Source organism: Amycolatopsis taiwanensis DSM 45107, from assembly GCF_000519205.1.
Lineage (GTDB): Bacteria > Actinomycetota > Actinomycetes > Mycobacteriales > Pseudonocardiaceae > Amycolatopsis_E > Amycolatopsis_E taiwanensis.
Genome location: NZ_JAFB01000004.1, coordinates 56,487 through 112,054, shown reverse-complemented (window position 1 = coordinate 112,054; position 55,568 = coordinate 56,487). Strand labels below are relative to the sequence as shown.

Below are 55,568 nucleotides of genomic sequence, written 5' to 3'. Positions count from 1 at the left end.
TCGTCGGTATCCGCGACAAGTCGACCAAGACCACGGTCACCGGCGTCGAGATGTTCCGCAAGCTGCTCGACTCCGGTCAGGCCGGTGACAACGTCGGTCTGCTCCTCCGTGGTATCAAGCGTGAGGACGTGGAGCGCGGCCAGGTCGTCGTGAAGCCCGGCACCACCACCCCGCACACCGAGTTCGAGGGCTCGGTGTACATCCTGTCGAAGGACGAGGGTGGCCGGCACACGCCGTTCTTCAACAACTACCGTCCGCAGTTCTACTTCCGCACCACCGACGTGACCGGTGTGGTGACCCTCCCCGAGGGCACCGAGATGGTCATGCCCGGTGACAACACGAACATCAAGGTCCAGCTGATTCAGCCGGTCGCGATGGACGAGGGTCTGCGGTTCGCCATCCGTGAGGGTGGCCGCACCGTGGGTGCCGGTCAGGTAACCAAGATCGTCAAGTGATTTCCGCCCGACCCTGGGGTAGTTCAACCCCGGGGTCGGGTCGTGAAATCACGTGTGCAACACTATTTGGGTTGCTCGTCGAGGGGCGGCCGATTCTCGTCGCAGATTCGGCCGCCCTGGCACGAGTGGTCAGCGGCGAAGCCTTCAGGCTCGCCCTGGCGGAGTCAAGACCAATCGGCACGTCGACGATCCCTTGCGGGATCAGTCTGCGCAGCGGGCGCGACACGCCCGACCGCGTGGACCGGAAGCGATAGCGTTGACGTGCGGAAACAAGCGGCACGAGACGGAGTCTCGGTCGACCAGGGCGTCATCGGCGCCTCGGCCGAAGGCGAGCCGACAGGCCATGCCCGAGGAGCCGATGTCTCGGGGTCGACCGAGAGAAAGACGAAGGACAGGCTGCCACCATGGCGGGACAGAAGATCCGCATCAGGCTCAAGGCCTACGACCACGAGGCGATCGACGCCAGCGCGCGCAAGATCGTCGAGACGGTGACGCGCACCGGCGCCTCGGTCGTCGGACCTGTGCCGCTGCCCACCGAGAAGAACGTTTACTGCGTCATCCGCTCGCCGCACAAGTACAAGGACTCGCGCGAGCACTTCGAGATGCGCACGCACAAGCGTCTGATCGACATCCTCGACCCGACGCCGAAGACGGTCGACGCGCTGATGCGCATCGATCTTCCGGCGAGCGTCGACGTCAACATCCAGTAAGCGGCGGGCGAGCGGCGGAGATAAGAGACTCATGTCTGACAGGCAAGTTAAGGGCATCCTGGGCACCAAGCTCGGCATGACCCAGGTCTTCGGCGAGGACAACCGGATCATCCCGGTGACCGTCGTGCAGGCCGGGCCGAACGTGGTGACCCAGGTGCGCACCAAGGAGAACGACGGCTACGAGGCCGTACAGCTGGCGTTCGGCGCTGTCGACCCCCGCCGGGTCAACAAGCCCGAGACCGGCCACTTCACCAAGGCGGGCGTGACGCCGCGGCGCTACCTCGCCGAGCTGCGCACCATCGACGCGGCCAGCTACGAGGTCGGCCAGGAGATCACCGCTGACGTGTTCGCGGCCGGCGCGAAGGTCGACGTCACCGGAACCAGCAAGGGTAAGGGCTACGCGGGTGTCATGAAGCGCCACGGCTTCAAGGGCCAGGGCGCCAGCCACGGTAACCAGGCCAAGCACCGCGCGCCCGGCTCGATCGGCGGCTGCGCCACGCCGGGCCGGGTGTTCAAGGGCCTGCGGATGGCCGGCCGGATGGGCCACGCGAAGGTCACCACGCAGGGCCTGACCGTGCACGACGTGCGCGCCGAAGACGGCCTGCTGCTGATCAAGGGCGCGGTTCCCGGACCCAAGGGCACCCTGGTGTTCGTCCGGACCGCCGCGAAGGGTGGTGCGACCGAATGACCGAGGCGACCACGTTGTCCGTCGAGTTGAAGACTCCGGCCGGACAGACGGAGGGAAGCGTCGAGCTGCCCGCGGAGATCTTCGACGCGCAGGCGAACATCCCACTGATGCACCAGGTCGTCGTCGCCCAGCTGGCCGCGGCGCGCCAGGGCACGCACGACACGAAGACCCGCGGTGAGGTCTCCGGTGGCGGCAGGAAGCCGTACCGGCAGAAGGGCACCGGCCGGGCCCGCCAGGGTTCGACCCGGGCGCCGCAGTTCGCCGGCGGTGGCACCGTGCACGGGCCCACGCCACGCGACTACGCCCAGCGCACCCCGAAGAAGATGAAGGCCGCCGCGCTGCGCGGTGCCCTCTCGGACCGGGTTCGCAACGGGCAGCTGCACGTGGTGACCGAGCTGGTGACCGGTGAGAAGCCGTCCACCAAGGAAGCCAAGAAGGTCCTCGCGGCGATCACCGGCGCCAAGCGCGTGCTGGTGGTGCTCGGCCGCGACGAGGAGCTGAGCTGGCTGTCCGTGCGGAACCTGTCCAACGTGCACCTGATCCACCCGGACCAGCTCAACACCTACGACGTGCTGGTCAACGACGACGTGGTGTTCACCAAGGCCGCTTACGACGCGTTCGTGGCCGGGCCGGCCAAGGGCAAGGCCGTCAAGGCTTCCGCCACGTCCAGCGAGGTCGAAGGGAGTGACCAGTGAGCAGCGTGGCGATTCCCGACCCGCGTGACATCCTGCTCGCGCCGGTGATCTCCGAGAAGTCCTACGGGCTGCTCGAAGAGCACACCTACACGTTCATCGTTCGTCCGGACGCCAACAAGACCCAGATCAAGATCGCGGTCGAGCAGATCTTCGGTGTCAAGGTGACCAGCGTGAACACGCTGAACCGCCCGGGCAAGCGCAAGCGGACCCGTTACGGCTACGGCCAGCGCAAGGCCACCAAGCGCGCCATCGTGACGCTGTCCGCGGAGAGCAAGCCGATCGAGATCTTCGGCGGACCCGCCGCGTAAGGGACGGAAGCTGTCATGGGTATTCGTAAGTACAAGCCGACGACGCCGGGTCGCCGCGGCGCGAGCGTGTCCGACTTCGCCGAGATCACCCGATCGGAGCCGGAAAAGTCGCTGCTGCGCCCGCTGCACGGCCGCGGCGGTCGCAACTCCTCGGGCAAGATCACCACGCGGCACAAGGGCGGCGGGCACAAGCGGGCCTACCGGCTGATCGACTTCCGCCGCAACGACAAGGACGGCATTCCGGCCAAGGTCGCGCACATCGAGTACGACCCGAACCGGTCCGCCCGGATCGCGCTGCTGCACTACGCCGACGGCGAGAAGCGCTACATCATCGCGCCCGAGAAGCTCAAGCAGGGCGACAGGGTGGAGGCCGGTCCCCGCGCGGACATCAAGCCGGGCAACAACCTGCCGCTGCGCAACATCCCGGTCGGCACCGTGGTGCACGCGATCGAACTCCGTCCCGGTGGCGGCGCGAAGATCGCCCGCTCCGCGGGTGCCCGCGTCCAGCTGGTGGCCAAGGACGGTCCGTACGCCCAGCTGCGGATGCCGTCGGGCGAAATCCGCAACGTGGACGTGCGTAACCGCGCCACGGTCGGCGAGGTCGGCAACTCCGAGCACGCCAACATCAACTGGGGCAAGGCCGGCCGTAACCGCTGGCGGGGCAAGCGCCCCACGGTCCGTGGTGTGGTGATGAACCCGGTCGACCACCCGCATGGTGGTGGTGAGGGCAAGACGTCCGGTGGCCGGCACCCGGTGAACCCGAACGGCAAGCCGGAGGGCCGCACCCGCCGTCGCAAGCCGAGTGACAAGCTGATCGTCCGCCGCCGGCGTACCGGCAAGAAGCGCTGAGCAGGGAGGTAGAAGCACATGCCGCGCAGCCTGAAGAAGGGCCCGTTCGTGGACGACCACCTGCTCAAGAAGGTGGACGCGCTCAACGAGTCGGGCAAGAAGACGGTGATCAAGACCTGGTCCCGCCGTTCCACGATCATCCCCGACATGCTCGGGCACACGATCGCGGTGCACGACGGCCGCAAGCACGTCCCGGTGTTCGTCACCGAGGCGATGGTGGGTCACAAGCTGGGCGAGTTCGCCCCGACCCGGACGTTCAAGGGCCACATCAAGGACGACCGCAAGTCGCGCCGACGCTGAGAAGAGGAACTAGCGAATGAGTGCCCCACACAACGCTACGGCCGAGGAATTGCCCACGGCCCACGCGCGGGCTCGCTTCGTCCGGGACTCGCCCACGAAGGTGCGCCGGGTGATCGAGCTGATCAAGGGCAAGAACGCCCAGGAGGCCCTGGCGATCCTGCGGTTCGCGCCGTATGCCGCGAGCCAGCCGGTGGCGAAGGTGCTCGCCAGCGCCATGGCCAACGCCGAGAACAACCTCGACCTGGACCCGGACACGCTGTGGGTGCGCAACGCCTACGCGGACGAGGGCCCGACGTTGAAGCGCATCCGCCCGCGCGCCCAGGGGCGCGCCTACCGGATCCGCAAGCGGACCAGCCACATCACGGTGGAGGTCGAATCGCGCCCTGAGGCGAAGAAGAGCGGTAGGAAGAAGGGTGGCCGGTAGTGGGCCAGAAAATCAACCCGCACGGCTTCCGGTTGGGTATCACCACGGACTGGAAGTCCCGCTGGTACGCCGACAAGCAGTACGCGGAGTACGTGGCCGAGGACGTCAAGATCCGTAAGCTGCTCTCCACCGGCATGGAGCGGGCCGGCATCTCCAAGGTCGAGATCGAGCGCACCCGCGACCGCGTGCGCGTCGACATCCACACCGCGCGGCCGGGCATCGTGATCGGCCGCCGCGGCGCGGAGGCCGACCGGATCCGTGGCTCGCTGGAGAAGCTGACCGGCAAGCAGGTGCAGCTGAACATCCTCGAGGTGAAGAACCCCGAGGCCGACGCCCAGCTCGTCGCGCAGGGTGTCGCCGAGCAGCTGTCCAACCGGGTGGCGTTCCGGCGCGCGATGCGCAAGGCGATCCAGACCTCGATGCGTTCGCCGCAGGTCAAGGGCATCCGCGTGCAGTGCGGTGGCCGCCTCGGCGGCGCGGAGATGTCTCGTTCGGAGCACTACCGCGACGGCCGGGTCCCGCTGCACACGCTGCGCGCCGACATCGACTACGGCTTCTTCGAGGCCCGCACCACCTTCGGCCGCATCGGCGTGAAGGTTTGGATCTACAAGGGTGACGTCGTCGGTGGCCTGAAGGCCAAGGAAGCGCGCGACGCCGCGGCTGCCGCGGAGCGCGCGCCGCGCCGGGAGCGTCCGTCCCGTCCGCGCCGCTCGGGCGCGTCGGGCACCACCCCGACCTCGACCGAGGCCGGCCGGGCTGCCGCCGCCAAGACTGACAGCGACGTCGCGACCAGCGAGGCCCCGGCTACGGGCGCGCCGGACGCGGCCGAGAAGACGGAGGGCTGAGGCGTGCTCGTCCCACGCAAGGTCAAGCACCGCAAGCAGCACCACCCGAAGCGCACCGGCGCCGCCAAGGGCGGCACCAAGGTGACCTTCGGCGAGTACGGCATCCAGGCGCTTGAACCCGCTTACGTGACCAACCGGCAGATCGAGTCCGCTCGTATCGCCATGACCCGGCACATCAAGCGTGGCGGCAAGATCTGGATCAACATTTTCCCGGACCGGCCGCTGACCAAGAAGCCGGCGGAAACCCGGATGGGGTCCGGTAAGGGCTCGCCGGAATGGTGGGTGGCCAACGTCAAGCCGGGGCGCGTGATGTTCGAGATGAGCTTCCCGAACGAGACCACCGCCCGTGAGGCGCTGCGCCGTGCGATCCACAAGCTGCCGATGAAATGCCGAATTGTGACCCGTGAAGGCGGTGAGTTCTGATGGCGAAGGCTGGCACCGCTCCATCGGAGCTTCGTGAGCTCACCCACGAGGAGCTCGTGCTGCGGCTGAAGGAGGCGAAGGAGGAGCTGTTCAACCTCCGCTTCCAGATGGCCACCGGGCAGCTGGACAACAACCGCCGCCTGCGCACGGTCAAGACGGACATCGCGCGCATCTACACGATCATGCGCGAGCGGGAGCTCGGCCTGTCGGTGGCTCCCGATGGTGAAGAGGAAGGTGCGGCATGAGCGAGACCGAACAAGCCGCGGCGCAGCCGGTGCAGAAGGCGGACTCGGGCCGTAACTACCGCAAGGTGCGGGAGGGCTACGTCGTCTCGGACAAGATGGACAAGACGATCGTGGTTCAGCTCGAGGACCGCAAGAAGCACCCCAAGTACCCGAAGGTCGTGCGCACAACCAGCAAGGTGAAGGCGCACGACGAGGAGAACACTGCCGGCATCGGCGACCGCGTGCTTCTCATGGAGACCCGACCGCTGTCGGCCACCAAGCGGTGGCGACTCGTGCGGATCGTGGAGAAGGCCAAGTAAGTAGGGGTTCACCCCTTCCGTTCCGCCAGGCTGGGGCGACCCAGAACCGGCGAGACATACAGGAGTTGACGTGATCCAGCAGGAGTCGCGGCTGCGAGTCGCCGACAACACGGGTGCCAAGGAGATTCTCTGCATCCGGGTGCTCGGTGGCTCGGGGCGGCGCTACGCCGGTATCGGCGACATCATCGTCGCCACCGTGAAGGACGCCATCCCGGCCGCCGGGGTGAAGAAGGGCGACGTGGTCAAGGCCGTCGTCGTCCGCACCACCAAGGAGCGGCGTCGCCCGGACGGCTCCTACATCCGGTTCGACGAGAACGCCGCGGTGCTTATCAAGAACGACAACGAACCGCGAGGGACGCGCATCTTCGGCCCGGTCGGTCGCGAGCTGCGTGACCGGAAGTTCATGAAGATCATCTCCCTTGCGCCGGAGGTGCTCTAGATGAAGGTCAAGAAGGGCGACACGGTCGTTGTCATTTCCGGTAAGGACAAGGGCGCGAAGGGCAAGGTCATCAAGGCCTACCCGGACCGCCAGCGGGTGCTGGTCGAGGGCGTGAACCGGATCAAGAAGCACACCCGGATCACCCAGACCCAGCGAGGCGCGCAGTCCGGCGGGATCGTCACCCAGGAGGCGCCGATCCACGTGTCCAACGTGATGGTCGTGGACTCCGACGGCAAGCCGGCCCGGGTGGGCTACCGCATCGGCGAGGACGGCAAGAAGGTCCGGATCTCGCGCAGGAACGGTAAGGACATCTGATGACCACCGCAGAGAAGACCGCCAGCTACCCGACGCCGCGGTTGAAGGTCCGGTACCGGGAGGCCATCCGGCCCGAGCTCCACCAGGAGTTCGGTTACCAGAACGTGCACCAGATCCCTGGTGTGGTCAAGGTCGTCGTCAACATGGGTGTCGGCGACGCCGCCCGGGACAGCAAGCTGATCGAGGGCGCGGTCCGTGACCTGTCCCTGATCACCGGGCAGAAGCCCGAGGTGCGCCGGGCGCGCAAGTCGATCGCGCAGTTCAAGCTGCGCGAGGGCCAGCCGATCGGTGCGCGGGCGACGCTGCGCGGCGACCGCATGTGGGAGTTCCTGGACCGGCTGCTGACCATGGCACTGCCGCGTATCCGTGACTTCCGCGGGCTTTCGCCCAAGCAGTTCGACGGCAACGGCAACTACACGTTCGGCCTCACCGAACAGGTCATGTTCGCCGAGATCAACCCGGACAACATCGACCGCCCACGCGGCATGGACGTCACCGTCGTCACCACCGCGATCAACGACGACGAGGGCCGTGCGCTGCTCCGCAAGCTCGGCTTCCCGTTCAAGGAGGACTGATGGCGAAGAAGGCTCTGATCGCCAAGGCGGCCCGCAAGCCGAAGTTCAAGGTGCGCGCGTACACCAGGTGCAACCGCTGCGGCCGGCCGCACTCGGTGTTCCGCAAGTTCGGACTCTGCCGGGTGTGCCTCCGCGAGATGGCGCACCGGGGCGAACTGCCCGGCGTCAGCAAGTCCAGCTGGTAATTCCCTCTGCTGTGGCGGGAAAGAACGCCACAGCAGGGGCCCACCCAATTCGCCACAGGCCCTGCTCCTCATGGACCGGAGCAGGGAACCAGGCGAGAAAGGTTGACAGGTCACCATGACGATGACCGACCCGATCGCAGACTTTTTGACGCGTCTGCGCAACGCCAACTCGGCATACCACGACGAGGTCGTGCTGCCTCACTCGAAGCTCAAGCAGAACATCGCGGACATCCTCAAGCGCGAGGGCTACATCGCGAGCTACCGCTCGGAGCCGGGGGAGAAGCACAAGAACCTGATCGTCGAGCTGAAGTACGGCCGTAACCGCGAGCGCAGCATCGCCGGCCTGCGGCGGGTGTCCAAGCCCGGTCTGCGGGTGTACGCGAAGTCGACCGAGCTGCCCAGCGTGCTGGGTGGACTCGGGATCGCGATCATCTCCACGTCTTCCGGTCTGCAGACGGACCGGCAGGCCAAGCGCAACGGAGTGGGCGGGGAAGTCCTCGCCTACGTCTGGTAAGGGAGGGAGAGCAGGCATGTCACGTATCGGAAAGCTGCCGGTCCCCGTCCCTTCCGGGGTCGAGGTGACCATCGATGGGCAGCACATCCAGGTCAAGGGCCCGAAGGGCACGCTTTCGCACACCGTGGCCGAGCCGATCCGCGTCGAGCGCGGTGAGGACGGCGAGCTGCTGGTCAAGCGGCCGGACGACGAGCGCACCAGCAAGGCGCTGCACGGCCTGACCCGGACTCTGGTGCACAACCTGGTGGTCGGTGTCACCAGCGGCTACGAGAAGAAGCTCGAGATCCACGGCGTCGGTTACCGCGTGCAGGCCAAGGGCAAGGACCTCGAGTTCGCCCTCGGCTACAGCCACCCGGTGCTCATCGAGGCCCCGGAAGGCATCACCTTCAAGGTGGACAGCCCGACCCGGTTCTCCGTGTCCGGCATCGACAAGCAGAAGGTCGGCCAGACGGCCGCGGTGATCCGTCGGTTGCGCCGCCCCGACCCGTACAAGGGCAAGGGGCTGCGTTACGAGGGTGAGCGCATCCGTCGCAAGGTCGGAAAGACGGGTAAGTGATCATGAGCCAGACGCAGGGCACATCGACGGTCCAGCCGTCCGCCAAGAAGCGGAAGCCGATCGGCAAGGACGTTTCGACCCGGCGCCGCATCGCGCGGGATCGCCGTCACTTCCGGCTTCGCAAGAAGATCAGCGGGACCGCGGAGCGGCCCCGGCTGTCGGTCAAGCGTTCCTCGCGGCACATCTACGTCCAGCTGATCGACGATTTGGCCGGCCACACGCTGGCCGCGGCGTCGACCATGGAGGCCGACGTGCGCGCGGTGGAGGGCGACAAGAAGGCCAAGTCCGCCAAGGTCGGCGAGCTCCTGGCCGCCCGCGCGAAGAACGCGGGGATCTCCAGTGTGCTGTTCGACCGGGGTGGCAACGCCTACCACGGCCGCATCGCCGCGCTGGCCGACGCCGCTCGCGAAGCGGGGTTGGAGTTCTAAGAAGATGCCAGAAAACACAGGAAGGAACGCCTGATGCCGGGACGTACACGGCAATTCGGCGGCGGTCAGGGCGGTCAAGGCGGCCAGGGCGGTAGCGACCGCGGCGACCGTCGCGACCGCAGGGACCGTCGCGACAGTGGCCGTGGCGGGGCCGGCCAGGACAAGACCCCGCACCTCGAGCGCGTCGTGGCGATCAACCGGGTCGCCAAGGTGGTCAAGGGTGGCCGCCGGTTCAGCTTCACCGCGCTGGTCGTCGTCGGCGACGGCGACGGGCAGGTCGGTGTCGGCTACGGCAAGGCCAAGGAAGTCCCCGCGGCGATCGCGAAGGGCGTCGAGGAAGCGAAGAAGAACTTCTTCAAGGTTCCTCGCATCGCCGGCACCATTCCGCACCCGGTCCAGGGTGAGGACGCCGCCGGCGTGGTCCTGCTCCGTCCGGCCAGTGCCGGTACCGGGGTTATCGCCGGCGGGCCGGTGCGCGCGGTGCTGGAGTGCGCGGGCGTGCACGACGTGCTGTCCAAGTCCCTGGGCAGCGACAACGCGATCAACATCGTGCACGCGACCGTGACGGCCCTGAAGAGCCTGCAGCGTCCCGAGGAGGTGGCGGCCCGCCGTGGCCTGCCGCTGGAGGACGTCGCGCCGGCCCGGATGCTGCGCATGCGTGCGGGACAGGGGGTCTGACATGGCTCAGCTGAAGATCACCCAGGTGCGTAGCAAGATCGGCACCAAGCAGAACCACCGGGACACCCTGCGGACTCTGGGACTGCGCAAGATCCGCCAGTCGGTCGTGCGTGAGGACACTCCCGTGGTCCGTGGTCTCGTCCACACCGTGCGCCACCTGGTGGAAGTCGAGGAGGTGACAGCGTGACCGCGATCAAGATCCACCACCTGCGGCCCGCTCCCGGTGCGAAGCGGGACAAGATCCGCGTCGGCCGTGGTGAGGGTTCCAAGGGCAAGACGGCCGGCCGCGGCACGAAGGGCACCAAGGCACGCAAGAACGTGCCGGCCGCCTTCGAGGGTGGCCAGATGCCCATCCACATGCGGCTGCCGAAGCTGCGTGGCTTCAAGAACCGTTTCCGCGTCGAGTACCAGCCGGTGAACGTGGGCGACATCGCTCGGGTGTTCGCCGAGGGTGGCAAGGTCACCAAGGAGGATCTGGCCGCCCGCGGGCTGGTGCGCAAGGGCAAGCTGGTGAAGGTGCTCGGCAACGGTGACGTCGAGGGCGTCAAGCTGGACGTCACGGCCGACGCTTTCTCGAACTCCGCCAAGGAGAAGCTCGAGGCGGCCGGCGGGTCGGCCACCAAGTCCTGACCCGTGGGCGAGGCGGTCCACCTCCAGCCGAGGGTGGGCCGCCTCCCCGCTGCCGGAAACCGGCTCCGCTCGCGTGAAAGTTGCGCGCGCCCGGCCGCCGAGGCTTCCAATCGCGCGTTTCACCTGCGTAACCCGGGCCCGGTACGGCGGGCCGGCGGGATTGACAGACATCCTGGCTGTGGGCGACTCGCGCGGAGCTGTTAGAGTCGGCAACACGCTTCGGGACAAGTGTGCCCTGAAGCGTTCCTGGCTTGCCTAGTGACACCGTGTAACCGCCGGCCATCGTGCCGGCCCAGTCGATCGCCGGTGAAAACCACCGGTGACGCCGAGGAGGTCCCCCGCGTGCTCAGCGCCTTCCGCTCGGCTTTCGCTACCCCGGACCTGCGTAAGAAAATCTTCTTCACGCTCCTTATCGTGGCCGTATACCGGATCGGTGCGGTCACCCCCGCGCCCGGGGTGTCCTTCCCCAACGTCCAGGCGTGTAGCGCGCAGGCCGACCAGACCGGTGTCTATTCGCTGCTGAACCTCTTCAGCGGCGGTGCGCTCCTGCAGCTGTCGATCTTCTCGACCGGCATCATGCCCTACATCACGGCGAGCATCATCGTTCAGCTGCTCACCGTGGTGATTCCTCGTTTCGAGGAGCTGAAGAAGGAAGGCCAGGCGGGTCAGAACAAGCTGACCCAGTACACCCGGTACCTCACCATCGCGCTGGGCATCCTCCAGGCCACCGGCGTGGTCGCGCTCGCCGAGCGGGGCAACCTGTTCCAGGGCTGCACCGAGCAGGTCATCCCGGACAACAGCATCTGGTCGATGGCCATGATCGTGATCACCATGACCGCCGGCACCGCGGTCATGATGTGGATGGGCGAGCTGATCACTGAGCGCGGCGTCGGCAACGGCATGTCCGTGCTGATCTTCCTGAACATCGCCGCCCGGATCCCGGCCGAGGGCAGCTACATCCTCAGCGCCCAGGGCGGCCTGGTGTTCACCCTGGTCTGCGTGTTCGGCCTGGTGATCATCGCCAGCGTCATCTTCATCGAGCAGGGCCAGCGCCGGATCCCGGTGCAGTACGCCAAGCGCATGATCGGCCGGCGGATGTACGGCGGCACCTCGACCTACCTGCCGATCAAGGTCAACCAGGCCGGTGTCATCCCGGTCATCTTCGCGTCCTCGCTGCTGTACCTGCCGCAGCTGATCAGTCAGCTCGTCGGCGGGTCGAACAGCTCGGCCGGCTGGTACGTGTTCCTGCAGAACTACGTGATCAACCAAAGCAACTGGGTACACATCGTGTCCTACTTCGCGTTGATCATGTTCTTCACGTACTTCTACATCACGATCACGTTCAACGTGGACGAGCGTGCCGAGGAGATGAAGAAGTTCGGCGGCTTCATCCCCGGCATCCGGCCCGGCCGCCCGACCGCGGAGTATCTGAGCTTCGTGCTCGGCCGGATCACCCTGCCCGGTTCGCTCTATCTCGGCATCATCGCGATCCTGCCGAACTTCTTCCTGTCGATTACGCAGCAGGGGAACAACCAGAGCTTCCCGTTCGGTGGCACCCAGGTGCTGATCATGGTCGGCGTGGCGCTGGACACCGTGAAGCAGATCGAAAGCCAGCTGATGCAGCGTAACTACGAAGGGTTCCTGCGATGACACGCCTGATACTTGTCGGCCCGCCCGGTGCTGGGAAGGGCACTCAGGCGGAGGCGTTGTCGGCAAAGCTGGCCGTCCCGCACATCTCGACCGGTGACCTGTTCCGTGCGCACGTCGCGCAGCAGACTCCGCTGGGCCAGGAGGCCAAGCGCTACCTCGACGCCGGCGAACTGGTGCCCGACACGGTGACCAACGAGATGGTCCGCGAGCGGCTCGCGGATCCGGACGCGAAGGCGGGCTTCCTGCTCGACGGGTTCCCCCGCAACACCAAGCAGGCCGAGGTGCTCCGGCAGATGCTGGCCGAGCAGGACAACGCCCTGGACGCGGTGATCCAGCTCGTGGTGCCCGAAGACGTCCTCGTGGAGCGTCTGCTCGCGCGCGGTCGCTCGGACGACAGCGAGGAGGTCATCCGGCGCCGGCAGCAGGTCTACCTGTCGGAAACCGCGCCGCTGCTGGACTTCTACCGCGACATCCTGGTCACGGTGGACGGTGTCGGCGAGATCGACGAGATCTCGTCGCGAGTGTTGAACGCGTTGCACGAGCGTCCGTGAGTTCTTGGTGCTGAGGTTGTTCCGGCGTAATCGCATTGAGGTCAAGTCGCAGGGCGAACTGGAAGCCATGCGAGCCGCTGGGCTGGTGGTGGCCCGAACCCTCGCCCTGATCGGCGAGGCGGCCAAACCCGGCGTCAGCACGGCCGAACTGGACGAGCTGGCCGAGCAGACGATCCGCGACGCGGGCGCTGTGCCGTCCTTCAAGGGCTACCACGGGTTCCCGGCGTCGATCTGCGCCTCGGTCAACGAGCAGATCGTGCACGGCATCCCGTCGCCGAATACCGTGCTCGCCGACGGGGACCTGATCTCCGTCGACTGCGGCGCGATCCTCGACGGCTGGCACGGCGACTCCGCGGTGACGCTTGCGATCTCGGCACCCGTACCCGAGGACCTGGCCTTGTCAGAGGCCACGAAGGCGGCGATGTGGGCCGGGGTGAAGGCCGCCGTTCCGGGCGGCCGGCTCACCGACATCTCCCACGCGGTGCAGACGGCGGCCGAGCGTGCCGGCGACTACGGCCAGATCGTGGAGTACGGCGGGCACGGCATCGGGCGCGAGATGCACATGGAGCCGTTCCTGCCCAACCTCGGCAACCCCGGCAAGGGGCCGCGGCTCGAGGTGGGCGTGACGCTGGCGATCGAACCGATGCTGACCAGGGGCAGCGGCGAGACCGTCGAGCTGGACGACGGCTGGACCGTGGTCACCGCGGACGGGTCCCGAGCGGCGCACTGGGAGCACACCGTGGCGGTCACCGCCGACGGCCCCTGGGTGCTCACCGCCCCGGAATAGGCCTCCCCGACGACCCGCGCAGGCGTCGAGAGCTTCCTTCGAGTGCCGCCGGATCGGCTGCGCCCTAACACACATCACCCCGGGTCGCGGTCTACGACACGGCGTGCGTAAACTATCTAGTCGGCGTACTCATCATGCCGAGTCCAACGCGCTCGTGAAATCTCGCGTCTTTGGAGTCGGGGTGGCCCATGTGCGCCGAACCACACCGTAACAGAAGGCAACGTTTGCTCAACCAAATCACGAAACGCGGAGGACATGGCTAAGAAAGACGGGGCCATCGAGGTCGAGGGTCGCGTGGTCGAGCCACTCCCCAACGCGATGTTTCGAGTCGAGTTGGAGAACGGCCACAAGGTCCTGGCACACATCAGCGGCAAGATGCGGCAGCACTACATCCGTATCCTGCCGGAGGACCGGGTCGTCGTGGAGCTCTCGCCCTACGACTTGTCCCGTGGCCGGATCGTCTACCGCTACAAGTGACGCGGTGAGCGGTACGAGGAAGCAGGAGACGTGAAGGTTCAGCCTAGCGTCAAGAAGATCTGCGACAAGTGCAAGGTGATCCGCCGTCACGGCCGGATCATGGTGATCTGCGAGAACCTGCGGCACAAGCAGCGCCAGGGCTGAGCAGCACCAGCAGAGCTGATTGACCGGAAGACCTCCCCGCGCCTGCCGGACCGTGCACGGTCCGGCTCACCCCCGGACTCCAGGCCGGGGCCGGGACGCCCGATCCGCGAAAGCGGAGGGGAACGACAGCGAGTCGGTCCCGGAACCGGGCGGGGAGACACCTGGAGCGATCGAGAACAGGACAAGGAGTACCAGCCGCCATGGCACGACTCGCTGGCGTCGATCTACCCCGCGAAAAGCGGTTGGAGATCGCGCTTACCTACATCTACGGCATGGGCCGCACCCGCTCGAAGGAGGCCATCGTCGCCACGGCCCTCAACCCGGACACCCGGGTCAAGGACCTGACCGACGAGGACCTCGTCAAGCTGCGCGACTTCATCGAAGAGAACTACAAGGTCGAGGGTGACCTCCGCCGCGAGGTGAACGCCGACATCCGGCGCAAGATCGAGATCGGCTGCTACGAGGGCCTTCGCTGGCGTCGCGGGCTGCCCGTCCGTGGCCAGCGCACCAAGACCAACGCCCGCACTCGTAAGGGGCCGAAGAAGACGGTCGCCGGCAAGAAGAAGGCCGGCAAGAAGTGAGCATGCAGGGGAAGAAGGTCGTACGGATGGGCGGTCAGCGCCTGTCGCGTACATCGTGCGTATCGCCGAAGGCTCTTTACGCCCGCCCCATGGCGCTTCGTCAGCTGTACACCGATGCCGGCACGTTGATCCGGCGCGGACAACAGGAAGCGCGCGAAGCCGCTCACCAGGAAAACTCGCGTTAACGAGGAGAACCACTCGCACATGCCACCCAAGTCACGTGCGACCGGGACCAAGAAGGTCCGGCGCAAGGAAAAGAAGAACGTCGCGCACGGCCATGCGCACATCAAGAGCACGTTCAACAACACCATCGTCTCGATCACCGACCCCACCGGCGCGGTGATCTCGTGGGCGTCCTCTGGCCACGTCGGGTTCAAGGGCTCCCGCAAGTCCACCCCGTTCGCCGCCCAGATGGCCGCCGAGAACGCCGCTCGCAAGGCCGCCGAGCACGGCATGAAGAAGGTCGACGTGTTCGTCAAGGGTCCGGGTTCCGGCCGCGAGACGGCTATCCGCTCGCTGCAGGCCGCCGGTCTCGAGGTCGGCACGATCCAGGACGTGACCCCGCAACCCCACAACGGTTGCCGCCCGCCCAAGCGGCGCCGGGTCTGAGGAACGGGGAGGAGTAAACAGAGATGGCTCGTTACACCGGACCTGCGACCCGTATCTCGCGGCGTCTCAAGGTTGACCTCATCGGCGGCGACCAGGCGTTCGAGCGCCGCCCCTACCCGCCCGGCCAGCACGGCCGCGGCCGGGTCAAGGAGAGCGAGTACCTGCTCCAGTTGCAGGAGAAGCAGAAGGCCCGGCACACCTACGGCGTGCTGGAGCGGCAGTTCAGCCGCTACTACAAGGAAGCGGCCCGGCGCACCGGCAAGACCGGTGAGAACCTGCTGCAGATCCTGGAGTCGCGGCTGGACAACGTGATCTACCGCGCCGGTATCGCGCGCACCCGCCGCCAGGCCCGCCAGCTGGTCAGCCACGGGCACTTCCTGGTCAACGGGGTGAAGGTGAACATCCCCAGCTACCAGGTGGAGAAGTGGGACATCATCGACGTGCGGCCGAAGTCGCTGTCGACGCTGCCGTTCGTCGCGGCCAAGGAGTCCTACGGCGACCGCCCGATCCCGGCCTGGCTGCAGGTCGTGCAGTCCAACCTGCGGGTCCTCGTGCACCAGCTCCCCGAGCGGGCGCAGATCGAGGTTCCGGTGCAGGAACAGCTGATCGTCGAGTTCTACTCGAAGTGATCGACCGCGGGGGCGGGCCCGACGCGCGCCCCCGCCACGCCACACCTATCGGCGTCATATGGCGGGCGCCGGCAGGAAAGGAAGAAGAAAAGTGCTGATTTCCCAGCGACCGGCTCTCGGCGAAGAGCCGATCAACGAGACCCGGTCTCGGTTCACCATCGAGCCGCTGGAGCCCGGCTTCGGGTACACCCTCGGCAACTCGCTGCGGCGGACCCTGCTGTCGTCCATCCCGGGCGCGGCGGTGACCAGCATCCGCATCGACGGCGTCCTGCACGAGTTCACCACCGTCCCCGGGGTGAAGGAGGATGTCACCGACATCATCCTGAACCTCAAGGAACTGGTCGTGTCCTCCGAGGAGGACGAGCCGGTCACCATGTACCTGCGCAAGCAGGGCCCGGGCGAGGTGACCGCCGCGGACATCGTGCCGCCGGCCGGGGTCACCGTGCACAACCAGGATCTGCACATTGCCTCGCTGAACGGCAAGGGCAAGCTGGAGATCGAGCTGGTCGTCGAGCGTGGCCGCGGGTATGTGCCGGCGCTGCAGAACAAGCAGGCCGGTGCCGAGATCGGCCGGATCCCGGTGGACTCGATCTACTCGCCGGTGCTCAAGGTCACGTACAAGGTCGAGGCGACCCGCGTCGAGCAGCGGACCGACTTCGACAAGCTGATCCTGGACGTGGAGACCAAGCCGTCGATCACGCCGCGGGACGCGGTCGCGTCGGCCGGCAAGACGCTGGTGGAGCTGTTCGGTCTCGCCCGCGAGCTGAACATCGACGCCGAGGGCATCGAGATCGGCCCGTCGCCGCAGGAGGCGGACACCATCGCCGCCTACGCGATGCCGATCGAGGACCTGGACCTGACCGTCCGGTCGTACAACTGCCTCAAGCGTGAGGGCATCCACACGGTGGGCGAGCTGGTCTCGCGCAGCGAGGCGGACCTGCTCGACATCCGCAACTTCGGCGCGAAGTCGATCGACGAGGTGAAGCTGAAGCTGGTTGGCCTCGGCCTGGCGCTCAAGGACAGCCCGCCCGGGTTCGACCCGACCGCGGCCGCTGTCAGCTATGAGGGCGAAGGCTGGTCGGAGAACGTCGACACGATCTCCGACAACGGCCACGACGACGGCCAGGACTACGCGGAAACCGAGCAGCTCTAGGCCGCTGAGACGGTCGCCACGGCGGGACGGCACCGCGGTGTCGGCCCGCCGGCGGCGACAAGCATTGAATGAGGAGAAACAATGCCTACCCCCACGAAGGGCCCCCGTCTCGGCGGCTCGCCGGCCCATGAACGGCTGATCCTGGCGAATCTTGCCACTGCGCTGTTCGAGCACGGCAAGATCACCACGACCGAGGCCAAGGCGCGCCGGGTCCGCCCGCTCGCCGAGAAGCTGATCAGCAAGGCGAAGCGCGGCGATCTGCACAACCGGCGCCAGATCCAGCGGATCATCCGCGACAAGGACGTGGTGCACAAGCTGATCGCCGAGATCGGGCCGCACTTCGAGCAGCGCAACGGTGGTTACACCCGGATCACCAAGACGCTGCCGCGCAAGGGCGACAACGCGCCGATGGCGGTCATCGAGCTGGTCGCCGAGCAGACCGTGACCGCGGAGGCCGAGAAGGCACGCGGCACCCGGTTTGCCAAGGACCAGGCGCCCGCTGCGGAGCCCAAGGCCGAGGAGACCGCCGCGGCCGAGGACGTTGCGGCCGACCAGGACGCCGAAGCTCCGGCCTCGGCGACCAAGGAGGCCGCGGCGGAACCCGCCGAAGGCGCCGAGGACGGCGGCGAAGCGGACGCCAAGAAGGACGAGTCCTGATTGGGTAGCCCCATCCAAGAGCCCGTCGCTCCCCTCGGGGGCGGCGGGCTCGTTCGTCTTCGTCTCGACATCGCCTATGACGGCACGGACTTTTCCGGGTGGGCCCGGCAGCCGGAACGTCGTACCGTCCAGGGCCTGATCGAGGACGCGCTCGCGAAGCAGCCGCCCGGGATCTCGGTGCCACGCTCGGTCGTCGTCGCCGGACGCACCGACGCCGGCGTCCACGCCGTCGGCCAGGTGGTGCATGTGGACGTCGTGGTGGACGAGGCGGGCGTGCCGGATCTGGTGCGGATGCGCCGCCGCTGGAACCGGTACCTACCACCCGACGTGCGTGTGCTGGATGCGCGGATCGCGCCGCCTGGGTTCGACGCGAGATTCTCGGCCATTCGACGGCATTACCGATATCGCGTCTCAGACGCGTCCTGGGGTGTCGATCCGTTGCTACGTCGCGACACCCTCGCGTGGGGGCGTTCGCTTTCCCTCGAGGCAATGAACGCCGCGTCGGGGGCCTTACTGGGGCTCAACGATTTCGCCGCGTTCTGCAAGCGGCGGGACGGCGGTACCACGATCCGCGAGCTGCAGCGTTTCGCCTGGCGCCGCCTCGACGAGCACCTCATCGAGGCCGAGGTCTCCGCGGACGCGTTCTGCCACTCGATGGTGCGCAGCCTCGTCGGCGCCGTGCTGCAGGTCGGGGAGGGCAAGCGGGACGTGGCTTGGCCGGCTGGGCTGTTGAGCACCGGAGCCCGGCACAGCTACGTCGCCCCGCCTCACGCCCTGACCCTGGTCGCCGTCGACTATCCGCCCGACGACCAGCTCTCGTCGCGCGCCGAGCAGACTCGCGCCCTCCGCACCCCGTAGCCGCCCCGGCGCGAGTCCCACGTTCCCGTCGCGCGTGTCCCACGTTCCTGTCGTGCGTGTTCCGCGTTCCTGTCGTGCGTGTTCCGCGTTCCTGTCGTGCGTGTTCCGCGTTCCTGTCGTGCGTGTTCCNCGTTCCTGTCGTGCGTGTTCCGCGTTCCTGTCGTGCGTGTTCCGCGTTCCTGTCGTGCGTGTTCCGCGTTCCTGTCGTGCGTGTTCCACGTTCCCGTCGTGAGAGTTCTACGCTGCTGCGTCGGGTTATCCACACCGCGCTGAGCTGTCCACAGATTTGGCAACAGCTCCTGTTTCGCACGCGCATTGCGACAACGTGGGAACATGGAGCCATTGCCCAAAGGCTTGCACGGAGTCCATACCCGTGCCCAGTTGTCTCGTGTGCTCAGCCCGTACGCCCTGCGCAGGGCGCTTCGAGACAGGCGGCTCAGCTCGTTCTCCCGTGAGGTGCTGGTCGAGCCCGACCGGGAGACGGAGTTCCGCACTCGGGCGGCCGCAGCCTTGCTGTTCGCCGGACCACACGCGGTTCTCGCCGGTCACAGCGCCCTTGCCATGCATGGGTGTTCCGCCGCGGACACGGCGCCGATCCATGTACTTCTGCCATATCACCGGAAGCTGAGACGCCGGCCCGGCGTGGTGGTGCATAACGGCCGGTTCGAGGAGTCCGACGTGCTTGAACTCCACGGCCTTCACCTCCTGGCACTGGACGTCGCGCTGGCCGAAGTGCTGTGCCGCGGTAGTCGACGGGCCGGGATCGCGTGTGCGGATCAGGCGCTTGCGCTGCATTCGAAGCAGGAACGAGCCGAGTTCCGCGCATGGACCGAGCACCGAATACGGTCCCGGCCCGATTCGCGGGGACGGCGCCAGGGGCTTGCCCTGCTGGATCAGGCCACCGGGCTCGCCGAGTCGCCGGCGGAGAGCTGGATGCTGCTCGCGCTCGCCGATGCCGGCCTGCCCGTTCCGGTACCGCAGTTCACGATCTTCGACCTGGCCGGAAACGAGATCTACCGGCTTGATTTCGCCTGGCCGGAGTTGCGAGTTGCGGTCGAGTACGACGGATACGTTGCCCACGAAGGCCGTCAGGGATACGACACGGCTCGCGACGAGGACCTGCGGCGTCGTGGATGGACGGTAATCCGTGCTGATGCCGACGACTTGCGGGAACCCGCTCGGTTGATCGCCGCGATCAACTCAGCGTTCCGAGCCCGTGGACTGGCAGCGTAGCGGTCACGCAGGATCTCGCGCGACGCCAATGTGGGACTCGCGCGACGGGAGTGTGGGACTCGCGCGACGGGAGTGTGGGACTCGCGCGACGGGAACGTGGGACTCGCGCGAGTACCGGCGCGTGGTCAGTCCCCTCGGCGGACCGGGCCCAGCAGTTGCTGCTCCTTCGTGGTGGTCACCAGACGCAGCGGGCGCCACAGGTTCTGCCCGAGGGCGATCACCTGGTCGTCCTTGAGCGTGGTGAGCTGGCGCATCATCTGCGCGGGCAGGCGCCAGATCCGGGCGGCCAGTTCGGCCTGACCGATGGGCAGGCGTTGCATGAGCACGATGTCCGCCGCGTTCGCGATCGTCGTCGCCTGCGGGTGCAGGTAGGGCAGCACGTAGACCGTGGTCTGCCAGGGCGACCGCGGTGGGAACAGGTCCTGCGGCGTCGGACCGCCGTCGGTGATCACCACCAGCGGTGCGTCCTCCGAGGGCCGCGGCAGTTCCACCGGCGAGAGCCGGCGAATGTGCACCAGCGGCGACGGCCGCCCGTTCGGCTGGTTCCCGGCCGCCTTCGGCAAAAGCTGCCAGGCCGCGGGTCGTCCGGTCGCGATCACCAGCCAGGCCCCGACGGCCATCGAACGCAGCGCCACCTGGCGCGCGAGGTACAGACCGCCGACCAGCACGATCCTGGTCGGCATCGAGCGCAGCGCCGAAACGGTCAGTGGCTCGCCGTTGAGGCCCGAGCCGATCATGATCCCGCCGCGGTCGCCGGATGGGCTGACCGCGTCGAGCAGCGCCGGGTCCACCGTGAACTCGGGCGCGACGCCGTTGTTCCGGCCTGGATCACGTAGCCGCAGGCTCATGGATGCTGCTCCTCCGGTAGTTCGTGCGCGATCACGCGGTCCCTCCGATCGGCATGGTGGCCGCCAGTCCGTCGACCTGGAGCCCCCGTAGCGGCGTCAGCGACACCCCGGCGCGGCCGGCCAGCTTCTTGAGCTGGCCGTCGGCGGAGTCGAGTTCGCGGCCGGTACGGGCGCTGAGCCGGACGACACCGCGCAGCCCGATCTGGCCTTCGTCGTCCGCGGGCGAGATCGACATCGCGATCGTCGCGGACAGCGTCCGGATACTGGTCAAGGTGTTGAGGCTGTTGGTGATCTTGCCCTTGGGCCAGTTGGTGACGGCGTAGCTGGCGTGCTCGACCCCGGCCGCGCTCACGCCCGTCCATTTCTCCTGCAGCTTCACTCGCGCGCCGTTGCCGACGACCGCGGTCAGCTCCGCCGCCGAGATTCCCGCGCGCAGCAACTCTTCCGGGCCCAGCGGCCGGGTGGGGACGCCACGTGATTCGAGTGCGTTGCGCACCCGCGACAGCGCGCCGATCAAGGCCCGGTGCGCGCCGACGACACCGCCGCCGCGTTCCCGGATGGCGGCCGGGCAGCGGCGTGGGTCGAGTCGGACGGCCACCCAGGTGGTGCGCCGCGCCGCGGCCGGCAGCGGGCCGAGAACCTCCAGGTACGAGCTGAGCGCGGGCGACTCCGGGGGCAGCGCCGCGCTACCCGGGTAGGTGTGCCAGATCAGCTGGATCGAGTCGAGGATCACGCCGCGATCCTCCAGGCACGGCGCCAGCGAGGACAGCGGCAGGCTCGGTGCCCCGCCGGCCTGACCGATCAGCGCCGGCGTGGGCTCGATCAGCAGCACCGCGGTCCACGTGCCGTCGTGCGAGGCCAGGCCGACCGGCTTGCGCTCGTGGTCGGTTCCGTGTGCCACCACCAGATCCGGCACGACCGCCCGCAGCAGGCTCACCCGCACGTCTTCCGGCCCGGTAACGGACTCCTTGTCGCGGGCGATGGGTTCGGCACCGGGACGCGGCGCGGTGGTCACCCGGTCATGGCTGCGGAACGAGTAGCGCATGGTGAGGCCGACCCACTGGGTGAACCATTTCCCACTCCACCGGAGGATCGCGATGACCAGCGTCGCGGCCAGCACACCGATTCCGATGTAGAGCAACGACTTGTTGATCGTGAGCAGAATGAGCCCGATCGCGAGGCCCACTTCGAGCACCACGACGTTGGCGACCGGCAGTGGTCCGAAGCTGGCACCGGGCCGGCGCCGCCGGGCCGCGGGCACGACGGGCGCGGGCGCCGGGGGAGGCGTCGGTGGCGTCGGGGGTGTCGGCGGACGTCCGGACGGTGGTCCACCCGGCCCGCCGGGACCGCCCGGTCCACCAGGCCCACCAGGTCCGCCGGGTCCGCCGGGTCCGTTGGGGCCGCCCGGACCTCCGGGTCCGCCCCGGCCAGGGGGGCCACCAGGTCCGCGCGGTCCGGCCGGTCCGCCAGGTCCTCCGGCCGGTCCCCCTGGCCGGCCTGAACGGGGCGGCGGTCCGCCCGGGCGTCCCCCGGGCGGCGGTGGTCCGGGCGGTCCGCCCGGGCGTGGAGGAGTGGTGACGGACATCCGCGCGTTCTCTTCCCCTCGTGCGTGTTGCGTACCCGGACAGCGGGCCGGACTCCGGACGCCGAGTTTGGGAGAAACCCACACTCGTACCGTTCCCGTACCGCTATCCTGCGAAACCGTACCGCGACTCGGGGAGCTGTAGGTCGAGAATGCCATCAACGCCGACAACAAAGTCTCAAGTCCAGGCATACCGGTTCGTGCTCCGACGCATGCAGTCGGCCCTGGTCCGCCGCGACTCGGTGATGCTGCACGATCCCATGCGCAGTCATGGGCGGGCCACCATCGTCGGGTTCCTGCTCGGCATGCTGGGAATGGTGGGCTTCGTCGTCTACGGCCTGATCAGCCCGTCGCCCTCGGTGCCCAATGGACCGAACATAGTGATCGGCAAGACATCCGGTCAGGTCTACGTCGTGTCGGGCAACCCACCCACCCTGACGCCCACGTTCAACCTCGCGTCCGCGCGGTTGATGCTGATGTCGCTGGAGCAAGGCGGCGGCAGCGGCCAGGTGGTGTCGCCGACCGTGGTCCCCGACGACTCGCTCAAGGACATCCCGCGCGGCCGTCTCACCGGCATCGTCGATGGCCCGTCGCTGTTGCCCACGTCGAGCCAGCGGATTTCCGATGACTGGTCCGTCTGCGACAACATCGTGATCAACGGGCAGTTGCCGGAAGAAATCCGGTTGCAGCAGTCCCGCCGGGAGACCACGGTGCTCGCCGGCGTGTCGAACCTCGGCACACCGCTCGACGTGGACTCGGCCATTCTCGCCGTGGCGGACAACCAGAAGTACTACCTGATCTACAAAACGGCGGACAATCCCAACGATCCGACCGCGTCGAACACCGTGCGTGCGGAGATTCCACTGGACCAGAAGCCGGTGATCAACGCGCTGCAGTTGGAGGTCGGTCAGGACAGCTCGTTGATCCGGCACATCTCGATCGGCATGCTGAACGCCATCCCGCAGGTCGCACCGCTGCAGACACCGACGATCCCGGGCAAAGGCGAGATTGCGGCCAACTTCCCCACGCTCGGACAGCAGGGTCTCAAGTACGGAGACGTGCTCAACGTCCGGAGCGCCGACGGCAGTTCGACGGTGTATGTGCTGCTGCCCACCGGCCTGCAGCAGGTGCCATCGATCGTGGGCAACATAATCCTGGCCTCACAGTCGGGCGCGGAGTCGCACCCGGTGGACGCGAACGCGATCAACGGAATCCATCAGGTTCAGACCAATGAGTCGGGTGCCTTGCAGGTGAGCAAGTTCCCGGCTGCGAAGCCCCATATCCTCGGGCCACTACAGTCCCCGACGACCTGCCTCGGCTGGACCGTCGTGAACAACCAGCCGCGCACCACCGTCTACACGGGCAAGCAATTGCCGGTCGCGGACAACAAGCTGATCCCCATCAGCAAGGCCGGCCCGGGCGGCCTGAAGATCGACCACTTCTACCTGCCGACCGGCCGCGGCGCCGTGGTGCAGTCCGCTACCGGTCCGGACAGCTTCGGCAAGGGACCGATCATCCTGGTCACGGACTCCGGTAGGCAGTACGGCATTCCGGACGTCAACACGGCGAGGGGGCTCGGTCTCTACGACGCGCCACCGCGACCGGCGCCGAAGTCGATCCTCGATCTGCTTCCCTCGGGCGCATCGTTGAACAAGACGAGTGCTCAGCAAAGCTACGATGATCAGGAGAGCTTGCCGGGCAGCGGCAGCAATCCGAGCCCGGCCGGGCAGGCAAGTCAGAATCCGGCTTCGAGCCAGTCTCCGGCGTCGAGCCAGTCTCCGGCCTCCGGATCCGGTTCCCCGGGCAACTGAAAACGCCGCACCTGATCGAAGAAGGGCCTTGCCGCCGGCAAGGCCCTTCTTCATGGTCTGGGGGAAACAGCGCTGTGCCCCAAGGACTTCCTTACCGCGAGGGGAGAAAGCCCTTGGGGCACAAGGCAGGCCGGATCAAGCCGGGCGGTTACGGCGGATGGTGTGCATCACGAAGATCGTGACCAGCAGGACGACCAGGCCACCACCGGTGCCGGCGAGGGCGACGATCATCGGAGTCCAGTCCTTGTTCGCGGCCGGCGGCAGACCCGATCCCAGATGCTGGGGCGGCGGCGTGCCGATGCCTTCCTCCGACGGCACGATCGCGGTGAGCGCGGCGACCGGATCGACCACGCCGTAGCCGATGAACTGGTCGTGGCCATCCGGCGCGCCGGGGTGCTGCGCGGTCGCCTCGATACGCTTCATGACCTGATACGCGTTCAGGTTCGGAAACTGTGCGCGAACCAGTGTGGCCACGCCGGCGACGTAGGGCGAGGCGAAGCTCGTGCCCTGAATGGGGCCGGGCTTGCCGCCCTCGATCACCTGGTTGGCCAGTTGCGGGGTGTCCGACGGAGACGGGTCCAGCGAGGTGATTTCGGTTCCCGGCGCGGCCACGCTCACCCACGGGCCGTTCACACTGAACGGCGCCACCGAGCCGTCCTGCTGGATCGCGGCAACGGAGAGCACGTCGTCGGCGAACCAGGGAGGGGTGACGATGAACTTCGGTTTGCTGGGGTCTGCCTGGTCGTTCTGCCCGCAGGTCCCTCCGGTGTCGCCGGAGGGAATGTTGCCCGCGGCGACCACCACGACGATGTCCTTCACCGCGACCGCGTAGTGGATGGCGTTCTGCAGTTGCTTTTCCTGGGTGGTGATAGGTGGCCCGGCGGGGCGGCAGGAGTCGATCGATATGTTCATCACGCTGACGCCTTGGTTCGCGGCGTTCATCACGGCCTGGGCCAACGTGCCGAGGTTGCCCGCGCCATCACCTTGTTGCCGGTTACCGTTTTTCGCGCCGCCCTGGCTGTCCGGTGGCTGATAGTTCTGGCTCGACTGCCGGATCGACACGATGGTCGCGTCCGGAGCGACGCCCTGGAACCCGATTCGGTCGGCCGGCGGGTGTGCGGCGATGATCCCGGCGACCTCGGTGCCGTGCCCGTCGCAGTCTTCGAGCCCGTTGTTGGCCGCGTTTACGTAGTCCCCACCGCCCTCCACGGTCAGCCACGGGTGCTTCGTGACGCCGGTGTCGATGACCGCGACCTTAAGGCCCTTGCCTGCCCCGCCTGTGTTGGCCTGAACCAGTTTCTGGGCTTCGTTGATCTGCAGGTAGTCCTGCCCCCAGGGCCTGTCCTGGATCGTGATCGTGCCCTTCGCGGTATCGGCCCGCTTGACGCATTCTGTTTTCTTCTCGTAGTTCTTGTCGGGCTGCTTGGGATCGGGCGGGGTGGAACCGCTGGCCGGCGGCGGAGCCCACGAATTGTCCGGGCTCGACGTGACCTGCGCGGCCGCGGTGAGCGGGCTGAACGCCGCCAGCGACGCCGCGCACACCACGGCCGCGGCACGGGTGGGTCCACCGCGCCCGCGCATCCGTTTCCTGCTCATGAGCCGAACGAAACGTGCCGGAGGGCGGCGTAGAGGTCCATGACCGCCAGCGCCAGGGGAAGCACGGTGGCGACGCAGATGGCCTCGAACACCTCCACCGCACGGCGCAGCGGCGGCGAGAACCGCTGGTTGGGGAAGACCACGCCGACCACCAGCGCGATGGCCGCGACGAGCACCAGCGCGCTGAAGACCCAGATCAGGCGGCCCGTCGTTGATTGCGAGAACAGCCAGGCGACAAGGATGCCCGCGGCCGAGACCATGCCGGTGGTCAGCAACGCGACGGCCTGTGCCCCGTTCGCGTAGGAACGGGCACGCAGCAACAGAACGAGCGTGGCGACGACGGCGGTGATGATGCCGAACGCGTTCGGCGAGGTGGCCGTGATCATGGCGGCGACCGCGGTCGCGGAGCCGCAGCCGATCAGCAGCCCGGTCATGTAGTTGTGTGCGATGGAGGTCTTGCGCTCGATCGCCGTGTAGTCGGGGAACGGGTCGTCTTCCTTGAGTTCCTCGGCGGTTCCGGGCACGTGCGGCAACGGCAGCTTCGCCAGCCAGATGGTCGCCCTGGGCAGGAACGAGATCGCGGCGAGCGCGAACGCGGCGGTGCCGGCCGCGATGCCGGGCGCGGGTTGGGCGATCAACGTGGCGACGGTGAACGCCAACACGCCGATGACACCGGCGGTCGCGGCGGCGATGAAGGTCCTGATGCCGGTGCCCATGATCATGATCGACACGGCCGCCACGATCACCACCAGGCCGCTGCCGAGCAGCAGGTTGGCCCGCACGGTCAGCCCGGGCACACCGGAGAACCCGGCGACGAACGCGAACGGCAGCCCGCCCGCGGCGGCGACCACGACACCGGTCGCCTCGGCCTGGTATCCCTTCGCGAGGGTTGCGCCGACTGCGATGCACGCCACCGCGGCGACGCCCGCGGCCAGCGTCGCGGCCACGCCGCTGCCGCCGAACATCGGGCCGCTCATGAACACCGTGAAGGCCGCGGTGATCAACGCGAGTGCGCCCGCGATGTGCCCGATGCGCTGCGCGGTTTCCTTTGTCCACGGCCGGAAACTGTCCGGGTCGGAGTCGGCGATCGCGTCCACGACGTCGTCGTAGAGCGGTGGCGGCGGATTTTCGTTACGCCGCCGCAGTTGCAGCAGGTCGCCGTCGACGACGCCGAGCGAGGCGAGGGTCCGGCTGGGGTCGAGCGGCGCGTCGCCGAGCTTGGCCAGCGCCCAGCCGCCGTGCCGCGCTCCTCCGTCGGGTGTGGTTTCCCGTGCCATGTCCAGGAGCATGGGCAGCAGGTCCGCGACCGCGACGTCGGCGGGCAGTGCCACGTCGATCCTGGTACGCGGCGCCACCACCGTGACCCTGCTGAATACCGTCGTGCCCGTTGCCACCGCTGGCCCCCTACCTCGTGAGAATGGTGCAGGGTACTTATACCGAACTCGGGCGCCGGGCACGTGCGACTCTCGGAAAATTCCGCTGGTCTGCCCCGCGGAGGGCCGGGGATTCGCTACCGTGTTAGCCAACCCTGGGGCTGGTTCCTGGGCGTTGCCGAGATCGAAGAGGGGTCCTTCCGGTGAGCACGCTGCAGTTCAAGAAGTCGCCACGCCTGGCTGCGCCGCGTCCGCCAGGGGGAGAGGTACATCTCGAGCCGCCACCGGAGGTGCCCCGGACCATTCCGGGCAACATCGTGCAGAAGGTGTTGCCGGTCGTCATGATCGTGGCCACGCTCGGCATGGTCACGCTGATGTTCACCAGCGGCGGGGCGGCCGCGAAGAACCCGGTCTCCCTGATGTTCCCGCTCATGATGATCATGTCGATGGGCGGCATGTTCGCCGGGGGTGGCCGGGGCGGCGGCGCCAAGAAGGCGGAAATGAACGAGGACCGCAAGGACTACCTGCGGTACCTCGGCCAGATGCGCGACCGGGCGCGCGAGGCGATGGCCGATCAGCGGGCCGCGCTGGAGTGGGTGCACCCCGACCCACAGGCGCTGTGGTCGCTGGCCGCCAGCCGCCGCATGTGGGAGCGCCGCCCGAACGACTCGGACTTCCTGCACCTTCGGGTCGGCCGCAGTTCGCACCGGCTGGCGACGCGCCTGGTGCCACCGCAGACCGGTCCGGTCGACGAGCTTGAGCCGATCGCCACCCTGGCGTTGCGCCGGTTCGTCCGCGCGCACTCGATCGTGCCGGATCTGCCCACCCAGATCACCCTGCGCGGGTTCGCGGCGGTCAGCCTGCAGGGCGACCGGGCGCTGACCAGGGGCCTGACCCGCGCGATGCTGGCCCAGCTGGTCACCTTCCACAGCTGCGACGACGTGCTGATCGCGGTGGCCACCGCGGGCCGCGCCAAGGCCGAGTGGGAATGGGCGAAGTGGCTGCCGCACGTGCAGCATCCCGAGCTGTCCGACGGGATCGGCCAGATGCGCATGATGGCCGGTTCGCTGGCGCAGATCGAGCAGTTCCTCGACGCGGAACTGCGGGAGCGGCCACGATTCTCGCGCAACGCCACGCCGAACCCGGACCAGCCGCACGTCGTGATCGTGATCGATGACGCCGAGGTCACCCGCGAGGAGCAGATCATCCTCGAGGAGGGCCTGGTCGGGGTCACCCTGATCGACCTGTCGGACTCGCTGGGGAACCTGCCCGCCCGCCGCGGTCTGCGGCTGGTGGTGGAGCCCGAGCGCGTCGGAGCGCGTAGCGCCGGCGGTGTCGAGTGGTTCGGCAAGCCCGACTTCCTCACCGTGGTCGAGGCGGAGGCGCTGGCCCGCAAGCTCTCGCCGTACCGGGCCGGTGCCGCCGCACAGGACGCCGGCGACGAGGAGCCGTTGCTGGCGAACCCCACCCTGCTGGAGCTGCTGGGCATTCCGGGCGACCCGATGACCTTCGACGTCCAGCAGGCGTGGCGGCCGCGGCCGGTCCGCGACAAGTACCGCGTGCCGTTCGGCATCGGCGAGCACGGCCAGCCCGTCGAGCTGGACATCAAGGAGGCCGCGGAGGACGGCATGGGCCCGCACGGCCTGTGCATCGGCGCGACCGGTTCCGGTAAGTCGGAGTTCCTGCGCACCCTGGTGCTGGGTCTGCTGGCCACGCACTCCAGCACCTCGCTGAACATGATCCTGGTCGACTTCAAGGGTGGTGCGACCTTCCTCGGCCTGGACACCGCGCCGCACGTCGCCGCCACGATCACCAACCTGGCCGGTGACCTGGCCCTGGTGGACCGCATGAAGGACGCCATCGCCGGTGAGGTGGCGCGGCGGCAGGAAGTGCTCGCCAAGGGCAACTACAAGAACGTGTGGGACTACGAGCGGGCGCGTGAGAACGGGGCGGACCTGGACCCGTTGCCCGCCCTGTTCATCTGCATCGACGAGTTCTCCGAGATGCTGACCGCCAAGCCCGACTTCATCGACATCTTCCTCCAGATCGGCCGGGTCGGGCGGTCGCTGCAGATGCACATGCTGCTGGCCTCGCAGCGGCTGGAGGAGGGCAAGCTGCGCGGTCTGGACACGTTCCTGTCCTACCGGATCGGGTTGAAGACCTTCTCGGCCGCGGAGTCGCGCGCCGCGATCGGCGTGCCGGACGCGTTCGAACTGCCGCCGATCCCGGGTTCCGGATATCTGGGTACCCAGGGCGGTGGGCTGGTCCGGTTCAAGGCCGCCTACGTGTCCGGCCCGTACCGCCCGGCCGGGATGACGCCCGCCGGACCCGTCTCCAACGTGGTCCGTGCGGACAAGCGGCCGCAGCTGTTCGTGCCGGACTTCGTCGAGCTGCCACCCGAGCCGGAGCCGATGCCCGAGGCTGTGGCGCCGGTCGAGGAGAAGCAGGACGACGCCAACGAGCCGTCCGAGCTGGAGGTCATGGTCGGCCGCCTGGTCGGGCAGGGCCCGCCGGCGCACGAGGTGTGGCTGCCGCCGCTGGACGAGCCGAACTCGCTGGACACCCTGCTGCCGAACCTCAACCCCACCGAGGATCGCGGCCTGTCGCCGGTCGGTTTCTTCGGCAACGGCAAGCTGCAGGTGCCGGTGGGCATCGTGGACCGGCCGTTCGAGCAGCGCCGCGACCCGCTGTGGGCGGACTTCTCCGGCGCGACCGGGCACGGCGTGGTGGTCGGCGGTACCCAGTCGGGCAAGTCGACCCTGCTCCGGACGCTGATCATGTCCATGGCGCTGGCCAACACCCCGGAGGAGGCGCAGTTCTACTGCGTCGACCTCGGTGGTGGCACCCTCGCCGGGCTGTCCGAGCTGCCGCACGTCGGCGGGGTCGCGGTGGCCCGGCGCGAGCCGGACAAGGCACGCCGGATCGTTGCCGAGATGAACACACTGGCCAACGCGCGGGAGGCGCTGTTCGGGGATCTGGGGATCGACTCGATCGTCGACTTCCGGAACCGGAAGCGGCGCGGAGAGATCACCCCGGAGCAGGACCCGTTCGGCGACGCCTTCCTGGTCGTGGACGGCTGGCGTGCGCTGCGGGACGACTTCGAGGAACTTGAGCCACAGATCACCGCGCTGGCGCAACGGGGTCTGGCCTACGGCGTGCACGTGATCGTCTCGGCGACCCGGTGGGCGGACATCCGCCCGGCGATCAAGGACGTGCTGGGCACCCGGTTCGAACTGCGCCTCGGTGACCCCAGCGAGTCCGACATCGACCGCCGGGTGGCGGTGAACGTGCCCGAGGGGCGCCCGGGCCGCGGGCTGACCCGGGAAAAGCTGCACATGCTGACCGGGCTGCCGCGGATCGACGGATCGGGCGACCCGGATTCGGTGGGTGCCGGGGTCTCGGACGCCGTATCCAAGATCAAGGCGGCGTGGAACGGCCGGCCCGCCCCGCAGGTGCGGCTGCTGCCCGAGGTCATCACCTACGACGAGGTGCTGTCCATGGACAAGCACCGCGACTCGAAGCTGGTCCCGATCGGCATCAACGAGGACGAGCTGTCGCCGGTGTACCTGGACTTCGACGCCGACCCGCACTTCATCGCCTTCGCCGACGGCGAGTCGGGCAAGACGAACCTGCTGCGCCAGATCGCGCGCGGCATCACCGAGCGGTACTCGGCCAAGGAAGGCGTCATCGTGCTGGTGGACTACCGGCGCACGATGCTGGGCTTCGTCCAGGAGCCGCACCTGCTCGGGTACGCCGTGTCGGCCAACCAGCTGACCGGGATGATCAACGACATCGCGGGGTCGATGACCCGGCGGCTGCCCGGCCCGGACGTCACGCAGGAGCAGTTGCGCAACCGGTCTTGGTGGAAGGGGCCGGAACTGTTCGTGCTGGTCGACGACTACGACCTCGTCGCCACGCAGACCAGCAACCCGCTCAAGCCGCTCGCGGAGTTCCTGGCCCAGGCCAAGGACGTCGGCCTGCACATGATCGTGGCGCGCCGGACCGGTGGCGCGGCGCGGGCGTCCTACGACCCGATCATCGGCAAGCTCAAGGAGATCGCCGCTCCGGGCATCGTCATGAACGGCAGCAAGGACGAGGGCCAGCTGCTCGGGAACGTCAAGCCGGGTCCGATGCCGCCGGGTCGCGGTAACCTGGTCAGCCGCAAGGTCTCCAAGCAGCTGATGCAGGTGTCGTGGATCCAGCCGGAGTGAACCGAACGGGGCGGGGTAAGCGTTTGCTCCGCCCCGCCCTGCCGTTTCCAGTGGTGATCCCGACGTGCTCGCGGAGCCGCCTGTGACGCTGAGGGTTGCCATCGACTTCGGGACGTCGAGCACCTGCGCGGTCGTGTCCAGGAATGGGCGCGACCCGCAGGTTGTCGTCGTCGACGGGCAACCGTTGATGTCGTCGGCGGTCTACGCGGCACAGGACGGCACCCTGTTCGTCGGGCAGGAGGCGGAGCGGCAGGCGGCGATGGACCCGTCGCGTTATGAGCCGCATCCGAAGCGCCGGATCGACGAGGGCGAGCTGCTGCTCGGGGACAGCGTTCTCCGGGTGACCGACGTGATCCACGCGGTGCTCGCCCGTGCGGTCTCCGAGGCACGCCGGCTGGCCGGCGGCGCCGAGGTCGACCTGCTCGTGTTGACACACCCGGCGGACTGGGGTGCGGTACGCACGCGCCTGCTCCGGCAGGCCGCCGGCGGTCTGGCCCGCGAAGTGACCCTGGTGCCGGAACCCGTTGCGGCCGCGGTCTTCCACGCCGCCACGTTCGCGGCGACGGAGGTGGTGCAGGACCGGACGGTGGAGTTGAGCAGCAGGCCGGGGGAAACGCTGGCCGTGCTCGATCTCGGCGGTGGCACGGTCGATGTCAGCGTGGTGAGCAGGGCCCCGGCCGCTCCCGGGCGGCGCGGTGGCTTCCAGGTGCTGGCCACCCGCGGCGATCCCAGCTTCGGTGGGGCGGACGTGGACCAGGCGTTGCTGGAATACGTCGGTGGACTGGTGTCTTCGGCGGCCCCGGAGGCGTGGCGTGAACTCGTCGAGGGCCGCGAACTCGCCGACCGGCGCAGGCGGCGCGTGCTGCGCCAGGATGTGCGCGGGGCCAAGGAAACCCTGTCGCGCCACACCTACACCGATGTGCCGATGCCGCCGCCGTTCGCCGACGCGCACGTGACCAGAGAGGATCTGGAGCGCCTCATCCAGGCGCCGCTCAGCCGTGCGGTTCAGCTCACCCGGTCCGCGATCGAGGAGGCCGGGCTGCGCCCGCAGCAGCTGACCGCGATCTTCCTGGTCGGCGGGTCCAGCCGGATCCCGATGATCTCCCGGCTGGTGCACGAACTCACCGGCGTGGTGCCGACCACCCTCGACCAGCCGGAGACGGTGGTGGCCCGCGGTGCTCTGCTGGCCGTGGCCGCCGCGCCCGATCGGCCGGCGCCGCCCCGTGGCCGCCCGCCCGGGCAGGTCGGCGAACAGCGCACCGAATTCGTCCGCGCGCCAAGCTTCCCGAGGCCATCCGCGCCCCGCCCGCAGCCCCCGGCACCGAGAGCCGGGTTCGCCCCGGTGAACACGCCGAGGCCGCCCACCCCGCCGCAAGGCCTCGCGGTGGGCGCCGCCGGTGCGCCTGGACGCCGCTCGCGGCGGCTGCCCTGGGTGGTCGGGAGTGCGGTGGTGGTCGTGGCCGCCGCGGTCGCCGGGATCCTGGTGCTGCTCAACCCCGGTGGCGGCACGGCAACCCCAACGCCCACCCCTACGCCGCAGGCGGCCGGCAAACTGATCGCCCAGTACCACTATTCGTTCACACCGCCCGCGGACTGGACCCAAACCGGTGGCCGGCCGGACTACCGGGAAACCCTGATCAAGCCGAACGAATCCGTCCAGGGCGACGACGCGATCGCGGTGCAGGAAGCCCCGCTGGCGATCGATGCGACCGCGAACCGCAATCAGTGGGTCGATTCCCTGCAGAACGAGGTCGAGCAGGACTCGCGCTATTCGGGCTTCAACGCCGACGTGACCTTCGGCGGCCGCAAAGTCGTCTATTACCAACAGGCCGGTACCGCCGGGCCGATCGACTGGTACGCACTGGCGGTCGGCAATGTCCAGGTGAACGTGGGCTGCCAGTACGCGACGTCGCCCGCGCACGACCGCGTGGCCACCGCCTGTTCGGAGGTCGTGCAGACCATGCAGGTAACGCCGTGAAGTTGGCGTTTCTTTTTGGCGGCTAGCCAGAGAGCGCTTTCGCACCTGCTAATTATCCAGGTCAGACCTTTGTTGTCGGATGGTTCCATACTGGCGCATTCACGCTCGCAACTACTTCGCGAAAGGGTGGGACACTCGGGAACCAACCATGGCAGGGTCTTCGTCGTAGGGCCGTACGAACAAACGAGTTCGGCCAACACCACTAACGAAGGGGGTAACCCTCATGGCAGGCGGTTTCACAGGTAGGCCGGAAGACTTCGCCGCTGCGCACGGCAAGGTGAACGACACCAAGGCGCAGATGGACGCCAACCTGAAGCAGCTGCAGTCGGCGATCGAGGCCACCCAGGCGGGCTGGCAGGGTAGCGCGGCGCTGGTGTTCAACCAGGTGATGGAAGCCTTCAACGAGAAGTCGATGAAGCTGAACCAGGCGCTCGAGCACATCGGCGAGATGCTCAAGTCCTCCGGTGTCCAGTACGACACCCAGGAGCAGGACGTGCACTCGCAGATCAGCAGCCTGTCGGCCGCCCTCGACGGCCTGTAAACCATCATCCAGCACACGCTTTGAAGTAAACGGAGGGAAGAAATGTCTGACGGTTCGATCAAGGTTAGTTACGCGACAATCGAGCAGGCCGCGCAGGACTGCTCGAAGGCCGGCAACGAGATCGAGCAGTTGTTCAACCAGCTGCAGTCGGACCTGTCCCCGCTGACCGACAGCTGGGAAGGTGACGCCATGGACCAGTGGCACCAGCGTCAGGCCGAGTGGAACAAGGCCCTGGAGGAGATGAAGGCGCTGCTGGCCCGCATCGCGACCGCGCTGCCGCAGATCTCCGAGGCGTACCAGCAGACCGACTCCGGCATCAGCAAGATGTTCAGCGGCTGAGCTGCGTACTGCGTTGAGTGCCTCCGCTTCCCAGCTGGAAGCGGAGGCACTTTTTCGTTGCCGGGAAACGCTTTTGGCGGCCCGGTGGCCGAGTTATTCGAACACGGGAATTGGCCGGGGATCCGGCGCCGGTGGAAAACCGCACGTTCGGCGATCTCTGGTGACCAACCCGACCGCCTGGCGGCCACCCGTCCGCTGCCGTGTCCTGTGGGGGCTCCGGCCCCCACACCCCCGTCTGGGGGCAAGCCCTCAGACCCCCTTGGCCCGTCGCCCCCAGCGGCCGGGCTCGCGTAGCCTGCGCTTGCATACGCCCCCGGCGCTCGCCACGCGCCGTCCGGGGGTGGGGGACCCCCGCTTTGCGGGTCGTCGGCGGCGGCGGGTATCTTCATATGTCGTTGTGCGTTGCGGCGCGTCTCGGCGTTAGGCCCGCACACGACCCCACAAGCGATGTTGACGACGAGGTAGACCCTTGCCCACGTACAGCCCCAAGCCTGGCGATGTCACCCGTGCCTGGCACGTGATCGACGCCGAGGATGTCGTGCTCGGCCGGCTCGCGACCGAGGTCGCCACGCTGCTGCGCGGCAAGCACAAGCCGACGTTCGCCCCGCACGCCGACACCGGTGACTTCGTGATCATCGTGAACGCCGAGAAGGTCGTGCTCACCGGCAAGAAGCGCGAGCAGAAGTTCGCCTACCGGCACAGCGGCTACCCCGGTGGCCTGCGCAAGCGCTCGTTCGGCGAACTGCTGGACACCCGGCCCGAGCGGCTGCTGGAGAAGGTGGTCAAGGGCATGCTGCCGAAGAACAAGCTTGGCCGCGCCCAGGCCAAGAAGCTCAAGGTCTACGCCGGCCCCGAGCACCCGCACGCCGCGCAGCAGCCACAGCCGTACCAGATCCGCAAGATCGCGCAGGTCGCGAAATGAGTGAGGAACAGCCTGTGACCAGCACCGAGGTCGAGCCTGAAGTCTTTGACGAGGTTGTGACGAGCGAGACGCCCACCGAGCAGCCGCGGCCGTCGCGGGCCGCCGGCGGGTCGGCCCAGACCGTGGGCCGGCGCAAGGAGGCCGTCGTGCGGGTCCGGCTCGTCCCCGGCACCGGGCAGTTCAAGCTCAACGGCCGCAGCCTCGAGGAGTACTTCCCGAACAAGGTGCACCAGCAGCTGATCCGGGAGCCGCTGGTGACGGTCGAGAAGCCCGAGTCCTTCGACATCTTCGGCAACCTCACCGGTGGCGGCACCTCCGGCCAAGCCGGGGCGCTGCGCCTGGCGATCGCCCGCGCGCTCGTCGAGGTGGACGCCGACGACCGTCCCGCGCTCAAGAAGGCCGGCTTCCTGACCCGGGACGCCCGCGCCACCGAGCGGAAGAAGTACGGGCTCAAGAAGGCCCGCAAGGCGCCGCAGTACAGCAAGCGCTGATCGCAGACATCATCGAGGGCATCCATCCATCCGGATGGGTGCCCTCGTTTTGTACCCGCCGCACCCCATCGGGCGCGGGTGGATTGTGTCGGGGGCGTACTAGCGTCAAGGGGGTCTGGGGGCTTGCCCCCAGTCGGGGTGTGGGGGCGGAGCCCCGCAAGGCAGAGCGTCTGGGGGCTTGCCCCCGGTCGGGTGTGGGGGCGGAGCCCCGCAAGGCAGAGCGTCTGGGGGCTTGCCCCAGACGGGTGTGGGGCGGAGCCCCGCAGGCAGAGTGTCAGGGGGCTTGGGGTGTGGGGGCGGAGCCCCCGCAGAACATAGGAGGCCGCTAGGTTGTCGGGGCTGCCAGAGGTTTCGAAGAGAGGATGAGATGGCGCGTCTGTTCGGCACCGACGGGGTTCGTGGCCTGGCCAACGGTGACCTGACCCCGGAACTCGCGCTGTCCGTCTCGGCCAGCGCCGCCCGCGTACTCTCCGCACATGGTCACTCGCCGCGGCCGGTGGCGGTGGTCGGGCGGGACCCGCGGGCCAGCGGCGAGATGCTCGAGGCGGCGGTCGTGGCCGGGTTGACCTCGGCCGGTGCCGACGTGCTGCGGGTCGGTGTGCAGCCCACGCCCGCGGTCGCGTTCCTGGTCGCAGAGCTGTCCGCCGACCTCGGCGTGATGATCTCCGCCTCGCACAATCCCATGCCCGACAACGGCATCAAGCTGTTCGCCGCTGGTGGGCAGAAGCTCGCCGACGGTATCGAGGACGAGATCGAGAGTGCGCTGTCCGCCGAGCCAGCCCGCCCGACCGGCGCCGGCATCGGCCGGGTTTCGGAGGTCGGGGACGCGCTGGACCGCTACTCCCAGCACCTGCTGGCGGCCACCCCTCACCCACTCACCGGCCTGCGGGTCGTTGTCGACTGCGCGAACGGGGCGGCGTCCGTCGTCGCCCCGGAGGTGTACCGGAAGGCGGGCGCCGACGTCGTCGCGATCCACGCCGAGCCCGACGGGATCAACATCAACGACGGCTGTGGCTCGACGCACCTCGGTCAGTTGCAGAGCGCGGTGGTCGAGCACGGAGCGGACCTCGGGATCGCGCACGACGGCGATGCCGACCGCTGCCTGGCGGTGGACGGTTCCGGGGAGATCGTCGACGGCGACCAGATCATGGCGGTTCTCGCGCTGGCGATGGCCGAGTCCGGTGAGCTGACGCACGGCACGCTGGTGGCCACCGTGATGAGCAACCTGGGCCTGCACCTGGCGATGCGCGAGCACGGCGTGAAGCTGCGCACGACCGCGGTCGGTGACCGGTATGTGCTGGAGGAACTGCGGTCGGGCGGGTACGCGCTGGGCGGGGAACAGTCCGGGCACGTCGTGTTCCCGGCCCTGGCCACCACCGGCGACGGCCTGCTCACCGCGTTGCGGCTGATGAGCCGGGTGGCGCAGTCGGGCAAGTCGCTGGCCGAGTTGGCGGCGGTGATGCGCCGGTTGCCGCAGGTGCTGGTCAACGTGCGGGTCGCCGACAAGGCGGCGGTCGCCAAGTCCCCGGCGGTTCGCGACGCGGTGGAGGCGGTGGAGGCGGAGCTGGGCGGACAGGGCCGGGTGCTGCTCCGGCCGTCCGGAACCGAGCAACTGGTGCGGGTGATGGTCGAGGCGCCGGCGCACGACATCGCCCAGGCCGCGGCCGACAAACTGGCCGCGGTGGTCGCCGCCGTCTCCTAAGCTGGTCCGGTGGTCGAGCAACGGCGCCGGACAGCGTGATGGGGTTCGGTCCGGACGAGGCCGAGGAGCCGGAACCGGTGGGCACGGTCGGCAACGAGGGCGAGCTAGGGCGCTGGTTCCCCGCCGCGGCCGCCGTTCCCGGTATGACGAGGAATTCGAGGACGAGGACTTCTCCCACAAAGACCGGCTGACTAGAGAGCGGTTCGAAGCGGCTTGTGTGGCGGCGCGGGTCGTGCTACCGGCAGTCGCCTGAATCTGCTGCGCACTGGCTTTCCGGTTCGGTAGATTCGGGGAACGTGTCGGTCGTACCGCTACGTCGAAGGTGCACCGACGCCGAGACGAGCAGGGGGAGCACGTGGCATCGAACGGTTATCAGGCCGACACCGGGCGGCTGACCGCGGGCGCCAACTCCTACACCCAGGAGGGCAGCGCGCTGAGCCAGGCGGCGGGGAAGCTGACCCCGACTGTTGGCGCCAGTGGGGTTGGCAAGGGATTCTCCGACGTAGCCGGCAAATACGCCGACGCGTTCGGGAAGTTCAAGGACGGCCTGGCCCGTTACGGGACCTTGGTGACCCAGTTCGGCGGCTCGCTGAACGCGGCGGCCGGCCGGTATTCCTCGGCCGAGGAGAGCCAGCGGCGGTCGATCCCGGGGCAGGAGTGACATGTCGGACTTCGCGGATGTGCTCTACGACAACTCCTTCCAGATGTCGGTGGCGAAGCCCGCCTTCGACAAGACGTTCAAGCCCGAGGACGTGCAGCAGATGCGCGCGCTGCTCGACGACCCGAACGTGTCGAACGAGAACAAGCAGAACATGCTGTACGCGCTGTCCGACATGAAGGCGCTGTCGGACGGCGAGGTGTTCAAGTACGCCAAGCAGATCGGCGTGGAGGGTCCGGATGCGCTGGATATCGCCAAGGGCGGCCGGGATCCCATGCGGAACCTGGTCAACGCGAAGGCATCCTTGGCGGCGGGCAGCGAACAACAGCGCCAGGGGCAGGCCAAGGACCAGATCGACGCCGGCCAGAAGCGGCTCGACGAGGGCAATTTCAGCAACTCCGACGAGATCATCGATCAGGCTGACGCCGGGTTGAAGATCTTCGACGAGTTCTATCCGCGTTATACCAAGGCGGGCGGGCAGCCGACGCAGGGCATGAGCGCGGACGTGGGGGGTACCGGGCTTGACCCGAACAGTCTGCGCGCCGCGACCGCCGAGCTCCGTGGCATCAACTTCGCCGCCTTCTCCGCCGACGCCGACGCGCTGACCCAGGCCGGAAAGGCCGTCAGCGACTCGTCCGGGCAACTGGGCCAGGCGTGGAACAACAACATGACGGAGTGGAAGGGCTCGGGCGCGACCGCCGCCAATCAGTTCAAGTCCAAGTTGGACTCCTGCGCGCAGGTGTTCACGCAGGCGCTGAACTCCGCCCCCGGCACGATCACCCAGGGTATCGACACGATCAAGAAGCAGCTCGTCGACTTCGCGGAGAACTGCCTCAAGCAGTGGGGCGACGGCAAGATGGCGCAGCTGACACCGCAGGATGTCGACAACCTGCTGCAGAGCAAACAACAGCTGCCCGGCATCATCTCCGACCTGCAGCAGAAGATCCAGGAACTGAACAACCGCAGCACCCTGGACAAGATCGTGGGCGGGGTGATCGGTTTCTTCGTGGGGGGTCCGATCGGGGCGATCGCCGGAGTCGTCGGGGTCAGCTTCGCCGACAAGATCACCGAGGACAACATCGGTGAGGAGACCCAGAAATACCAGCAGGCGCTGACCGACACGGAGACGAAGCTCCAGCAGTTCGTTTCCGAGTATTCGACCAGGGCCAGTTCGGTGCAGGAACAGGTGGCCAACACCAAACAGGGTGTCCAGCAGTCCTATGACGCGCTGTTGCAGGGGCTCGGGAAGGGGCTCGAACAGGATCCGTTCGCCAAGGTCGGCGATCCGAACCAGCAGGGCGGCGGCGACTCCGGTGGCGGTGGCGGTAAGACCGGCGGCGGTGGCGGGACCGGTGGCGGCGGATCCGGCGGTGGCGGCACTGGCGGCGGCGGTGGTGGCATGCCCCCGTCGACAACGCCATCGACACAGCCCGGCCAGGCCGAGCCCAGCGACCCGGCAGCGGTGGCCGACGCGGCGAAGAAGGAGGTCGCCGAGGGCATCAACCCGATCACCGGCAAGCCGCTTGAGGTCGACCCGTCGACCGGCGAGCCGTATCCGATCGATCCCAAGACCGGTGAAGCGATCAAGGACGCCGGCGAAACCCTGACCGTCCAGCACGGCGACAACAAGATCGAAATGTCTGAGCCGGGCAAGGACGGCAAGATGGACATCAAGATCGACGATGGGCACGGCGGTGCCAAGGATTTCAAGCTGGACTGGGGCGACGGCACGAGCAGCCCGAACCCCGCCGACACCGCTCAGCAGGCGGGCGATGCCGCCCAGCAGACCGGCGGTCCTGCTCATCAGACCGCCGATCCAGCTCAGCAGGCCGGCGAGAAAACCTACACACCCGGTCCCGACGGGAAGATCCACATTGAGGACGGCAACTTGAAGATCACCGCCGAGCGGCCACAGGGCGCGGACGGTCCGACTGTGGTCACGGTCGACGACGGCACCGGCAAACCGACGACGTACACCCTCGGCGAGAGCGGCGTGCAGGCGGCGGACACCGGGACCCCGGCGCACGCGGCTGGCGCCGCGACACCGGCGCAGCCGGTGGAGGCCGGTGCCGCGCAGGCCGCGAGCACGCCGGGGGCCCAGCAGAGCAGTGGATTCGCCGCGCCGGGTGGCATCGACGTCGAGCACACCGCAGAGCCGGCAGGCGCCGGTTCCGGCACCGCCCAGCAGAGCAGCGGGTTCGCCGCACCGGGCGGGCTCGACATCGAGCACACCGCCGAGCCGGCCGCTGCCGGTCCGGACACCGGCCAGCAGACCACCCCCGCCTCCGCCTCGGGTGGGCTGTTCGGCGACAGCGGCTCCGGCGGCGGCAGCCTGTTCGGCGACTCCGGAACCGGTGCCGGCGCGGTCAGCGGCACGCTCGTGGGCGACGCGGGGTCGCTCCAGCCAGGCGCACACACCGGTGTCGACCCGCAACCCGCCGCGATAGGAGCCGCACCGCCCGCCGCGGTTGGAGCGGCGCCGCCCGCCGCCCACGACCCGGCGGGCCAGCAGGCCGCCCTCGGTGCGAGCGGGTTCGGCGGTTCGGGCGGCATGGGCATGATGGGCGGCATGATGGGGGGCATGGGCGCGGCGGGAGGCGGCGGCGAGGACACCGAACGCAGTTCGAGGGCTTACCGTGTGGACGGCGGCATCTTCAACACCAGCGGCGCCGGCGGCCGGATCAGCGGCTCGCTGGACGACGACCGTTAGCGGGAGGGGTGGGGCGAGATGACCGGCGTTGACCCGGCGATCGAGAACCGGTTCGCGGAGATCCTGGCGAAAACCCGGGCGAACGCGGCCGTCATCACCGACCGCGTCGAAGCCACGAAACGCGAGATCGCCGAACAGTCGCAGCGGATGCGCGAGCAGAACGAGCAGATGTGCAAGGAGCTCGACGAGCGCAGCCAGGCCAGGGCCGCGGCCAAGGAAGACCCGGCGGCGAAGAACCAATGGCTGCGGCGGAGCCCGGGACAGGACTCGACGTTCCACTTCGGCGACGTCGAAGAGCAACCCCAGGAAAAGCCCGAGCCGACCGGCCGCGTGCCATCCCCGCCGCCGAGGCGGCGCGCTCGGCGCGCCGAGGAGTTCGAGGACGAGGATTTCACCCACAAAAACTGGCTGGACTAGCTTTGACACGCAGTGGCCGGCTTGCTTGGCGGTGCGGATAGCGGAACCTGAGGCGGCTGTGTTGTCTGGGGGCTTGCCCCCAGACCCCGTCTGGGGGCAAGCCCCCAGACCCCCTTGGTTCCGGGATCGCCTCCTCATGAATGTCCGATTCACCACGCCGGCGCTGTCCTCGCGAGAAGGCCGCTGAGAATTCGGCTGCAGAGTGCAAGCTGACGGCCTACCGCAAGCGGCTCCGCCGCTTTGAAGTACGACCTAGCTGTGCTTGGTGGGGGCGGCCGGGTCAGGCGGCTTCGAGGGTGGGGTCGAATTCGATGGCGGCGTGTTTGATGCCGGTGTCCAGCAGCGGCCGGTATTTGTCGACGTCCGTCAGGTGGGTGAGGAAGAACGCGGTGAACAGGCCGCGCACCAGGCGCTGGGTGCCGAAATGTGGCTTGCCGTGCAGGATCCGCTGGCTCCAGTGGCTGCCTTCGGTGATGGCCAGGTGCGACGACTTGTCCAGGGTCCGCAGCTGAACCGGTCCGCCCCAGGACTTCGCGATCGCCTCGGCGTTGCCCGCGGCGGGCGCGACGAGGTCGCCTTGCGCGGCCAGGTGCAGGCCCGGGACGGTGACCTTGCGGGCGGCCTCGGTGGCGGTCGGGATGGTTTGCGCGGCGGCGAACGTGGCGACCGCCTGGACCGGCGGGTGCCCGCTCGCGGCAGCCAGTACGGCGGCGCCGCCGCCGGTGGAGTGCCCGGCCAGGCCGAGCCGGCGCGGGTCGACGCTGATCGCGCCGGGGCCGAGCCGGACCCTGGTCACCAGGTCCAGGGTGGTGGACAGGTCGGCGGCGAAGATCCGGTGCGAGGGCAGCGGGCCGCGCTGCGTCGCGGGCGCCGCGGCGACGATGCCCCAACTGGCCAGGTGGCGCAGCAGGCCGTGGTAGCGCCCGGGCGGCTGGAGCCAGCCGTGGCCGAACGCGATGGCCGGCCGGTTCAGGCCCTTGGCCGGGGTGAACACGACACCCGGGAGCCCGGCCAGCGCGAGGTTGCCGCGCAGCACGGTGTACGGGCCGGGGTGGGTCAGCTCTTCGAGCAGCGCCTTGGGCTTGCTGGCCATGTGAGCAACATTAATTCCAGCGCGGGTGGTGGTGGGAGACGGGTGGCCGGTTGTCGCCTGGTTAGGGTGGGCCGCGTGTGCGGAATCGTGGGATATGTCGGACATCGCCAGGCTCTCGACGTCGTGCTGGGCGGGCTCCGGCGAATGGAATACCGCGGGTACGACTCGGCGGGCGTCGCCGTGCTGGACGGCCGGGGCGAGCTGACGGTCGAGCGCAAGGCGGGGCGGCTGGCGAACCTGGAGGCCGAGCTCGAGCTGGCCGGACCCGGCCGGTTCACCGGCACCGCGGGCATGGGCCACACCCGCTGGGCGACCCACGGTGCCCCGGTGGACCGCAACTCGCACCCGCACTCCGATGCGAAGGGGCGGGTCGCCGTGGTGCACAACGGCATCATCGAGAACTTCGCGGGGTTGCGGGCGGAACTGGAAGCGGCCGGGGTCGAGCTGACCAGCGACACCGACACCGAGACGACCGCGCACCTCATCGCCCGGGCCTACGACGCCGGCCCGACCGCGGGCGACCTGCCCGCCAGCGTGCGCGCGGTGTGCCGCCGCCTCGAAGGCGCGTTCACCCTGGTCGTGACGCACGCCGACCAGCCAGGCCTGATCGTCGCGGCGCGCCGGTCCTCACCGCTGGTGGTCGGCGTCGGGCAGGGCGAGACGTTCGTCGCCTCCGACGTCGCGGCCTTCATCGAGCACACCCGGGACGCGGTGGAACTGGGCCAGGACCAGGTCGTGGTGATCACGCGCGACGGGTACACGGTGACGGATTTCGCGGGCGAGCCCGCGCAGGCCAAGCCGTTCCGGGTGAACTGGGACCTCTCGGCCGCGGAGAAGGGCGGTCACGAGTACTTCATGCTCAAGGAGATCGAGGAGCAGCCCGAGGCGCTGGCGAACACGCTGCGCGGCCATTTCACCGATGGCCGGGTGATCCTCGACGAGCAGCGCCTGAGCGACCAGGACCTGCGGGACGTGGACAAGGTGTTCGTGGTCGCCTGCGGGTCCGCCTACCACTCCGGCCTGGTCGCGAAGTACGCGATCGAGCACTGGACGCGGCTGCCGGTGGAGGTCGAGCTGGCCAGCGAGTTCCGGTACCGGGACCCGGTGCTCGACCGGGACACGCTGGTGGTGGCCGTGTCGCAGTCCGGCGAGACCGCGGACACCCTGGAAGCGGTCCGGCACGCCCGCGAGCAGAAGGCGCGGGTGCTGGCGGTGTGCAATACCAACGGCGCGCAGATTCCGCGTGAGTCGGACGCGGTGCTCTACACACACGCGGGACCGGAGATCGGCGTCGCGTCCACAAAGGCGTTCCTGGCCCAGATCGCGGCGAACTACCTGGTCGGCCTGGCGGTGGCGCAGGCAAGGGGCACGAAGTACTCCGACGAGGTGGCGCGCGAGTTCGCCGAGCTGGAGGCCATGCCCGCGGCCGTCCACAGAGTACTGTCCACTGTGGAACAGGTGCGGGCGCTCGGCCGGGACATGGCGTCATCCAAGGCGGTGCTGTTCCTGGGCCGGCACGTGGGTTTCCCGGTCGCCCTGGAAGGTGCGCTCAAGCTCAAGGAGCTCGCCTACATGCACGCGGAGGGTTTCGCGGCGGGTGAGCTCAAGCACGGGCCGATCGCGCTGATCGAAAGCGGACTGCCGGTGGTCGTGGTGATGCCTTCGCCGAAGGGCCGGGCGGTGCTGCACGCCAAACTGGTGTCCAACATCAGCGAGATTCAGGCGCGGGGCGCCCGCACCATCGTGATCGCGGAGGAAGGTGACGAGACGGTGCGCCCGTTCGCCGACGAACTGGTCGAGGTGCCCGCGGTGCCGACCCTGTTGCAGCCGCTGGTGTCCACGGTGCCGCTACAGGTGCTGGCCGCCGAGATCGCCCGTACGCGGGGTTACGACGTCGACAAACCGCGCAATCTGGCGAAGTCAGTGACCGTGGAGTAGACAGGGCCTGTGCTGGGAATCTGGACCACGCAACGGATCCGTGCCGCTGAGGAACGGTTGCTCGCGGTCACACCGGAGGGTGCGCTGATGCACCGGGCGGCCTTCGGGGTCGCGGTGCAGGCCGCCGGAATGCTGGGCGACCGGGTCTCGGGCCGGCGGGTCACGTTGCTGGTGGGCGGTGGCAACAACGGCGGCGACGCGTTGTGGGCGGGCGCCTTCCTGCGCCGCCGTGGCGTGGCCGTGACGGCCGTGCTGCTCAACCCTGATCGCGCGCATCCGGCCGGTCTCGCGGCGCTGCGGAAGGCCGGAGGCCGGGTCGTCGGCGTCTCGGCTGGGCCGCGGTGGATCGCCGCGGCCGACCTGGTGATCGACGGGATCGTGGGGCTGGCCGCGAAGGGGCCGCTGCGCGGTGAGGCCGCCAAGCTGGCCGAGCTGATCACCGCGCCGGTGCTGGCGGTCGATCTGCCCAGCGGGGTGGATCCGGACGACGGCAGCGTTTCCGGGCCGGCGATCACCGCGCGCCGCACGGTCACCTTCGGCGCGCGCAAGCCCGTGCACGTGCTGAACCCGCAGCGCTGCGGCGAGGTCGTCCTAGTCGACATCGGGCTGTCGCTGACCGACCCGGATCTGAGAGAGCTGGAGGTCGCCGATGTCGCGGCCGCCTGGCCGTTGCCCGGGCCGGAAGACAACAAGTACAGCCAGGGCGTCACCGGGATCGCCGCGGGTTCGGCGGCCTACCCGGGTGCCGCGGTGCTCGCCGCAGGCGCGGCGGTGCGCGCGACGTCGGGCATGGTCCGGTACGCGGGGCAGGCGGCGGACGTGGTGCGGTCGCACTGGCCGGAGGTCGTCGCGACCGGTTCGGTGACCGACGCGGCCCGCGTGCAGTCCTGGGTGGTCGGGCCGGGGAGCGGCACCGGGTCCGAGGGACGGGAGGTTCTGGAGCACGTGCTCGCCGCGGGTGTGCCGGTCTGCGCCGACGCCGACGCGACCACGCTGCTGGCCCACCAGCCGGAGATCCTGGACGCACGGGACCCCGGTACGCCGCTGGTGCTCACCCCGCACAGCGGCGAGTTCGCGCGGCTGACCGGCGCCGAGCCCGGTACCGACCGGGTCGCCGCGGTCCGCGCGGCGGCCCGGAAGTTCGACGCCGTCGTGCTGCTGAAGGGGCACTCGACGCTGATCGCCGCCCCGGACGGCCGGGTTGGAGTCAATGTCGCCCGGGGTTCGTGGCTGGCCACCGCCGGTTCCGGCGATGTCCTGTCGGGCATGATCGGTGCCCTGCTCGCGGCCGGCCTGGACCCCTGGTTCGCCGCCGGCGCGGCGGCACACGTGCACTCGCTCGCCGCCGATCTCTCCGCTCGGGGAGCGCCCACCTCGGCGTCGGGCGTGCTCGCGGCCATTCCCGTGGCCCTGCGCCGCGTGTTCGCCCTTCGCCTTGCCGTAACGCCTGCTTGAGAGAGCGGGCCTGGACGTCTGGCGGCATACCCATCGACAACTGTTCTATATCGGCCCCGGCAGCTGGTGGGCGCTCAGCTGTCCGTGGATGACGATTACTCCCGCACGGCTCCCCGGCGGCGCCTGACTCGCTGGGCTTGCGCGGGAATCGTCGGAAGCAGGTCGGCGATGTCGGTGTGCAGTGTTGCGAGGCCCTGGTCGAAGGTCGCGAGACGGCCGCCGTGGGCGCGGGTGAGCTGGGCGAGGTAGGCATCGGTGACCTGCCTGTGCCCCAGGACTCCGTTCAGCGACACGTCGGTGAAGGCGACGGAGTCCGGCCAGAATTCGCAGCGCTCACTGACTTTCACCGCCTCGAGGACGGCCTGGGCGTCGTCCGCGGCATGGCCTGCCCGGATCAGCAGGCGAACCGGACTTCCCTCCGTGATCGGGCAAGTGGCGAAGCTGCCGTCGGAGTCCTCGAGCTATTCCTCGGCCGTGTGGTGAGGTACGTGGTCCGCGACCACGAGCGCGATCAGCACATTCGAGTCGAGCAAGGTGGTCACTGGTCGTCCTCCAGTGAACGGACGTCGTCCGTCGTGATCGTCTTGCCGAGTGTCACGACCGGCAGCCCGGTTTTCGGGCTCCGTGAGATCGGAAGTGGTTGGCCTCCCTGGCCCAGCCCACGGCGCATGAGTTCGGCAACGACTTCACTGAGTGTGCGCGAGGTGTCGCGTGCGATCGACAGCGCCTGCCGGTACAGGTCGGGCGGAAGGTCGATGGTCGTTCGCATCCATACATCATGTCGTCTTTGCATCAGGATGCAGTAGCCCTCCGGGTACATGCCGACCAGTCGACGGTGATCGCGCGTCAAAATCTCAGACTTAGCAAGTTATGTGTTAACAGCGGGCCGGTTTTCTGGTAGGAAATAGCTCGGAGAACCCGACGACGATCCCGGAGGCCATGACCGTGTCCGTGCTGCGCGGCATCGAAGACGGGTGGCCGACTGCCGGGGTCGGGCGCTGATGGCCAGGCCGTCCGACGCCGAGGTCGAGCAGCGCCGGCAGGAGATCCTGCGGTTCGTCATCGAGCGCGACGAAGTACGCATCGACGAGTTGACCGAGCGGTTCGGCGTAAGCCTGATGACCATGCACCGCGACCTCGACGAACTCGCCGAACGGCGCCTGGTGCGCAAGCTGCGAGGCCGGGTGAAGGCGTATCCGGCGCTGACCACCCAGACCGCGAAGCGCTTTCGGGAAACCCTGAACGTGGAGTGGAAAGAGGCGCTGGCCGAGCTCGCCGTCAAGGAGGTCCAGCCCGGCCAAACGGTGTTCCTCGACGACTCCACGACGCTGTTTCCGTTGGCGCACAAGCTGACCGGACCGCTGGTGGTGATCACGAACTCCCTGCAGGCCGCGCGGATTCTCGCCGGTACCCGCGGCATCGAGGTCTTCCTGCTCGGCGGCCGGTACACGGAGTTCGACTCGTGCATCGGCCCGGACACGATCGCCGCGCTGGGCCGGATGCGCGCCGATGTCGCCTTCGCGTCGGCGACCGCGGTGGCCTGCGGGCGGCTGTACCACCCGGACCGCGAGTACGCCGAACTGAAGACCACCGCGCTGCAGGTGGCCGACAGCAACGTTCTCCTGGTGGACCACTCCAAGTTCGGCAAGACCGCCACGCACGCCTACGGCGACGTGAGCGACTACGACCTGGTGATCACCGACGACGAGACACCGGCCGACGAGCTCGCGGCCATGGACACCAAGGTCAGGCTCGCCAAGCCCCGGGTTTCCGAGGCACCGGAGGGACGTGGCCGCGACGAGGACGGAGGGTTTCCGGAATGACCGGACAGCGGTTGGTGGCCGGCGTCGACTCCTCGACCCAGTCCACCAAGGTCGTGGTGTGCGACGCGGAAACCGGCGAGGTGCAGCGCAGCGGCCGGGCGGCGCACCCGGACGCCACCGAGGTCGACCCGAACCTCTGGTGGGCGGCGTTCACCGAGGCCACGAGCGGCATCCTCGATGGTGTCGAGGCGATCGGCGTCGGCGGCCAGCAGCACGGCATGGTAACGCTCGACGAGGCGGGCGAGGTGGTACGACCCGCCCTGCTGTGGAACGACACCCGCTCGGCCGGGGCCGCCGAAGAACTGGTGGGCGAGCTCGGCGGGCCCGAAGCGTGGGCGAAGGCGGTCGGCTCGGTGCCGGTGGCCAGCTTCACCGTCACCAAGCTGCGCTGGCTGGCCGAGCACGAGCCGGAGAACGCCGACCGGGTCACCCGGGTGGTCCTGCCGCACGACTGGCTCACCTGGCGCCTGACCGGCGAACTGGTGACCGACCGCGGCGATGCCTCCGGCACCGGCTATTTCTCGCCGGCGGAAAGCGTTTACCGCACCGACATTCTCGAGCGGGCGTTCGGCGGGCGCAGCCCCGAGCTTCCCCGGGTGCTGGGGCCGGCGGACGTGGCCGGGCAGACCCGTGACGGGCTGCTGGTCTCGGCGGGCACCGGGGACAACATGGCGGCGGCGCTGGCGCTGGGCCTCGGCGACGGCGATGTGGTGCTGTCGCTGGGCACCAGCGGCACGGTGTTCGGGGTCTGCCCGACCCCGGCCGCGGACGCGAGCGGCGAGGTGGCCGGGTTCGCCGACGCGACCGGCCGGTTCCTGCCGCTGGCCTGCACCCTCAATGCGGCCCGGGTGCTGACCGCGACCGCTGCGATGCTCGACGTCGACCTCGCGGGGCTCGACCGCCTCGCGCTGGCCGCGGAGCCGGGTGCCGGCGGCCTCACGCTCCTGCCGTATCTGGACGGCGAGCGCACCCCGAACCTGCCCGACGCCGCCGGTTCGCTGCACGGCATGCGGCGGTCCAACATGACGCCGGAAAACCTGGCCAGAGCGGCGATCGAGGGCATGCTGTGCGGCCTGGCCGCGGGCCTGGACGCCGTGCTGGCGCAGGGAATCACGCCGCGACGCGTGCTGCTGATCGGCGGCGCCGCACAGTCGGCGGCCGTCCGTGCGGTGGCGCCCGACGTGTTCGGCGTTCCGGTGGTCGTGCCGGAGCCCGCCGAGCACGTCGCGCTGGGCGCCGCCCGGCAGGCCGCCTGGGCGCTGACTCCGACCGGCCAACCCCCGGCCTGGCCGGAAAAGACGAGCGTCGTGCTGGAGGGAAGCGCTCCCGGCCAGGGAGCGGAGATCCGGCAACGGCACCTCGACCTGCGTGCGCTGGTGCACCACGTTCCAGCCCGTGTTTTTCAGGACGCGCGATCGACGAACGCAGCGTCTTCCACTCACCAAAGCACGAACACGGACTTTCAATCTCCTTCACCGAATTCACGAGAGGACACCTGATGGCCACGATCACCTATGACAAGGCCTCCCGCCGCTACTCCGGCTCCGATCGGCCCGCCGTGGACGCGCTCGACCTGAAGATCGAAGACGGCGAGTTCCTGGTCCTGGTCGGGCCGTCGGGCTGCGGCAAGTCGACCAGCCTGCGCATGCTGGCCGGGCTGGAGGACGTCGACGAGGGCTCGGTGTGGATCGGTGACCGGGACGTCACCCAGCTGCCGCCGCGCTCCCGGGACATCGCGATGGTGTTCCAGAACTACGCGCTCTACCCGCACATGACCGTGGCCCAGAACATGGGCTTCGCCTTGAAGATCGCCGGAAAGCCCAAGCACGAGATCAAGCAGCGCGTGGCCGAGGCGGCCAAGCTGCTGGACCTCGAGGAGTACCTGGACCGCAAGCCGAAAGCCCTTTCCGGTGGCCAGCGGCAGCGCGTGGCGATGGGCCGGGCGATCGTGCGGGAGCCGCAGGTGTTCCTGATGGACGAGCCGCTGTCCAACCTGGACGCCAAGCTGCGGGTGTCCACCCGCACCCAGATCGCCGCGCTGCAGCGCCGTCTCGGGGTCACCACCGTCTACGTGACGCACGACCAGATCGAGGCGATGACGATGGGCGACCGGGTCGCCGTGCTCAAGGACGGCGTGCTCCAGCAGTGCGACACGCCCCGCGCGCTCTACGACAAGCCGGAGAACGTGTTCGTGGCCGGCTTCATCGGCTCGCCCGCGATGAACCTCGCGCCCGCCCGGCTCACCGACGGCGGTGCGACCCTCGGCGGTGTCACCGTCCCGCTGCCCCGCGAGATCCTGGCCGCCGCCGACGGTGGCGAGGTCACGCTGGGGATCCGGCCCGAATCCCTCGAACCCTCCGGCGACGGCGGCATCTCGGTCAAGGTCGACCTGGTCGAGGAGGTCGGCTCGGACTCCTACGTGTACGGAAAGATCGCCGCGGAAGGCACGGCGGCGGGCAACGCCATCGTGGCCAGGATGGACCCGCGCAACACGCCCGGCATGGGTGACACGCTCCGGCTCCGGATCCGCCCCGAGGAGTTGCACGTCTTCTCCGGCAGCACCGGTCTCCGCCTCGGCTGACCACCGCGCCGTCCTCCGGGCACACCCGTCGCCCGGAGGGTGGGCTTCGGCGCCCGCACGGGCGGCGGATGGGAGAATCGGCACAATGAGCCCTGGTCTGCCTCGTGCCGAGGTCGTCATCGACCTCGATGCCATCCGGCACAACGTCGCCCTGCTCGCCCGCAGGGCCGCTGGCGCCGCCGTCATGACCGTGGTGAAGGCCGACGCCTACGGGCACGGCGTCGTCCCGGTGGCGCGGGCCGCGCTCGAAGCGGGCGCGACCTGGCTGGGTGCCTGCTCGCTGGCCGAGGCCCTCGCGCTGCGCGCCGCCGGGATCACCGCGCCGGTGTTCAGCTGGCTGGACACGCCCGGCGTCGACTTCGCGCCGGGCGTCGAGCAGGGCGTGGACCTCTCGGTCAGCTCGACCAGTGAGCTGGCGCGGGTCGCGGAAGCGGCGCAGCGGGCCGGGACCAGGGCGCGGGTCCATCTCAAGATCGACACCGGCCTGTCCCGCGGCGGTTGTCCCGCCTCCGCCTGGCCGGACCTGGTGAAGGCCGCCTCGGTCGAACGCGACATCGAGGTGGTCGCCGTCTGGTCGCACTTGGCCTGCGCGGACGAGCCGGGACATCCTTCGATCGATGCCCAGGCGCGGCGTTTGGACACCGCGTACGAGATCGCCCGGGACGCGGGGCTGAACCCGTTGCGTCACATGGCGAACTCCGCGGCCACGCTCACCCGGCCCGACCTGCACTTCGACCTCGTACGCCCCGGCATCGCGACCTACGGGCTCAACCCGGTGGCGCAGTCGGAGGACCTGCGTCCCGCGATGACGTTCTCTTCCACCGTCGTTCTGACGAAACGCATCGAGGCGGGGGAGTCCGTCTCTTATGGACATACCTGGACCGCAAGCCGCGACACCACGCTCGCCCTCGTTCCGGTCGGTTACGCCGATGGCGTGCCCCGCACGCTGTCCGGCCGGATGAGCGTGTGGCTGGACGGCCGGCGCCGCCCGGTGGCCGGCCGGGTGTGCATGGACCAGCTCGTCGTCGACTGCGGAGACGACGAACCGGCGGTGGGGTCCGAGGTGATCCTGTTCGGCCCCGGCGGCCAGGGCGAGCCGACCGCCCGCGAATGGGCCGACACGCTGGGCACCATCGACTACGAGATCGTCACCGGCATGTACCGGCCGCGGATCGAACGAAGGTATCTGGGGGACCGCTGAAGTCTTTTGCGAACACGGGCTTCTGAATGACCCTCGTGCGTTCCCGTGGGTTCCTCACCGTGCTCGGTGGGGCCGCCGCGCTGGCCACCGGAACCGCCGCGGCGGCCATCGCGGTCGCCGCGCAGCAACGGCGGGCCGCCGAGAACCTGGTGGACGAGCGGCTCGGCGAGCTGGACCCCGACCGGACGTCGACGGTCGCGGCGGACGACGGCACCCCGCTGGCCGTGTCGGAGATCGAATCGGTGCACGGGGAACGGGACCTGACGCTGGTCGGCGTGCACGGGTTCGCGCTGTCCCAGCGAAGCTGGCATTTCCAGCGCCGTGATCTGGCCGCGTTGTCGCTGCCCCGCGTCCGGCAGGTCTACTACGACCATCGCGGTCACGGGCAGTCCGGCCCGGCGAGCTCGGAGACCAGCACCATCGAGCAGCTGGCGCGTGATCTCGACGCGGTGCTGCGTGCGGTCGCGCCCGACGACGCGATCGTCCTGATGGGGCACTCCATGGGCGGCATGGTGATCATGGAGCTGGCCCAGCAGAACCCGGACCTGTTCGCCGAACGGGTGTGCGGCGTCGCGCTGATCGCGACGGCCGCGGGAGAAGTGGGGCGCCGGGGCCTGCCGCGCGGGTTGCTGTCCAAGTACAACCCGTTGACCAGAGGTGTCGGCGAGCTGGCCGGATGGCAGCCGGGCCTGGTGGAGTTCGCGCGCGCGGCCGGCGGGCAGCTGACCCGGCAGGCGGTGCGGTGGCTGGCGTTCGGGCCGCGACCGGTGCCCTCGCCGGTGGTGGACTTCATGCTGGAGATGCTCGCGGTGACCCCGGTGCGCGGGCTGGTCAACTTCGTCGACACGCTCGGCAGCCACAACCGGTATGCCGCCCTGGCCGGGTTGAAACAGGCACACGTGCTGGTCGTCGGCGGGGACGCGGACCGGTTCACGCCGTTCTCGCACGCCGAGCGCATCGCGGCCGAGTTGCCTGACGCCGAGCTCGCCCGGATCCGTGGGGCCGGGCACATGGTGCACCTGGAGCAGCCCGAGCTGGTGAACAGCCACCTGATCGACCTGATCCAGCGCTGTGCCGGGGTCGGTACGGTCGGTTCTTCGCGTCGGCTGCGGCGATGGCTGAGCCGTTAAAGTGAGGAGAGAGTCTGTATTCGAGGGTGAGGCGTTGTGACGCGATCGCGTGAGCTGGCAGAGCTGCGCAGGGTTGAGGTCCTGCCGAACGAAGCGGACACCGTGCGCTTCGGCGAGTCGCTCGGCCGCCTGCTCGAAGCCGGTGACCTGGTGCTGCTCGCCGGGCCGCTCGGCGCCGGCAAGACCGTGCTGGCCAGGGGAATCGCCGCCGGGCTCGGCGTGTCGGGCCGGGTCAGTTCGCCGACCTTCGTGCTCGCGCGGGTGCATCCCGCCGGGGCGAGCGGCGTGGGCATGGTGCATGTGGACGCCTATCGGCTCGGTGGTGACCTGGCTCAGCTCGACGACCTCGACCTGGACACCGATCTGGAGTCCTCGGCCGTGGTGGTGGAGTGGGGTGAGGGCTCGGCCGAGCGGCTCTCCGCGGACCATCTCGTCGTCCGCCTCGAGCGCCGGCCCGACGACGTGCGGCTCGCCACCCTGGAGCCGCACGGCGCCTGGCACGGCCGGCTTCAGCTGTCCTGATAACGCCGGGCCAGCCGTGTCCCCGATTCAGGCGGCCGAGTTCTCGGTTGGGGACGCCGATTTCCCGATTCAGGCGAGCGAGTTCTCGGTTGAGGCGAGCGAATTCCCGGTTCGACCGGTCCGAGCCGCGGCGTCGTTGCTGCCGTCGACCTAGCTGAGTTTCTCGCTATCTCGCAGAGCGGGGGGCCAATTCAGCCGCTTCTGGGCTAAGGTCTCGACCAGCGAGGTGGTGGCGTGACCAAGTTCACGGACTTCCTGCGAGCCGAGGGTTTCGCGGGCACGGACAACGAGTGGCCGGACAGCGTCAAGCGCTTTCCCGATGGCGCGCAGTGCCGGGTGGAGATCCCGAGCGTCGAAGGGCCGGCGGTGCTTGACGCGGTGCTCGCCGAGGCCGACGCGCGCGGAGTGCCGGTGCACCGGGTTTCCCAGGGCAGCGGCGGCATGCTGCTGACTTCCGACGAGTTGCGCCGGATGGCCGGCATCGGGCAGCAGCGCGGCATCGAGGTGAGCCTGTTCGCGCGGCCGTTGACCGGCTGGGGTTCCTCGGCCGCGGCGCAGGCTTCCGGCGCCGGTGCGCTCGCCGCGCAGGCGCGCGGCATCGAGCAGGTGGTGCACAACCTCGAAGACATCGAGCGCAGTGTCGAGGCCGGGATCCGCAGCGTGCTCATCACCGATCTAGGCGTGCTGGACATCGCCGCGCGGCTGCGGGCCGCCGGCGAGTTTCCGGCCGGGCTGCGTTTCAAGATCAGTGTCCAAATGGGACTTTCGAACCCGCCGGCCGTGCGGCTGGCCGAGAAGCTCGGCGCGGACACCTACAACGTGCCCACCGATCTCACGCTCGGTCAGCTGGCCGCGATCCGTGCGGCGGTCGACCTGCCGCTGGACGTCTACATCGAGTCGCCCGACGACCAGGGCGGGCTGGTCCGGCATCTCGAGATCGCGGAGATCGTGCGGGTCGCGGCGCCGGTGTACCTCAAGTTCGGGCTGCGCAACGCGCCGAACATCTACCCGAGCGGCACGCATCTCGAGCCGTTGGCGATCTCCCTGGGCCGCGAACGGGTCCGGCGCGCGCAGATCGGCCTGGAGTTCCTGGACCGCCGGCTGCCCGAGGCGGTCATGTCCAAGCTCCCGGCGGATGATCTCGCGGTGCCGGCATGACGGACGTGGGCTCATGAGCCGCTCGGTGCTGATCGAACGTCCCGGCTCGCTGCGGTTGGTGCCGGCCGAACCCGTCCGGCCCGGGCCGGGCGAGGTCGTGGTGCGCGTGGCCTGGTCGGGCATCTGCGGCTCGGACCGGGAGGTCTTTGCGGGCACCCGCGCCGAGGAGTTCGTGCGGTATCCGGTGGTGCCGGGGCACGAATGGTCCGGCACGGTGGTCGAGCTGGGGCCGGGCACCGACCCGGCGTTGCTCGGAAAACCCGTGGTGGGCGAGGGCTTCCGCAACTGCGGCCGCTGCGTGGCCTGCCGCTGGGGTGAGGAGAACCTGTGCGAGGCCGACTACGACGAGACGGGGTTCACGCGGCCCGGAGCGTGGTCGGACGAACTGCGGCTGCCGGCGCGGCTGCTGCACGAGCTGCCGGAGGGCGCGGATCTGCGGGCCGCCGCACTGCTGGAGCCGGCGGCGTGCATGGCGGCCGCCTGCCTGAAGGCCGGGACCATGCCGGGGGAGCGGGTGGCGGTGGTCGGCGGCGGCACGCTCGGGATGCTCGCCACGCAGTTGCTGGCCGCGGGCGGACCGGGGTCGCTCGTGGTGGTCGATCCGCGCGCGGACCGGGCCGAGCTCGCGGCGCGGTTCGGCGCGACCTGGTGCCGGCCGGAGGATGCCCGGGGCGGGTTCGACGTGGTCGTCGAGGCGGCCGGTGCGCCCGGGTCGGGCCGGCTGGCGGTGTCGTTGACCCGGCGTGGCGGGCGGACGGTCCTCGCCGGGCTCGCCGGGGCGGAGACCGAGCCGCTGGTGCCCGCGGAGCTGGTCGGTGCCGCCGTCACGGTGCACACCGTGTTCGGCGCCCCTTCCCGGGCATGGTCACATGCCGTCCGCGCGTTCGCCGCCGGGCTGCTGGACCCGGTGCCGCTGGTGACTCATGAGTTCCCGCTGGAAGAGGCCGACCGCGCGCTCGCACTGCTGGCCGACCCGGCGAGTACGTGCGGCAAGATCCTGCTGCATCCCTGACGGTTCACCCGGGATCCGCGAGTTGCACCTTGGCCAGGCCGAGTTCCGCGACGTCCTGGGGCCGGAGGCGGAGCCGGTCGGCGACCGCGGGCACCTCGTCCGGCGGCAGCTTGAGGATGGCCGTGGCCGCTTCCGGTGAGGTGACCGAGAAGTACGCGTCGGGCGTGATCCAGGTGCGGCCCGGCGCCGCGAAGGCAAGCGCACCACCGGACCCACCTTCCCCGATGACCAGCGTTGTCACGGGCACAGTGGCCTCCGCGACCGCGGTGAAGACCTCCGCGATCGCCGGGCCGGCCCCGGCTCGTTCGGCTGCGGCGTCGTTGGCGGCGCCGGGCGTGTCCACCAGGGTCAGCACCGGAATCCCCAGCCGGTCCGCGAGCCGGATCAAGCGTGCCGCGGTGCGGAAGCCCGCGGGCTGGGTTGGTGTGCCGCACTGCGCGGCGTAGGCGATGGTCGTCCCTTGACGATGCCCGAAACCGCAGCGGACACCCGGGTCGACGCCTCCGCGGCGATCGCCGCTGATGTCCTCACACCAGTCGAAGTAGGCGTCCAGGTAGGCGTCCGCGCGTGGCCGTCCCGGCGCCCG

The 55,568-nt window shown here is 69.1% G+C and carries 65 protein-coding genes (2 of these 65 cut by a window edge); 57 read left to right on the top strand and 8 right to left on the bottom strand.

Annotated elements, in window-relative coordinates; genetic code table 11:
* From tuf to A3CU_RS0102795, 35 genes are all read left to right on the top strand, one after another.
* Positions 1-455: the final stretch of an elongation factor Tu gene (tuf, locus tag A3CU_RS0102960; protein ID WP_027941003.1), read on the top strand. Its footprint begins 739 nt before the window's first position; the window shows 455 of its 1,194 coding nt (coding positions 740-1,194); its start codon lies off the left edge, out of view; its stop codon occupies positions 453-455.
* A 404-nt stretch (positions 456-859) separates the two neighbouring features.
* Entirely contained in the window at positions 860-1,165 is a 306-nt protein-coding gene (rpsJ, locus tag A3CU_RS0102955; RefSeq protein ID WP_003883485.1) for a 30S ribosomal protein S10, read from the top strand.
* Positions 1,166-1,196: 31 nt separating this feature from the next.
* A complete protein-coding gene (rplC, locus tag A3CU_RS0102950; RefSeq protein ID WP_027941002.1) occupies positions 1,197-1,853 on the top strand; it encodes a 50S ribosomal protein L3 in 657 nt (218 codons plus the stop codon).
* Entirely contained in the window at positions 1,850-2,548 is a 699-nt protein-coding gene (rplD, locus tag A3CU_RS0102945; RefSeq protein ID WP_027941001.1) for a 50S ribosomal protein L4, read from the top strand. Before rplC ends, rplD begins: the two co-directional genes overlap by 4 nt.
* Complete coding sequence (rplW, locus tag A3CU_RS0102940) at positions 2,545-2,856, top strand: 50S ribosomal protein L23 (RefSeq protein WP_027941000.1); 312 nt, start codon at positions 2,545-2,547, stop codon at positions 2,854-2,856. Before rplD ends, rplW begins: the two co-directional genes overlap by 4 nt.
* Before the next feature lie 15 nt (positions 2,857-2,871).
* Positions 2,872-3,705, top strand: a complete 834-nt coding sequence (gene rplB / locus A3CU_RS0102935) for a 50S ribosomal protein L2 (protein WP_027940999.1) — start codon at positions 2,872-2,874, stop codon at positions 3,703-3,705.
* An 18-nt stretch (positions 3,706-3,723) separates the two neighbouring features.
* A complete protein-coding gene (rpsS, locus tag A3CU_RS0102930) occupies positions 3,724-4,005 on the top strand; it encodes a 30S ribosomal protein S19 (protein WP_027940998.1) in 282 nt (93 codons plus the stop codon).
* Positions 4,006-4,021: 16 nt separating this feature from the next.
* A complete protein-coding gene (rplV, locus tag A3CU_RS0102925) occupies positions 4,022-4,429 on the top strand; it encodes a 50S ribosomal protein L22 (protein ID WP_043840566.1) in 408 nt (135 codons plus the stop codon).
* Positions 4,429-5,274 carry a 30S ribosomal protein S3 gene (gene rpsC / locus A3CU_RS0102920; protein WP_027940996.1) on the top strand — a complete coding sequence of 282 codons (846 nt, stop codon included), beginning with the start codon at positions 4,429-4,431 and terminating at the stop codon, positions 5,272-5,274. The genes rplV and rpsC overlap by 1 nt, the downstream gene beginning before the upstream one ends.
* Before the next feature lie 3 nt (positions 5,275-5,277).
* Positions 5,278-5,697, top strand: a complete 420-nt coding sequence (gene rplP / locus A3CU_RS0102915) for a 50S ribosomal protein L16 (RefSeq protein WP_027940995.1) — start codon at positions 5,278-5,280, stop codon at positions 5,695-5,697.
* A complete protein-coding gene (rpmC, locus tag A3CU_RS0102910) occupies positions 5,697-5,942 on the top strand; it encodes a 50S ribosomal protein L29 (RefSeq protein ID WP_027940994.1) in 246 nt (81 codons plus the stop codon). Before rplP ends, rpmC begins: the two co-directional genes overlap by 1 nt.
* Positions 5,939-6,241, top strand: coding sequence for a 30S ribosomal protein S17 (gene rpsQ / locus A3CU_RS0102905; RefSeq protein ID WP_043840565.1), 303 nt, complete (start codon positions 5,939-5,941; stop codon positions 6,239-6,241). Before rpmC ends, rpsQ begins: the two co-directional genes overlap by 4 nt.
* Positions 6,242-6,311: 70 nt before the next feature.
* Positions 6,312-6,680, top strand: a complete 369-nt coding sequence (rplN, locus tag A3CU_RS0102900) for a 50S ribosomal protein L14 (protein ID WP_027940992.1) — start codon at positions 6,312-6,314, stop codon at positions 6,678-6,680.
* The gene (gene rplX, locus A3CU_RS0102895; protein ID WP_027940991.1) at positions 6,681-6,995 is read left to right on the top strand and encodes a 50S ribosomal protein L24; all 315 of its coding nucleotides are present in this window, start codon (positions 6,681-6,683) and stop codon (positions 6,993-6,995) included.
* Positions 6,995-7,570 carry a 50S ribosomal protein L5 gene (gene rplE, locus A3CU_RS0102890; RefSeq protein ID WP_027940990.1) on the top strand — a complete coding sequence of 192 codons (576 nt, stop codon included), beginning with the start codon at positions 6,995-6,997 and terminating at the stop codon, positions 7,568-7,570. Before rplX ends, rplE begins: the two co-directional genes overlap by 1 nt.
* A complete protein-coding gene (locus A3CU_RS0102885; RefSeq protein WP_027940989.1) occupies positions 7,570-7,755 on the top strand; it encodes a type Z 30S ribosomal protein S14 in 186 nt (61 codons plus the stop codon). The genes rplE and A3CU_RS0102885 overlap by 1 nt, the downstream gene beginning before the upstream one ends.
* A 115-nt stretch (positions 7,756-7,870) precedes the next feature.
* Positions 7,871-8,269 carry a 30S ribosomal protein S8 gene (gene rpsH / locus A3CU_RS0102880; RefSeq protein WP_027940988.1) on the top strand — a complete coding sequence of 133 codons (399 nt, stop codon included), beginning with the start codon at positions 7,871-7,873 and terminating at the stop codon, positions 8,267-8,269.
* A 16-nt stretch (positions 8,270-8,285) separates the two neighbouring features.
* Positions 8,286-8,825 carry a 50S ribosomal protein L6 gene (rplF, locus tag A3CU_RS0102875; protein ID WP_027940987.1) on the top strand — a complete coding sequence of 180 codons (540 nt, stop codon included), beginning with the start codon at positions 8,286-8,288 and terminating at the stop codon, positions 8,823-8,825.
* 2 nt (positions 8,826-8,827) lie between these two features.
* The gene (gene rplR / locus A3CU_RS0102870; RefSeq protein ID WP_043840564.1) at positions 8,828-9,253 is read left to right on the top strand and encodes a 50S ribosomal protein L18; all 426 of its coding nucleotides are present in this window, start codon (positions 8,828-8,830) and stop codon (positions 9,251-9,253) included.
* 33 nt (positions 9,254-9,286) lie between these two features.
* Positions 9,287-9,931, top strand: coding sequence for a 30S ribosomal protein S5 (gene rpsE, locus A3CU_RS0102865; RefSeq protein WP_027940985.1), 645 nt, complete (start codon positions 9,287-9,289; stop codon positions 9,929-9,931).
* A gap of 1 nt (position 9,932) precedes the next feature.
* Entirely contained in the window at positions 9,933-10,118 is a 186-nt protein-coding gene (gene rpmD, locus A3CU_RS0102860; RefSeq protein ID WP_027940984.1) for a 50S ribosomal protein L30, read from the top strand.
* Complete coding sequence (rplO, locus tag A3CU_RS0102855) at positions 10,115-10,561, top strand: 50S ribosomal protein L15 (protein ID WP_027940983.1); 447 nt, start codon at positions 10,115-10,117, stop codon at positions 10,559-10,561. The genes rpmD and rplO overlap by 4 nt, the downstream gene beginning before the upstream one ends.
* Positions 10,562-10,903: 342 nt before the next feature.
* Positions 10,904-12,211, top strand: coding sequence for a preprotein translocase subunit SecY (gene secY, locus A3CU_RS0102850; RefSeq protein ID WP_027940982.1), 1,308 nt, complete (start codon positions 10,904-10,906; stop codon positions 12,209-12,211).
* Entirely contained in the window at positions 12,208-12,762 is a 555-nt protein-coding gene (locus A3CU_RS0102845; RefSeq protein ID WP_027940981.1) for an adenylate kinase, read from the top strand. Before secY ends, A3CU_RS0102845 begins: the two co-directional genes overlap by 4 nt.
* 16 nt (positions 12,763-12,778) lie before the next feature.
* A complete protein-coding gene (map, locus tag A3CU_RS0102840) occupies positions 12,779-13,549 on the top strand; it encodes a type I methionyl aminopeptidase (protein WP_027940980.1) in 771 nt (256 codons plus the stop codon).
* A 255-nt stretch (positions 13,550-13,804) separates the two neighbouring features.
* Positions 13,805-14,026, top strand: a complete 222-nt coding sequence (gene infA, locus A3CU_RS0102835) for a translation initiation factor IF-1 (RefSeq protein WP_004558881.1) — start codon at positions 13,805-13,807, stop codon at positions 14,024-14,026.
* Between the two features lie 30 nt (positions 14,027-14,056).
* Complete coding sequence (rpmJ, locus tag A3CU_RS0102830; RefSeq protein ID WP_004558882.1) at positions 14,057-14,170, top strand: 50S ribosomal protein L36; 114 nt, start codon at positions 14,057-14,059, stop codon at positions 14,168-14,170.
* A gap of 200 nt (positions 14,171-14,370) precedes the next feature.
* Positions 14,371-14,751, top strand: coding sequence for a 30S ribosomal protein S13 (gene rpsM / locus A3CU_RS0102825; protein ID WP_027940979.1), 381 nt, complete (start codon positions 14,371-14,373; stop codon positions 14,749-14,751).
* The gene (locus tag A3CU_RS54275; RefSeq protein ID WP_084143063.1) at positions 14,748-14,936 is read left to right on the top strand and encodes a hypothetical protein; all 189 of its coding nucleotides are present in this window, start codon (positions 14,748-14,750) and stop codon (positions 14,934-14,936) included. Before rpsM ends, A3CU_RS54275 begins: the two co-directional genes overlap by 4 nt.
* A 19-nt stretch (positions 14,937-14,955) precedes the next feature.
* Positions 14,956-15,360 (top strand): 30S ribosomal protein S11, encoded by a 405-nt coding sequence (gene rpsK / locus A3CU_RS0102820; protein ID WP_027940978.1) that lies wholly within the window; start codon positions 14,956-14,958, stop codon positions 15,358-15,360.
* 23 nt (positions 15,361-15,383) lie between these two features.
* The gene (gene rpsD, locus A3CU_RS0102815) at positions 15,384-15,989 is read left to right on the top strand and encodes a 30S ribosomal protein S4 (protein ID WP_027940977.1); all 606 of its coding nucleotides are present in this window, start codon (positions 15,384-15,386) and stop codon (positions 15,987-15,989) included.
* Positions 15,990-16,080: 91 nt separating this feature from the next.
* A complete protein-coding gene (locus A3CU_RS0102810; RefSeq protein ID WP_027940976.1) occupies positions 16,081-17,142 on the top strand; it encodes a DNA-directed RNA polymerase subunit alpha in 1,062 nt (353 codons plus the stop codon).
* A gap of 81 nt (positions 17,143-17,223) precedes the next feature.
* The gene (gene rplQ / locus A3CU_RS0102805; protein WP_027940975.1) at positions 17,224-17,799 is read left to right on the top strand and encodes a 50S ribosomal protein L17; all 576 of its coding nucleotides are present in this window, start codon (positions 17,224-17,226) and stop codon (positions 17,797-17,799) included.
* A 12-nt stretch (positions 17,800-17,811) separates the two neighbouring features.
* On the top strand, positions 17,812-18,657 hold the full coding sequence (gene truA, locus A3CU_RS0102800) for a tRNA pseudouridine(38-40) synthase TruA (protein WP_027940974.1): 846 nt from the start codon (positions 17,812-17,814) through the stop codon (positions 18,655-18,657).
* Between the two features lie 333 nt (positions 18,658-18,990).
* Positions 18,991-19,890: an endonuclease domain-containing protein gene (locus A3CU_RS0102795; RefSeq protein ID WP_027940973.1), complete on the top strand. Its 900-nt coding sequence runs from the start codon at positions 18,991-18,993 to the stop codon at positions 19,888-19,890.
* 125 nt (positions 19,891-20,015) lie between these two features.
* Here the strand turns inward: A3CU_RS0102795 and A3CU_RS0102790 are convergent, their stop codons facing one another.
* Together A3CU_RS0102790 and eccE are read right to left on the bottom strand one after the other, a co-directional pair.
* Entirely contained in the window at positions 20,016-20,738 is a 723-nt protein-coding gene (locus A3CU_RS0102790) for a hypothetical protein (RefSeq protein WP_027940972.1), read from the bottom strand.
* 31 nt (positions 20,739-20,769) lie between these two features.
* Complete coding sequence (gene eccE, locus A3CU_RS0102785) at positions 20,770-21,999, bottom strand: type VII secretion protein EccE (protein WP_052371411.1); 1,230 nt, start codon at positions 21,997-21,999, stop codon at positions 20,770-20,772.
* 29 nt (positions 22,000-22,028) lie between these two features.
* Between eccE and A3CU_RS53840 the strand changes: the two genes are divergently transcribed.
* Both A3CU_RS53840 and eccB read left to right on the top strand, forming a co-directional pair.
* A complete protein-coding gene (locus A3CU_RS53840; RefSeq protein WP_027940970.1) occupies positions 22,029-22,316 on the top strand; it encodes a hypothetical protein in 288 nt (95 codons plus the stop codon).
* 27 nt (positions 22,317-22,343) lie between these two features.
* Positions 22,344-24,131 carry a type VII secretion protein EccB gene (gene eccB, locus A3CU_RS43280; RefSeq protein ID WP_245616857.1) on the top strand — a complete coding sequence of 596 codons (1,788 nt, stop codon included), beginning with the start codon at positions 22,344-22,346 and terminating at the stop codon, positions 24,129-24,131.
* A 135-nt stretch (positions 24,132-24,266) separates the two neighbouring features.
* On the opposite strand, the gene mycP is transcribed toward eccB, so the two are convergent.
* Both mycP and eccD read right to left on the bottom strand, forming a co-directional pair.
* The gene (mycP, locus tag A3CU_RS0102770; protein WP_245616856.1) at positions 24,267-25,727 is read right to left on the bottom strand and encodes a type VII secretion-associated serine protease mycosin; all 1,461 of its coding nucleotides are present in this window, start codon (positions 25,725-25,727) and stop codon (positions 24,267-24,269) included.
* The gene (gene eccD / locus A3CU_RS0102765; protein WP_027940968.1) at positions 25,724-27,121 is read right to left on the bottom strand and encodes a type VII secretion integral membrane protein EccD; all 1,398 of its coding nucleotides are present in this window, start codon (positions 27,119-27,121) and stop codon (positions 25,724-25,726) included. The genes mycP and eccD overlap by 4 nt, the downstream gene beginning before the upstream one ends.
* A 182-nt stretch (positions 27,122-27,303) precedes the next feature.
* Here eccD and A3CU_RS0102760 point away from each other — a divergent pair, with 182 nt between their 5' ends.
* The 10 genes from A3CU_RS0102760 to A3CU_RS0102715 all read left to right on the top strand — a co-directional run bounded on the left by A3CU_RS0102760 (position 27,304) and on the right by A3CU_RS0102715 (position 41,069).
* On the top strand, positions 27,304-31,311 hold the full coding sequence (locus A3CU_RS0102760; protein WP_027940967.1) for a type VII secretion protein EccC: 4,008 nt from the start codon (positions 27,304-27,306) through the stop codon (positions 31,309-31,311).
* Positions 31,312-31,393: 82 nt separating this feature from the next.
* Positions 31,394-33,289 (top strand): type VII secretion-associated protein, encoded by a 1,896-nt coding sequence (locus A3CU_RS0102755; RefSeq protein ID WP_027940966.1) that lies wholly within the window; start codon positions 31,394-31,396, stop codon positions 33,287-33,289.
* A gap of 223 nt (positions 33,290-33,512) precedes the next feature.
* A complete protein-coding gene (locus tag A3CU_RS0102750) occupies positions 33,513-33,830 on the top strand; it encodes a WXG100 family type VII secretion target (protein ID WP_027940965.1) in 318 nt (105 codons plus the stop codon).
* Positions 33,831-33,872: 42 nt separating this feature from the next.
* Positions 33,873-34,169 (top strand): WXG100 family type VII secretion target, encoded by a 297-nt coding sequence (locus tag A3CU_RS0102745; RefSeq protein ID WP_027940964.1) that lies wholly within the window; start codon positions 33,873-33,875, stop codon positions 34,167-34,169.
* Positions 34,170-34,638: 469 nt separating this feature from the next.
* The gene (rplM, locus tag A3CU_RS0102740; protein WP_027940963.1) at positions 34,639-35,091 is read left to right on the top strand and encodes a 50S ribosomal protein L13; all 453 of its coding nucleotides are present in this window, start codon (positions 34,639-34,641) and stop codon (positions 35,089-35,091) included.
* A 14-nt stretch (positions 35,092-35,105) separates the two neighbouring features.
* The gene (rpsI, locus tag A3CU_RS0102735; protein WP_084143061.1) at positions 35,106-35,582 is read left to right on the top strand and encodes a 30S ribosomal protein S9; all 477 of its coding nucleotides are present in this window, start codon (positions 35,106-35,108) and stop codon (positions 35,580-35,582) included.
* 367 nt (positions 35,583-35,949) lie between these two features.
* Positions 35,950-37,284 carry a phosphoglucosamine mutase gene (gene glmM / locus A3CU_RS0102730; protein ID WP_027940961.1) on the top strand — a complete coding sequence of 445 codons (1,335 nt, stop codon included), beginning with the start codon at positions 35,950-35,952 and terminating at the stop codon, positions 37,282-37,284.
* Positions 37,285-37,639: 355 nt separating this feature from the next.
* Entirely contained in the window at positions 37,640-37,945 is a 306-nt protein-coding gene (locus A3CU_RS43275; protein ID WP_052371409.1) for a hypothetical protein, read from the top strand.
* 1 nt (position 37,946) lies between these two features.
* Entirely contained in the window at positions 37,947-40,652 is a 2,706-nt protein-coding gene (locus tag A3CU_RS43270) for a hypothetical protein (protein WP_043840563.1), read from the top strand.
* A gap of 18 nt (positions 40,653-40,670) precedes the next feature.
* Positions 40,671-41,069: a hypothetical protein gene (locus A3CU_RS0102715; protein ID WP_027940960.1), complete on the top strand. Its 399-nt coding sequence runs from the start codon at positions 40,671-40,673 to the stop codon at positions 41,067-41,069.
* A gap of 280 nt (positions 41,070-41,349) precedes the next feature.
* Here A3CU_RS0102715 and A3CU_RS0102710 read toward each other — a convergent pair whose 3' ends face one another.
* Complete coding sequence (locus tag A3CU_RS0102710) at positions 41,350-42,162, bottom strand: dienelactone hydrolase family protein (RefSeq protein WP_027940959.1); 813 nt, start codon at positions 42,160-42,162, stop codon at positions 41,350-41,352.
* A 75-nt stretch (positions 42,163-42,237) separates the two neighbouring features.
* On the opposite strand from A3CU_RS0102710, the gene glmS reads away from it, so the two are divergent.
* Positions 42,238-44,100, top strand: coding sequence for a glutamine--fructose-6-phosphate transaminase (isomerizing) (gene glmS / locus A3CU_RS0102705; protein ID WP_027940958.1), 1,863 nt, complete (start codon positions 42,238-42,240; stop codon positions 44,098-44,100).
* Between the two features lie 9 nt (positions 44,101-44,109).
* Positions 44,110-45,555 carry an NAD(P)H-hydrate dehydratase gene (locus A3CU_RS0102700; protein ID WP_027940957.1) on the top strand — a complete coding sequence of 482 codons (1,446 nt, stop codon included), beginning with the start codon at positions 44,110-44,112 and terminating at the stop codon, positions 45,553-45,555.
* A 95-nt stretch (positions 45,556-45,650) separates the two neighbouring features.
* Here A3CU_RS0102700 and A3CU_RS55055 read toward each other — a convergent pair whose 3' ends face one another.
* Positions 45,651-45,902 (bottom strand): PIN domain-containing protein, encoded by a 252-nt coding sequence (locus A3CU_RS55055; protein WP_281174079.1) that lies wholly within the window; start codon positions 45,900-45,902, stop codon positions 45,651-45,653.
* 191 nt (positions 45,903-46,093) lie between these two features.
* Positions 46,094-46,324: a hypothetical protein gene (locus A3CU_RS0102690; protein WP_027940956.1), complete on the bottom strand. Its 231-nt coding sequence runs from the start codon at positions 46,322-46,324 to the stop codon at positions 46,094-46,096.
* A gap of 232 nt (positions 46,325-46,556) precedes the next feature.
* On the opposite strand from A3CU_RS0102690, the gene A3CU_RS43260 reads away from it, so the two are divergent.
* From A3CU_RS43260 to A3CU_RS0102650, 8 genes are all read left to right on the top strand, one after another.
* Positions 46,557-47,378 carry a DeoR/GlpR family DNA-binding transcription regulator gene (locus A3CU_RS43260; RefSeq protein WP_052371445.1) on the top strand — a complete coding sequence of 274 codons (822 nt, stop codon included), beginning with the start codon at positions 46,557-46,559 and terminating at the stop codon, positions 47,376-47,378.
* The gene (gene xylB / locus A3CU_RS43255) at positions 47,375-48,877 is read left to right on the top strand and encodes a xylulokinase (RefSeq protein WP_084143060.1); all 1,503 of its coding nucleotides are present in this window, start codon (positions 47,375-47,377) and stop codon (positions 48,875-48,877) included. Before A3CU_RS43260 ends, xylB begins: the two co-directional genes overlap by 4 nt.
* Complete coding sequence (locus tag A3CU_RS0102675) at positions 48,877-49,959, top strand: ABC transporter ATP-binding protein (protein ID WP_027940955.1); 1,083 nt, start codon at positions 48,877-48,879, stop codon at positions 49,957-49,959. Before xylB ends, A3CU_RS0102675 begins: the two co-directional genes overlap by 1 nt.
* A gap of 85 nt (positions 49,960-50,044) precedes the next feature.
* A complete protein-coding gene (alr, locus tag A3CU_RS0102670) occupies positions 50,045-51,160 on the top strand; it encodes an alanine racemase (protein WP_027940954.1) in 1,116 nt (371 codons plus the stop codon).
* A 26-nt stretch (positions 51,161-51,186) separates the two neighbouring features.
* Complete coding sequence (locus A3CU_RS0102665) at positions 51,187-52,290, top strand: alpha/beta fold hydrolase (protein WP_043840562.1); 1,104 nt, start codon at positions 51,187-51,189, stop codon at positions 52,288-52,290.
* Between the two features lie 36 nt (positions 52,291-52,326).
* Positions 52,327-52,812: a tRNA (adenosine(37)-N6)-threonylcarbamoyltransferase complex ATPase subunit type 1 TsaE gene (tsaE, locus tag A3CU_RS0102660; RefSeq protein WP_425388217.1), complete on the top strand. Its 486-nt coding sequence runs from the start codon at positions 52,327-52,329 to the stop codon at positions 52,810-52,812.
* A gap of 234 nt (positions 52,813-53,046) precedes the next feature.
* Positions 53,047-53,970: a U32 family peptidase gene (locus tag A3CU_RS0102655; protein ID WP_027940951.1), complete on the top strand. Its 924-nt coding sequence runs from the start codon at positions 53,047-53,049 to the stop codon at positions 53,968-53,970.
* 13 nt (positions 53,971-53,983) lie between these two features.
* Positions 53,984-54,982: a zinc-dependent alcohol dehydrogenase gene (locus tag A3CU_RS0102650; protein WP_027940950.1), complete on the top strand. Its 999-nt coding sequence runs from the start codon at positions 53,984-53,986 to the stop codon at positions 54,980-54,982.
* A gap of 4 nt (positions 54,983-54,986) precedes the next feature.
* Here the strand turns inward: A3CU_RS0102650 and A3CU_RS0102645 are convergent, their stop codons facing one another.
* Positions 54,987-55,568: the final stretch of a carboxyl transferase domain-containing protein gene (locus tag A3CU_RS0102645; protein WP_027940949.1), read on the bottom strand. The gene runs 744 nt beyond the window's last position; 582 of the gene's 1,326 nt are visible here — the last part of the coding sequence; its start codon lies beyond the right edge, outside the window; the stop codon is at positions 54,987-54,989.

Coding starts and splice junctions, on each gene's coding strand:
- rpsJ (WP_003883485.1), top strand. CDS start 860: ATGGCGGGACAGAAGATCCGCATCAGGCTCAAGGCCTACGACCACGAG.
- rplC (WP_027941002.1), top strand. CDS start 1,197: ATGTCTGACAGGCAAGTTAAGGGCATCCTGGGCACCAAGCTCGGCATG.
- rplD (WP_027941001.1), top strand. CDS start 1,850: ATGACCGAGGCGACCACGTTGTCCGTCGAGTTGAAGACTCCGGCCGGA.
- rplB (WP_027940999.1), top strand. CDS start 2,872: ATGGGTATTCGTAAGTACAAGCCGACGACGCCGGGTCGCCGCGGCGCG.
- rpsS (WP_027940998.1), top strand. CDS start 3,724: ATGCCGCGCAGCCTGAAGAAGGGCCCGTTCGTGGACGACCACCTGCTC.
- rplV (WP_043840566.1), top strand. CDS start 4,022: ATGAGTGCCCCACACAACGCTACGGCCGAGGAATTGCCCACGGCCCAC.
- rpmC (WP_027940994.1), top strand. CDS start 5,697: ATGGCGAAGGCTGGCACCGCTCCATCGGAGCTTCGTGAGCTCACCCAC.
- rpsQ (WP_043840565.1), top strand. CDS start 5,939: ATGAGCGAGACCGAACAAGCCGCGGCGCAGCCGGTGCAGAAGGCGGAC.
- rplX (WP_027940991.1), top strand. CDS start 6,681: ATGAAGGTCAAGAAGGGCGACACGGTCGTTGTCATTTCCGGTAAGGAC.
- rplE (WP_027940990.1), top strand. CDS start 6,995: ATGACCACCGCAGAGAAGACCGCCAGCTACCCGACGCCGCGGTTGAAG.
- A3CU_RS0102885 (WP_027940989.1), top strand. CDS start 7,570: ATGGCGAAGAAGGCTCTGATCGCCAAGGCGGCCCGCAAGCCGAAGTTC.
- rpsH (WP_027940988.1), top strand. CDS start 7,871: ATGACGATGACCGACCCGATCGCAGACTTTTTGACGCGTCTGCGCAAC.
- rplF (WP_027940987.1), top strand. CDS start 8,286: ATGTCACGTATCGGAAAGCTGCCGGTCCCCGTCCCTTCCGGGGTCGAG.
- rplR (WP_043840564.1), top strand. CDS start 8,828: ATGAGCCAGACGCAGGGCACATCGACGGTCCAGCCGTCCGCCAAGAAG.
- rpsE (WP_027940985.1), top strand. CDS start 9,287: ATGCCGGGACGTACACGGCAATTCGGCGGCGGTCAGGGCGGTCAAGGC.
- rpmD (WP_027940984.1), top strand. CDS start 9,933: ATGGCTCAGCTGAAGATCACCCAGGTGCGTAGCAAGATCGGCACCAAG.
- A3CU_RS0102845 (WP_027940981.1), top strand. CDS start 12,208: ATGACACGCCTGATACTTGTCGGCCCGCCCGGTGCTGGGAAGGGCACT.
- infA (WP_004558881.1), top strand. CDS start 13,805: ATGGCTAAGAAAGACGGGGCCATCGAGGTCGAGGGTCGCGTGGTCGAG.
- rpsM (WP_027940979.1), top strand. CDS start 14,371: ATGGCACGACTCGCTGGCGTCGATCTACCCCGCGAAAAGCGGTTGGAG.
- rpsK (WP_027940978.1), top strand. CDS start 14,956: ATGCCACCCAAGTCACGTGCGACCGGGACCAAGAAGGTCCGGCGCAAG.
- rpsD (WP_027940977.1), top strand. CDS start 15,384: ATGGCTCGTTACACCGGACCTGCGACCCGTATCTCGCGGCGTCTCAAG.
- rplQ (WP_027940975.1), top strand. CDS start 17,224: ATGCCTACCCCCACGAAGGGCCCCCGTCTCGGCGGCTCGCCGGCCCAT.
- A3CU_RS0102795 (WP_027940973.1), top strand. CDS start 18,991: ATGGAGCCATTGCCCAAAGGCTTGCACGGAGTCCATACCCGTGCCCAG.
- A3CU_RS0102790 (WP_027940972.1), bottom strand. CDS start 20,738: ATGAGCCTGCGGCTACGTGATCCAGGCCGGAACAACGGCGTCGCGCCC.
- mycP (WP_245616856.1), bottom strand. CDS start 25,727: ATGAGCAGGAAACGGATGCGCGGGCGCGGTGGACCCACCCGTGCCGCG.
- A3CU_RS0102750 (WP_027940965.1), top strand. CDS start 33,513: ATGGCAGGCGGTTTCACAGGTAGGCCGGAAGACTTCGCCGCTGCGCAC.
- A3CU_RS0102745 (WP_027940964.1), top strand. CDS start 33,873: ATGTCTGACGGTTCGATCAAGGTTAGTTACGCGACAATCGAGCAGGCC.
- glmM (WP_027940961.1), top strand. CDS start 35,950: ATGGCGCGTCTGTTCGGCACCGACGGGGTTCGTGGCCTGGCCAACGGT.
- A3CU_RS43270 (WP_043840563.1), top strand. CDS start 37,947: ATGTCGGACTTCGCGGATGTGCTCTACGACAACTCCTTCCAGATGTCG.
- A3CU_RS0102715 (WP_027940960.1), top strand. CDS start 40,671: ATGACCGGCGTTGACCCGGCGATCGAGAACCGGTTCGCGGAGATCCTG.
- A3CU_RS0102710 (WP_027940959.1), bottom strand. CDS start 42,162: ATGGCCAGCAAGCCCAAGGCGCTGCTCGAAGAGCTGACCCACCCCGGC.
- A3CU_RS0102690 (WP_027940956.1), bottom strand. CDS start 46,324: ATGCGAACGACCATCGACCTTCCGCCCGACCTGTACCGGCAGGCGCTG.
- A3CU_RS43260 (WP_052371445.1), top strand. CDS start 46,557: ATGGCCAGGCCGTCCGACGCCGAGGTCGAGCAGCGCCGGCAGGAGATC.
- xylB (WP_084143060.1), top strand. CDS start 47,375: ATGACCGGACAGCGGTTGGTGGCCGGCGTCGACTCCTCGACCCAGTCC.
- A3CU_RS0102675 (WP_027940955.1), top strand. CDS start 48,877: ATGGCCACGATCACCTATGACAAGGCCTCCCGCCGCTACTCCGGCTCC.
- alr (WP_027940954.1), top strand. CDS start 50,045: ATGAGCCCTGGTCTGCCTCGTGCCGAGGTCGTCATCGACCTCGATGCC.
- A3CU_RS0102665 (WP_043840562.1), top strand. CDS start 51,187: ATGACCCTCGTGCGTTCCCGTGGGTTCCTCACCGTGCTCGGTGGGGCC.
- A3CU_RS0102650 (WP_027940950.1), top strand. CDS start 53,984: ATGAGCCGCTCGGTGCTGATCGAACGTCCCGGCTCGCTGCGGTTGGTG.